The following is a 57,671-nucleotide window of genomic DNA, read 5'->3' as shown; positions in this document are numbered from 1 at the left end:
CGGCCGTGGAGGCGCTGCACGCGGGTGGCGGCATCGAGGCGGCGGTGCGGCTGCTGCACGGGGCGGTGTGGCGCCGTAGGCCGGACCAACTCCCGTCCCTGCTCGGCGCGTTACGGAAGTCGGGGCTGATGCCGACGGCGGAGCGCGTCCTCGCGCACTACGGCCGCCACTGCCCGGCCGACGCGCTCGGCCCCGCGCTCACCGCGCTGAGCGAGCCGGGCGGACGTCTCGCCGACCGGCAGCGGTTGCTGGCCGGGGCCGCACACCGGCCCGCGGGGGAAGTACTGGAGTGCGTGGCGGTGTTGCGCGCGGCCGGGTACGACGCGTTCACCGGACCGCTCCTGGCGCGCGCTGCGACGGCCGACGCGGCGACGGCCGCCCGGCTGCTCCATGTCCTCGGCAGCGAACCCGGCACGGAGGCCGACCGGGACGCCGTGCTGAACAGCGCGGCCGCCGGTCTGTCGGTGGCCCGCCTGGTCGACACGGTAGGGCTGCTGCATGAGGTGGAGCCGGCGGCGGGGATGCACAACCACGCCCTTCTTCTGCTGAGCCGCGTGCTGGCGCGCCGGGGTTTCGCCGAGCTGATCTGCCTGGTCAGGCGACTCGCCGCTCGGTGGCTCGACAGTGATGTCCAGGGTGTGCTCGGTGGGTGGCTGACCTGTCGGTCCATGGCCGAACTACCCGAGCTGATCGAGGTGTTGACCGTCGGCGGCCACGGAGGGGAGGCCGAGTGCGTCCTGTTCGAAGCTGCCCGGTTCCGGTCGGCTGAGACCGTGGTCGACGTGTTCCGCGTGCTGCGTGCCGCAGGGGCGGAGACACCGGCGGCGAGGCTGGTCGCGCTGCTCCTGGACCCGCGGCCACGGGACGATCTGCCCGCCGTACTCGACAAGCTGTACGGCGCCGAAGGCGGCGTCGAGATCCGTGCGGCGCTGGCGAGCGCGGCGCTGGCCCTGCCCGTGGCCGAACTGCCCGATCTGCTGGCGGCCCCCTCGGGGGAGGACGCTTCGTGGCGCCTCCACCTGCGCGAGGTCGTGGCCGGGCGGCGTCCCCTCGGGGAGTTGCTCGAACTGTTCGAGGTCCCGCTCGCCGAGGGGCTGCGGGCGAAACTGGCCGAGACCGCGGGCTCGCAACGCCCCGTCGAGGAGCTGCCGGACCTGGTCCGTGCGCTCCGGGAGCGCGGGATCGGCGACACGAGACGGGCGCTCTGGAAGGGCGTGGGCCATCGTCCTTACGCCCAACTGGCCGTCATCATCCCAAAGCTGGAACCTGACGCGGATGAGCTGCTCATCTCCGTGAGCGGATGGTCTTCACTCATGGACGTGGCCTTCCTCGTCGAGGAGCTGGTCAAGACCGGCGCAGGGGAACAGGCTCTGCGGCTCGCCGAACTCGCCGTCACGGGACGCGGGGTGGACGACGTCCCCGTCCTGACGGCATGGTGGCGGAGCCGTGGGCTCGGCGCCGTCACCGATCACACCCTGGTCCGGGCCGGCCATCGCTGGCTGGTTCCGCAGATCGTCGAGGCGGTGCGCGTGCTGGGGGCGGCCGCGAGCGGCGAGGACGTGTCCCTGGACGCAGAGCGGCTTCTGCTCGGTGCGGTCACGACCAAGGGCGCGCGCGGCGTCCGCCAGTTGGTGCGTGCCCTCGGCGCGCGGGAGACGGCCGCCGAGGCCCGGGCCGCTCTGCGTATCGCCGGTGAGTCGTGCGGCGTGGAGGCGCTGGCGAGGCTCGTCGGCAAGCTGACCTCCGGTGGAATGGACGAGGAGGTCTCGCAGGTGTTGGAGGCCGCTGCCGGGAGCCGGCCGGCATCCGAGGCGGTGGAGTTCCTACGGGTCCTGCTGTCCTTCGGGGAGACGATCCGGGCAGAGGAGTTCCTCGCGTCCGTCGTAGAGCGCCGCAGCGGCGAGGAACTCGGCGCCCTGCTGCACCTGCTGTCCTCCGGCTCGTTCGAGGACCACGACCTCACCTGGGCCTTCCAGAGCCTGGGTGCTCGCATGCCGGACTCAGCCCTGGTCGAGACGGTCCGGTCCCTGAACGCGGCCGGTCAGGAGGCGAAGATCCCGCTCGTGCTGCGGGCCGCCTTCGCACGGCGGAGCCCCGCCGACCTGCCCGGACTGATCAAGGCCCTCGGCATGACGGAGCAGCCCCCGGGCCCCATCGGGGGGCCCACGCCCGCTTGGCAGGCCTGCCAAGCGGCCCTCTCTGAGCAGCCCCTGGCCGTGCTGCTCGACCATGAGGCCGCCCTGAAGCGGGCAGGGCTGGTCGCGGGGGCGGCGGCGGTGCTGGCCGGTGCGGTCCGGCGACCGGCCGGGGAACTGGCCCGGTTCGTCCAGGAGGAGCTGCGCCATCAGCGCGGTGCGAGCCATGAGCAGCTCCTGGTGGCGGTGGCCCGGGCGCCGGGGTTCGCCGATGTCCTGGGCGAGTTGCGGGTCATGGAGTCCAAGGAAGGGTTCGACCGCGCCCTTGACCGTCTCGCCCGGCGGCTTCCGGCATCGGCCATGGCGGTCAACGCCGTGCGCCCGAGCGACATCCAGCGATGGGCCATGGAGGCGTGTCCTGAGCCGGAACTCATCGAGATCCTGGTGAGGACTGCCGTTCAGTTGCCGTTCGGCCTCGACCGTGGCCTGGTGGTGCTGTTCGTGCTGTGTCGTCCGGCCGAGGACGTGATTCATCTGACGGAAGTGCTGCGCCAGAGGGGGATGACGTACGAAGGCGGCAAAGTCCTTGCCACGGCCGGGAGCTGCTGCGAAGACGACGAGGTCGTCCAGCTGATCGAGGCCGCCGTGTCGATGCGGCCTCCCGCCGACACCGGCCCGCTCATCAGAGGTGCGGTCGAGCACAGGCGCATCCTCCCGGCCCGGCTGCTGACGGAACTGAACCTCCGCGGACTGTCCGCGCACGTCGACACGGCACTGGCGCACTACCTCAGCGAGCCGGGGCGACGGGAGTGTATGCCGTTCACCGCCGTCGGACTGGCCGACGCGGGTCTGTCGGCAGAGGCCGAGCGGGTCATCCGTACCTACATCTCGCTGTGTTCCGCCGAGTACCTGATCGATGACCTGGCGCTGGCGGCGCCGGACGCGAAGAAGCTGATCATCGACGCCGCCGCCCGGCATCTGCCGATCACGGCCCTCCAGGACATTCTGATGAGACTCCGGCCGGGCGGCGGCGCCGCGGACCCCGAGACGTTCGTGAGCCTTGCCCTTGTGGCGCTGCAAAACCGTCCCTCCGCGGCCGAGCAGGCCGCCGTGAGAGAGATCGTGGATCCTTACCTGCCGCGCAAGCAGCCCCGCCGAACCGTCCGCCGACGCCGGCTCCAAGGACCCCCAGTTCAGCCCGAGGCTTGAGCCTCGGGCTTCGAGCCCCGACCGAGCGCTACCGGAAGGGCCGGGCTCGTGCCGACGGCGTGCTCGTCCAGGTGGGCGGCCTCAAGGGCCATGGGGAGTGGCCGGAAGCCGGGGGCGCGCTGATGGCCGTCGAGATCACCTCGTACGCCTCCGACACGAATCAGCGTGATCGCGTGGACAAGCCCGACGGCTACGCCGCCGCCGGTATCCCCGTCTACCTCCTCATCGACCGTGACGACTGCTCCGTCGTGGTCTTCAACCAGCCGGAGGACGGCCGCTATCGCCACGAGGAGAAGCTGCCCTTCGGCGCCTCCGTGAAGCTCCCGGACCCGGTGAACATCGCCCTGGACACCGAGCCGTTGAAGGAGTTCGTCGACTGAGGCCATGGTGTAACTGGCTACACCTCCGTTTCGGGAGTGCGCTCCCTCGGTCCGTTTCCGGTGTGCCGGGATCGTTGATCTCGTCAGTCAGACCGTGAGAACGAAATGAGGAAGCCGTCATGAAGTCCCTGCTCGCCTCCAAGCCCGTGCTGTGGTTCCTTTTCCTGTTCAATGCCGTCGTCGCCGTTGCCGCGCCTTTCGTGGTGGACGGGGCGCAGGGCGTGGCGACCGCCGTCGGGATGGGCGTCGTTTCGCTCGGGGCGGGGGTCGGCCTTGTGCGTGGGCGCGGGCGGGGGCAAAGGGCCGTCGCTTGAGAATTGGGGGAGTGCTGGACGTTCCTTGTACGTCCGCTGCACGGGCCCTGACCGGTGCGAAGCGAGTCTGGAGTCATCCCAACAGGCACCGTCCGCACCGGAGTAGCGATGACCCGTAGGACCCGTGTACGTGCCGCCGTCGTCACCGCCGCGCCCTGGTCACCGCCGCCAGCGTGACCGCCGGAGTCAGTGCGGCCGGGCCGAAGGCGGAGCCCGAGCCCCGCAAGGCGCAGATCGCCTCCCTCTTCGACCGGTGGAACGCCGCGCTGCAGGCCGCGTCGCAAGGATTCGGCCACGGGTTCGTCGTCTTCCACCAGAAGTACGGGCGCGCCCCGCACCCTGATGCTTGAAACTTAACTCACCGTGGTCACTGTGAGGCGGGGCACTTTCCGCGTGGCGTGCCGCGCGCTGGGCAGGTTCCGAGGCGAGCGCCGACGTCTCACCATGCGGGAGCAGGAGGGTGGATTTCGGACGCTCGTTAGACTGAGCCGACACAAACGAACCGAGCGAGGAGCGCACGTGGGCCTTGTCGTGCAGAAGTACGGAGGTTCCTCCGTAGCCGATGCCGAAGGCATCAAGCGCGTCGCCAAGCGGATCGTGGAAGCGAAGAAGAACGGCAACCAGGTGGTTGTCGTCGTTTCCGCGATGGGCGACACGACGGACGAGCTGATCGATCTCGCCGAGCAGGTTTCTCCGATGCCTGCCGGGCGTGAGTTCGACATGCTGCTGACCGCCGGAGAGCGTATCTCCATGGCCCTGCTGGCCATGGCGATCAAAAACCTGGGCCACGAGGCCCAGTCGTTCACCGGCAGCCAGGCAGGCGTCATCACCGACTCGGTCCACAACAAAGCCCGGATCATCGACGTCACGCCGGGCCGGATCCGGGAGTCCCTGGACAAGGGCAACATCGCGATCGTCGCCGGGTTCCAGGGCGTCAGCCAGGACAAGAAGGACATCACCACGCTGGGGCGCGGTGGGTCCGACACCACGGCCGTGGCGCTGGCCGCCGCGCTCGACGCCGAGGTCTGCGAGATCTACACCGACGTCGACGGCGTGTTCACCGCCGACCCGCGCGTGGTGAAGAAGGCGAAGAAGATCGACTGGATCTCCTTCGAGGACATGCTGGAGCTCGCCGCATCCGGCTCCAAGGTGCTGCTCCACCGCTGTGTGGAGTACGCCCGCCGCTACAACATCCCGATCCACGTCCGGTCCAGCTTCAGCGGGCTGCAGGGCACCTGGGTCAGCAATGAACCGATTGGGGACAAGAAGGTGGAGCAGGCCATCATCTCCGGTGTCGCGCACGACACCTCCGAGGCCAAGATCACGGTCGTCGGCGTGCCGGACAAGCCGGGTGAGGCCGCCGCGATCTTCCGGACCATCGCCGATGCCGAGATCAACATCGACATGGTCGTGCAGAACGTGTCCGCCGCCGCCACGGGCCTGACGGACATCTCCTTCACGCTGCCGAAGACCGAGGGCCGCAAGGCCATCGACGCGCTGGAGAAGAACCGTTCGGGTATTGGTTTCGACTCGCTCCGGTACGACGACCAGATCGGCAAGATCTCGCTGGTCGGCGCGGGTATGAAGACCAACCCGGGCGTCACCGCCTCCTTCTTCGAGGCGCTGAGCGACGCGGGCGTGAACATCGAGCTGATCTCCACCTCCGAGATCCGCATCTCGGTCGTCACCCGCGCCGACGACGTGCCGGAGGCCGTGCGCGCCGTGCACACCGCCTTCGGGCTCGACTCCGACACCGACGAGGCCGTCGTCTACGGAGGCACGGGCCGCTGATGGCGCCGACCGGGAAGCCGACGCTCGCGGTCGTGGGAGCGACCGGAGCCGTCGGCGCGGTCATGCTCCAGATCCTGTCCCAGCGTGCGGACATCTGGGGCGAGATCCGTCTGATCGCCTCCCCGCGCTCGGCCGGCCGCAAGCTGGCCGTGCGCGGCGAGGAGGTCGAGGTCGTGGCCCTGACCGAGGACGCCTTCGACGGGGTCGACATCGCGATGTTCGACGTGCCCGACGAGGTCTCCGCCGAGTGGGCGCCGATCGCCGCCGCGCGCGGTGCGGTCGTCGTCGACAACTCCGGCGCCTTCCGGATGGACCCGGACGTGCCGCTCGTCGTACCCGAGGTCAATCCGCACGCGGTGCGCACCCGGCCGCGCGGGATCGTCGCCAACCCCAACTGCACCACCCTGTCGATGATCGTCGCCCTCGGCGCACTGCACGCCGAGTTCGGGCTGCGCGACCTGGTGGTGTCCTCGTACCAGGCGGTGAGCGGCGCGGGCCGGGCGGGCGTCGATACGCTGCGGGCCCAGTTGTCCCTGGTCGCCGGGACCGAGCTGGGCACCAAACCCGGCGACGTACGGCGGGCCGTCGGGGACGACACCGGGCCCTTCCCGGAGCCGGTCGCGCTGAACGTCGTCCCGTGGGCCGGATCGCTCCGGGAGGACGGCTGGTCGTCGGAGGAGATGAAGGTGCGGGACGAGTCCCGCAAGATCCTCGGACTGCCGGCCCTGCCGGTCGCCGTGACCTGCGTACGGGTGCCGGTGATCACCACGCACTCGCTCACCGTCCACGCCCGCTTCCAGGGCGAGGTGACCGTCGACGGCGCCCGCGAGATCCTCGCCACCGCGCCCGGGGTGGTGCTCTGCGACGACCCCGCCGCCGGTGAATTCCCCACGCCCGCCGACGTGGTGGGCACCGACCCGACCTGGGTCGGCCGGGTGCGGCGGGCCCTGGACGACCCGACCGCGCTCGAACTCTTCGTCTGCGGCGACAACCTGCGCAAGGGCGCCGCACTCAACACCGCGCAGATCGCCGAGCTGGTGGCCGCGGAGCTCATGGGCGGGACGTCCGCCCGCGCGTAAGACGTTTGTAGGATCCATGTAAGAAATGTGGCCGGGAGCATGGTCCAATCCACTTGAACCGTGCTCCTCGGCGACAGAGGATTTTTCTCCCCGCTCCCCGCAACCATGCGGAGGGCGGGGAGCGTCTTTGCCGTCACCCTTGCGGGGCGTGAGACGTGAGGATCCTGGCGTGGGGACGCCGTGATCGGGGCGTGGGGACGCCCGTTCAAATGGGATATAAGGGAAGAGCGGGGCGCATGACGGCACTTGCTTCACCGTCGGTTGTCGCACATGTGACGCCCGGCACGTACAACCCTGGCGGGGGGAGACGTGTCCAACTGGCGTGGCAGAGGTACTCGAACTCAGCGCGGCCCGCGGCACCGCGGCGCTCCGGCCGTCCCGCGCGGCGCTCCGGCCGCGCATTCCCGGCGGCATGCCGGTGATCGCGCCCATGCCCGCAGCGCGGCCCGCCCGCATACCCAGCCAGCGCGACGGCTCCGACGCGGCCACCGCGGACAACACGGACGCCGCGGTCGCCGGCACCACCGTCGACCACCTCACCGAGACCTACCGGGCGCACTACCGCTCGCTGCTCGGCCTCGCCGCGCTCCTCCTCGACGACACCGCCTCCTGCGAGGACGTCGTCCAGGAAGCCTTCATCCGCGTCCACTCGGCCCGCAAGCGCGTCCGCGACCCCGAGAAGACCCTCGCCTACCTGCGGCAGACGGTCGTCAACCTCTCCCGCTCCGCCCTGCGCCGGCGCATCCTCGGCCTGAAGCTGCTCTCCAAGCCGATGCCCGACATGGCGAGCGCGGAAGAGGGCGCCTACGACCAGCTGGAGCGGCGCGACCTCATCAAGGCGATGAAGGGGCTTCAGCGCCGCCAGCGCGAGGTCCTCGTACTGCGCTACTTCGCCGACATGACCGAGGCCCAGGTCGCCGAGACACTCGGCATCTCGCTGGGCTCGGTGAAGGCGTACGGCTCGCGGGGCATCGCCGCGCTGCGGGTGGCCATGGAGGCATCGGCATGAGCGAGCAAGCCGAGGAGGGTGAGGGCCATGAACGCCACTCGCACGAGCGCCATGAGCCCTACGCCTGGCACGAACCGACGAAGCCGCACGAGCAAGAGCACACGCAATCGCACGCTGGGAACGGAACTGTGAACCACGGCCCCGACGAAAAGGGCCCCGAGAGGCTCGGCCCGAACGGGCTCGACGGGCTCGCCTCGGAGCTCGGGCTCGGCTCGGGCCATGACGGGCTCGACTCGGACGAGCTGTCCCTGCGCCGGATGCTGCACTCCGCGGTCGACGACATCGAACCGCGCACCGGCACCCTGGACCATCTGCGCCGCGCCGTGCCCGCACGGCGGGCCCGCAAGCGCCAGGCCGTCGTCGGCATGGCGGCCGCGGCCCTGTTCCTCGGCACCGCGATCCCCGCCCTGATCCACGTCTCCGACTCCGGCGGCTCCGACACCAACACCGGCCTGGCCGGGCAGTCGTCCCAGGCGCAGGGCGGGACCAGCCAGGGCAAGAACCCCGACGGCGGCTCCAGCAGCGCCGGCGGCTCCCACGGCAGGACCCCGGGGCACGGCAGAAGCAGCAGCAAGGGCGGCACGCCGGACAAGCCGGGCGGCACCGGCGGCAGCTCGTCCGGCGGCGCCAACCCGTCCGCCACCCTGGCCGCGGGCACCCCGGTGTGTACGGCGGTCCAGCTGGGCTCCGCCACCCAGAGCGTCGACGCCCCCGACTCCGCGGGGGTCGTCTACGGCACCTTCCGCGTCACCAACATCTCCTCCGCCGGCTGTACCGTCGGCGGCCCGGGCACGGTCGCCGTCTCGGCCCAGGGCGCCGCGGATCCCGCCAAGGTCCTGCGTGCCCGGCATGTGTCCGGGGACGCGGCGGCCGGCCTGCCCGACCCCTCCCTGGAGGTCTCGGCGCTGGTCCTGCAGCCGGGTGCGGCCTACGAGGAGAAGTTCGCCTTCGTCCCCTCCGAGACCTGCCCCACCACCACCGGCGGCGGTACCACCACCACCGGCGGCTCGGACAGCGGCGGCCCCTCGCCGGACCCGACGCCCAGCCCGGACGCCGGCACCACCGGGAGCACGGAGACCGGCGGCACTTCGGCCGGCACCACGACCCAGCTCGTCACCGAGGACGGCACGACGGCCGACGGCAGCGTCCTGGTCACCCACACCGCCCAGACGGGCGCGCCGACGGTGTCGGCGACGGTGTCGAACGCCTGCGCGGGGACGGTGTACTACACCGGGGTGCTGGCCGGGGCGTGACCCCCGGACGGCGTCAGACGGTGGCCGCAGGGGAGGAGACGTCCTCCTGCTTCGGCACCAGACCGAGTGCCGCGTCCCGCTGGAACTCCACCTCGCGGCGCAGCAGCCGGAACCACATGAAGACCACGAAGCCCGCGAAGACGAACCACTCCCCGGTGTAGCCGAGGTTCTGGAAGGCCTTCAGGTCGAGACCGGTGCCGTTCGGCGCGGTCGCGGGCACGGCCTTCATCCCCGCATCGGCCCGGTCGAGGGTGACCCAGGCGTCGTACAGCCTGTCCGGCACCAGGTTCACCAGTGAGGCCGAGCTGATCGCCGCCGTCTGCCCGGCGGGCAGCCCGCCCTGGGCGCTGACCCCGTTGTCCCCCGGGGTCTCGGAGGCCTGCAGCGCACCGGTGACGGTGACCTCACCGACGGGCGGGGCAGCGGCCTTGGCGGGGTCCGCCTTGCCGGGCAGCCAGCCCCGCACCACGGGCAGGGCCCTGCCGGAGTCGGTGCGCAGCAGCGTCAGCACGTAGAAGCCGCGCTTGCCGTCCAGCTCCCGGCCGGGCACGAGGAGCTGCTTGCCGTACCGGCCGCTCGCGGTGACCCGCCGTCCCGAGGTGCTCTTGTCGACGGGCAGCATCGCGGCCAGCGGCCGGGCCGCCCCGTGCCTGTCGGAGGCGGCCTGCTCGGTCGCGGCACGGTGGTCCTGCACCCGCCCCTCGAACCGGCTCAGCTGCCACGACCCCATGAAGACGCAGAACGGGATGGCGAGCAGCACGAAGACGTTGATGCCCCACCAGCGGGGTGTCAGCAGAAACCGGTACACGCCCTCAACGGTACGGCGGGACCGGAACCGGACCTTTTGCGGGGTCCGGTTCCCGGGCCGTCAGGCGGGCCGCGTGGCCTTCAGCGAATAGATGAGCGGGATGCGCGGATGGCCCGCCGGGAAGCGGTGCAAGCCGTCCCGTACCTCGAAGTTCTCGAAGCGCTGGAAGAGCGAGACGTCGTGCTCGTGCAGGAACTCCAGGCGCAGGCCGGTCGCGGCGAGGGCGGAGACCACGTCGCCGAGAGTGTGCTGCCACTCGACGCTGCGGTTGTGGACGGTGGCGGCGCCCTGGTCGGCGTAGGTGCCGGGTTCGTCCCACACCTGGGCGTCGCGCGCGAAGTAGTCGCGTACGAGCGTCGAGCCGGTCTCGTCGTCCAGCGCGTCGGTGATCGGGTGGAACTCGGCGAGGTAGAGGAAGCCGCCGGGCGCGACGAGGGAGGACGCCGTCTCGGCCCAGCGCCGGATGTCCGGCAGCCAGCACAGTGCGCCGAGGCCCGTGTAGACGATGTCGTACGACGGCTCGGGTACGGCGTCGGCCGCGTCGTACACGTCACTCGTCACGAAGGCCGCCCGGTCCGGCCCGTACCCGAGGTCGGCCGCCAGGCCGCGGGCCGCCTCGACGGCCGGTGCCGAGAAGTCGAGTCCGACCACGCGGGCCGCGCCGCGGTGGGCCCAGGAGAGGGTGTCGAGCCCGATGTGGCACTGCAGGTGCAGCAGCGACCTGCCGGTGACGTCGCCGACCTCCGCGGTCTCGAAGTCCCGCAGGACGTCCCCGCGGGCGCGGAAGCCGTCGAGGTCGTAGTACGCGCTTGCGACGTGGACGGGAACCCGCTCGTCCCACATGGCCCGGTTGTCCTCGCGCCAGCCCTCGGGGGTGGACCGGAGTGCGGGCGGGGTGCTCGGGGCGGACGTGTGTGCGGACTTGGTGGTCATGATCCGGAAGTTATCCACAGGCTGAGTGGACTCGCCAGCGAATTGTCCGTGCGGCCAGGCAGTATGGGCGCATGACTGGGGCCAAGAGTGAGAGCAGGACACCGGATATGCCGGAGATGCCGGACTGGGAGAAGCGCTTTCGGGCGCCGCGGGTCTCGCTGCCCGACTGGGCCGAGGACGCACCGGACCGCTCCCTGTTCGTGTCGAACGCGACGGGGACGTACGAGCTGTACGCCTGGGACCGGGCGACGGGCGGGCAGCGGCAGGCGACGGACCGGCCGAACGGCACGACGGACGGCATCCTCTCCCCGGACGGCGCGTGGATCTGGTGGTTCGACGACAAGGACGGCGACGAGTTCGGCGTCTGGCGCCGCCAGCCCTTCGCGGGCGGCCCGGACGAGACGGCCGTCCCGGGCCTGGAGCCCTCCTACCCGGCCGGTCTGGGCCTGGCCCGCGACGGCCGCACGGCGGTGGTCGGCCGCTCGACGGACGAGGAGGGCAGCACGATCCATCTCGCGCGCGCGGGCGAGGACCCGGTCGAGATCTACCGGCATCGTGAGTCGGCGGGCGTCGGCGATCTCTCGCACGACGGCTCGCTGATCGCGATCGAGCACACCGAGCACGGCGACGCCATGCACGCGGCCCTGCGCGTGCTGCGCCCGGACGGCACGCCGGTCGCCGACCTGGACGACACCAAGGGCGGCACCGAGGAACTCGGCCTGGAGGTCCTCGGCTTCGCACCGGTCGACGGCGACACCCGTCTCCTCATCGGCCACCAGCGCCGCGGCCGCTGGGAGCCCCTGGTGTGGGACGTGGCGACGGGCGAGGAGACGGACCTGGGCCTCGAGCTGCCCGGCGACGTCAGCGCCGAGTGGTATCCGGACGGCAGCGGCCTGCTCATCGTGCACGGCTTCGAGGCCCGCAGCGAGCTGTTCCGCTACGACCTGGCCGCCCGCGCACTGACCCGCATCCCCACCCCGCCCGGCACGGTCTCCGGGGCGACGGCCCGCCCCGACGGCAGCGTGGAGTACCTGTGGTCGTCGGCGGCCGAGCCGTCGGCGGTCCGCTCGACGTCCGGCGGGGTGGTCCTGGACCCGCCCGGCATGAAGTGCCCGCCGTCGGTGCCGGTCGAGGACGCGTGGGTGGACGGCCCCGGCGGCCGCATCCACGCCCTGATCCAGAAGCCCGCGGGCACCACCGGCCCGCTCCCCACGGTCTTCGACCTGCACGGCGGCCCGACCTGGCACGACAGCGACTCCTTCGCCGCGGGCCCGGCCGCCTGGGTGGACCACGGCTACGCGGTCATCCGCATCAACTACCGCGGCTCCACGGGGTACGGCCGCGCCTGGACGGACGCCCTGAAGCACCGGGTCGGCCTGATCGAGCTGGAGGACGTGGCCGCGGTCCGCGACTGGGCGGTCGCCTCGGGCCTCGCCGACCCCGCCCGCCTGGTCCTCACCGGCGGCTCCTGGGGCGGCTATCTGACCCTCCTCGGCGTCGGCGCCCAGCCCGAGGCGTGGACGGTGGGCGTCGCGGTCGTGCCGGTCGCGGACTACGTCACCGCGTACCACGACGAGATGGAGTCCCTGAAGGCCATGGACCGCACGCTGCTGGGCGGTACGCCGGAGGAGGTCCCCGAGCGCTTCGAGGCCTCGTCCCCGCTGACCTATGTCGACCAGGTCAAGGCCCCCGTCTACATCTCGGCGGGCGTCAACGACCCGCGCTGCCCGATCCGCCAGATCGACAACTACGTCAAGCGGCTGGAGGCCCGGGGGGCCGTGCACGAGGTGTACCGGTACGACGCGGGCCACGGGTCACTGGTGGTGGACGAGCGGATCAAGCAGCTCAGACTGGAGATGGAGTTCGCGGGGAGGCACCTGGAGCTGTAGGCCGTCTTTGCGGCCCACCGAGTCGGGTGGGCGGGTGGGCGAGACGGGGGGCCAGGGGGCGGAGCCCCCTGGGCGGTTCAGCCCAGCTCGGCCAGGCCTCGGCGAGTTGCGGCAACGACAACCCGATCCCCCTTGGCCAGCACATAATCGCCGAGCACATCAGCGCGCCCTTCCAACGCCAGCACCCGCCAGGCCCCGGCCCGGAACGCCTCCGACACCGTCCGCCCCTCCAACTCCGGGTGCCCGTCCACCTCGACCGCGGCGAACAGCAGCACCCGCCGCTCCACCGGTATCGCCCCCAGCACCTGCCGCCCCAGCATCGCCCCCGCGAAAGCAGGGGCGGCCAGGTGCGACACACTCCGGCTCCGCGTCGAGGCATGGGGATGGGCGGCCCGCATGGTCCGGTACACCGCGGTGGCGAAGTCGTCGTCGTACAGCCGGAGTACCACCCGGAGATCCGGCCGTACGGACCGCGCGTACAGCACGGCCTCCAGATTCGTCGTGTCCGCGCTGGTCACCGCGAGCAGCGCATGCGCCCGATGGATCTTCGCGGCCTCCAGCACCCCCTCCTGCGTGACATCCCCGAGCACCACCGGCACCCGCAGCCGCCGCGCGGTCGCAAGGCCTCGTGCCTCCGGGTCGGACTCCACGCACACCACGGGAATGTGCAGCTCCCGCAGCCGGGTCAGCACCCGGGTGCCGATCTTCCCGAGTCCGAGCAGCACCACATGCCCGCCGAGCCCGCGGGGCGGCTTCCGCAGCGCGGAGGCGGTCCGGAAGGTGCCGAGGGCTTCGAGTACGGCCGCCAGCAGCACCGGCAGCAACAGCAACCCGACCAGTCCGGAAAGGAGTTGGAGGATCTGCCGGCCGAGGGACGCCCCGATGGCCGGGTTGTCGATCGCGAACAGGTCCAGCAGCGTCAGATAGAAGGCCCCGAGCGGATGGATACCGGTGACCACCCACAGCGCGACGGCGAGCGCGACCACACACGCCACGATCCCGGCCAGCGACCACCGCAGCCGCCGCGAGAACAGCGAGGCGAGCGGCGGTACGACCCCCACCCCGCGCCCGGGCGCGGCCGACTCCGGCCCGCCGAAGGACGACACCTGCTCCAGCACCACGGCGGCCCGCCCGGTGGCCTGCCGTACCTCCTCGTCGCCCGGCAGCAGCCGGGGCCCCTGTTCCCCGCTGCCGTCGGAGCCGTCCGCCCCGGCGGGATCCGTGCCGGTCGCCGAGAGCAGGGCCAGGGTGCACAGCCCGGGATCGGCGATCTGCCCGTCCCGGGACGGCAGTCGCTCCACGGCCCGCAGCAGCAGACTGTCGGTCTGCACGACCTTGGTGGTGCCGGCGACGGCGGCGGCGGCCAGCGCGGGCGCGGCGGTGTCGGCGTCGGACAGCACGGTCGTGGACGGCTCCGGGCCTGAGGCGGTCCCCTCGCCGGAGGCCAACGCGGCTGTCTGGTCGAGGAGTTCCTCGATGTGCTGGCCCAGCCGCCGGTTGTACAGCCGCAGGACGAGCCTCAGGCGCGGGTTGAGCCGGCGGGCGGTCAGCGCGGCCCGGATGTTGGTCTCGTCGTCGTCGTGCACGAGCGCCAGCGCGGTGGCACGCTCCACTCCGGCCTCGGCGAGCACGGCCTCGGTGAGGTCGGCCGCCTCCAACACCCGTTCGCCGTCGGTCCGTTGGCCGTTGGTGCCGTTGCCGCTGCTGCCTGCCGTGGTGCCGGACCCGTTGCCGCCGCCCCGGCCGACGGCGGCGCTGACCACCCGGTCGAGCAGCGCGGCGGAGGCGGCCCGGGCCCGCCCGACCACCGGGGGCCGGGCGGTGCGCTCGTCCGGCGGGACCACGAGGGTGACCTGCTCGCCGTGGACCCCGCGCAACTCGGCGGCCAGCCGGTACGCGAGACCGTCGTCGCCGCACACCACCATGTGCGTCGACGGGGCACCGGGCCCACCCTGATACGGAACACTCGCCACGAGGGAAAAGACTGCCCCAAGGAGACGGGTGGTTCCAGCAACGAGGTGAACACCTGTGCCAGGAACCGCGTACTGATGGGGAGGGAGACACAGCCGGAGGTACGCACCCGTGGCCATCACCGAAGACGCCCCGCCCGGCGCCACCGAGCGGGCTCCGGCGCGCCACCCGTCCGATCAAGGGGACCGGCGCCTGAGCTCCCCCCTCGTCCTGACGCTGGTCCTGCTGCTGGCGGTGCTCGCCCAGTCCCCGATCCGCGGGGCCCTCGGCACCCCGCTGATGCAGAGCTGGATGACGGTGTTCGTGGCCGTGACGGTCCAGGCGCTGCCCTTCCTCGTCCTCGGGGTCCTGCTCTCGGCAGCGATCGCGGTCTTCGTACCCCCCGCCTTCTTCGCGCGCGCCCTCCCGCAACGCCCCGCCCTGGCCGTGCCGGTGGCCGGGATAGCGGGCGCGGTGCTTCCGGGCTGCGAGTGCGCATCGGTCCCGGTGGCGGGCGCGCTGGTCCGCAGGGGGGTGACCCCCGCGGCCGCCCTGGCCTTCCTCCTGTCCGCTCCCGCGATCAACCCGATCGTCCTGACCGCCACCGCGGTCGCCTTCCCCGGCAGACCGGAGATGGTCCTGGCCCGGTTCCTGGCCAGCCTTCTGGTGGCTTGCGCGATGGGCTGGCTGTGGCAGCGCCTGGGCCGTACGGACTGGCTGCGCCCGCCGGCCCACGGCGCGCACGAGGGCGCGACCAAGGGGGAGGCGTTCTGGAACTCGGTCCGGCACGACACCATGCACGCGGGCGGCTTCCTCGTGCTGGGCGCGATGGCCGCGGCCACGCTGAAGGCGGCGACCCCGGCGGCGTGGCTGCGCACGGCGGCCGACAACCCCCTGGTCTCCGTCCTCGCCCTCGCCGTGCTCGCCGTACTGCTGTCCATCTGCTCGGAGGCGGACGCGTTCGTCGCGGCCTCCCTCACCCAGTTCTCCCTGACGGCCAAGCTGGTGTTCCTGGTGGTGGGCCCGATGATCGACCTCAAGCTCTTCGCGATGCAGGCGGGGACGTTCGGCCGCGGCTTCGCGCTCCGCTTCGCCCCCGCCACGTTCGTCCTGGCCGTCGTGGGCGCCGTACTGACCGGGACGGTGCTCCTGTGAACCGGCAGGCCCAGGCGGCGGTGATGTTCCTGCTGGGTGCCGCCCTGCTGCACGCAGGCGCCACCGATCTGTACCTGCGCTACGTCAAGGCGGGTCTGCAACCGCTGCTGCTGGCCTCGGGCGCGGTCCTGATCGCGGCGGCCCTGGCGACGGCGTGGTACGAGCGCAAGCGCACCAGGGCGGCCAAGGCCGCCTCCGCCTCCGCCTCCGCCTCCGGCACCGGCGCCGGTCACACGCACCCCGAGCCCCGTATCTCCTGGCTGCTCCTCCTCCCCCTCCTCTCCCTCATCCTCATCGCGCCGCCGGCCCTGGGCTCGTACAGCGCACTGCGCGCCGGTACGGCCCTGCAGAAGCCGTACGCTCTGGGCACGTTGCCGGCCGGTGACCCGGTCCCGCTCAGCGTGGTCGACTACGCCTCCCGCGCCGCCTACGGCCAGGGCCGCTCCCTGCACGGCCGCTCCGTCCGCGTCACCGGTTTCCTCGCCCTGGACCGCACCGGCACGCCCTACCTGGTCCGCATGGCCCTCAACTGCTGTGCGGCGGACGCCCAGCCGGTGAAGATCGCCCTGGCCGGCAAGCTGCCCCCGGTCCTGCAGCCGGACGCCTGGCTGGAGGTCACGGGCACCTACAGTCCGAAGGCGACCCACGACCCGGTCAACGGCGGCCCGATCCCCTACCTGTCGGTAACGTCGGCAAAGCCGGTACCGACCCCGCACGATCCGTACGACGAGACCTGGAACAACTGAGAGGTCTTGATCCGCCTCTGCCGCGCTGTTGATCACTACGTGCCAACCGCCCATGCACCCGGATGGGTTATCGTGCCTCGTCAACCTCGACGGTTCGCGAATGGGAAGCAAAGTAGGAGACGATCGCACGGTGTCCGATCTTGGACGGCTGGTAGCCGGCCGGTACCTCCTGGTGGACCGGGTCGGCAGCGGCGGCATGGGCACCGTCTGGCGCGCCGAGGACAAGCTGCTCGGCCGCCACGTCGCCGTGAAGAAGCTGCACATCCCGCCGCACCTGCACGACGACGAGGTCCACAGGCTCTACGAACGCACCCGCCGCGAGGCCCGCAGCGCCGCCCGGATCACCCATCCCAACGTGATCGTGGTGTACGACGTGGTCGATGACGAGGGCCTGCCGTGCATCGTCATGGAGTACATCCCCTCGGCCACGCTGAGTGACGTACTGAAGGAGCGGGGTGCGCTGCCACCCGAGGAGGCCGCCCGGGTCGGCCGCGCCATGGCCGCCGCCCTGCGCGCCGCCCATGACGCCGGGGTCCTGCACCGGGACGTCAAACCCGCCAACGTCCTGCTGGGCGACGGCGGGCGGATCGTCCTCACCGACTTCGGGATCGCCATGGAGTCGGGAACGTCCTCCCTGACCAAGTCCGGCGAGCTGATCGGCTCCATTCGCTACCTCGCGCCCGAACGCCTCACGAACGCGGAGCCCGGTCCCGCCAGCGACCTGTGGGCCCTAGGGGCAACCCTGTACCAGGCGGTGGAGGGGCGGCACCCGTTCCCCCGCGACACCCCGATCGAGACCGCGTACGCCATCGCCACCGAACCGTACGAGCCCCTGCGCAGCGCCGGGGACCTGGCTCCGGTGATCGAGGGCCTGCTCGTCAAGGAACCGGAACGGCGCCTGGACGCGCAGGAGGTCGAACGCCTCCTGGACGATGTGACCGGCACCCGTACCGCTCCCGTCGATCCACCCACCCGCCCGGAGCGTGCCGGCGACCTGGCGCCTCCCGGGCGAAAGGGCAGCGGCAACCGCCGCCGTACGGTGCTGCGGTCGGTCCTGGCGGTGGCCCTCGCCGCCTGTGTGGCGGGCGGCGGCGCACTGTGGTGGCTCAAGGGAAGTGCCGCTGCGCCGAGCACTCACGCGGCCCGTACCGACGCCTCCACCCCCTCTCCGAGTACCGGCTTCACCCCGCCGCCGGTGCCCGCCGGATACCACCTCGCAAAGGCGGACAGCGGCTTCTCCATGCCCGTTCCGGACGGCTGGACCAGCAAGATGCTGTCCGGTGGTGAAGCCGCCCACATAGATCCGACGGGCTTGGTACGCCTGAGCGCCACTGTCGTCGAGTTCGGGGGCGCCGATCCGTTGCGGCACTGGCGTGAGACGGAAGAGGACCAGACCCGTCGCGACAATCCCGGCTATGAACGGGTGAGGATGGCCGCGACAACCTTCCGAGGACGGCCTGCCGGGTACTGGGAGTTCACCTTCGACGGCAGGGCACGCAAGTACCGGGCGGCCGAGCTCGCTTTCGCCGGCGCCGACGGCACCCAGTATGTGATCTACATATCCGGGCCGGATGCGCAATGGCACACGTACCGGGCGGTCTTCGACACCGCCGCCAACGGAGTCCGCTTGAGCAACCAGGCCTGACAGGTCTGGGTCTCAGAAGAGTCCCGATGCCCGCAGGACCGCCCGGGCCGTCTCGTCGTCGATGTGGTGGCCCAGCCGGGCCAGGACGTCCGCGCCCTGGCGCAGGGTGCCGCGCTCCAGGGAGCGCCGGACGCCCGTGTCGAGTTCGTGCCAGAGCAGCGGGTTGGCGGCGAGGATCCGGGGATCGAGTTCGAGGCGGTGGCCGTGGACGTCCCGCAGGACGAGGTGGGAGGAGACGCCGTCGTACTGCCGCACGGCCGCCAGTGCATCCGTGTGGACCACGAGCCGGTGCCAGGGGGTGCGGACGGCCAGCCAGCCGGGGCCCGCACTCACCCGCTGCGGCAGCAGCACGGTGCCCACCACGGCCGACAGGGTGACCCAGAGCACCGCGCGCAGCGGTGTCAGGCTTCCCGCGTCCCAGTCGACGAGGAGGCTCACGGCGCAGAACGCCAGGGCGCAGCCCACCGCGAGCCGGGCGCTGCCACGCCAGTGGCGGTCACCGGCCGGGCCCGCCGGTCTGCTCCGTCGCATGGCAGCGACGCTAGGCGTCGTACGACGCCCGGCGACCGTTCCTGACGGGGTTCTGGCATGTTGGCGGCGGATCCTGACGGGATCCTTACGCCCTATCCCTGCTGGGGCGCTCGGTCAGCCGAGGCACACCACGACCAGGCAGAGCTGGGACGGTGAGGTGGCGGTGGGGGAGGAGGGGCTCGTCTGGGACGAGCCGGAGGTTCCAGAGGTTCCCGAGTCCGTTCCGCCGCCGGTCGAGGGGGTGGTGGGTGCGGGGGTGGGCGTGGACGGCTGCTGTGCCGTGGTGCCGGTGCCGGTGCCGGTGCCGGTGCCGGTGCCGGTGCCGGTCCCGGTGGCTGTGCCGCCGGAGGCGGGCGTGGTGGTGTGCTGCCGGGTGACCTGCATCTGAGCGGGGACGGGGGCAGCCGCTGCGTCGGGGTGGGTGTCCGGGGTGGCGGTCCGGGGTGCGGCGGCGAGGCTCTGCCCGTGTCGCGCACCGGCCGCGGGGGCCTGGGCGTGGGCCGGGGCCGTGGTGTCCGGGGACCGGTGGGTGCCGGGCGGTGCCGACTCCGGACGCGCCTCGGGGGAGGCTTGTCCGTCCGTGGCGCCCATGGGCCGGTTGTCCGGTGCCGAGGCCGCCTGGGCACGGGCGGGGGACTGCCGGTCCAGTGCCGCCAGGGTGAGTCCGCCGCCGACGAGCGCGACGGCGGTCGCGACCGCCGCCTTGCGCTTGTTCTTCTTCCAGCGGGCCAACTGACGGCGCCGGGCCGCGCGTCCCTGCGGCGCGGGCGGAGCGTCGTCCACGTCGCAGGGACCGTACGGACCTTCGTCCAGGGCGGCCGGTGCCGGCTCGGCGGGGAGATCGCTGCCGTACCAGACATCGGCGGACACGGCCTCCCGCGCCGGCGTCCCCGTCACCGCCACGGAGGCGGGGGGAGCGATGTCCGGGGCGTAGGCGCCGCACCCGGGACACACCAGGGCGCCGTTCAGATGCCGACGGCACGAGGAGCAGTAGTCCATTAGCGGTCTTCCTGAGTCGACGGCTCCTGCGGCCTGAGCCGGGGCCTGGTCACGTTCGCACGAAGGATCGAGCGGCAACGCTAACGAGGCTTTCGGAAGACTGTGTGTGGCCCATGTGGCACTCCTGCACACATTCTCTGCGGATCCCTGGGGTGACCCGTGTCCTTCAGGCGGTACGGCCGACCAGCAGGTCCGCCAGCTTGTTGAGGCGCCTGACCGTACGGTCCTCCGTGGCCGCCGGAGCCGGGTCGACGCGCTCGTCGCGCTCGTAGTAGGCGCCGTTGACGATCTCGACCGCCGGGTCGCACAGCCGGACCACGTGCGCGGCGCCCTGGGTGGGGGAGGTGCCCTCGTGGGCGTACAGGGGCAGTAGGGCCGTGTCACAGGCGCCCGGGTGGACGGAGACCGCGGTGACGCGCGGGTCGGCCGCGAACACGGTCAGCGCCAGCTGGGACTGGGCGTAGGCCGCGAGGCGGGAGTAGCGGCGGGCGCGGTTGGGGTCGGACCACTGGATGGACGCGGTGCGGTGCAGGGAGGAGGAGACGTTGACGACGCGGCCGCCCGGATCGCTCGTCAGGGCCGGTTCCAGCAGGCAGGTGAGCAGGTAGTGGGCGAGGAAGTTGACCTGGAAGGCGATCTCGTTGCCGTCGGCGGTGACGGTGTGCCGCTCGGGGGCGGCCATGCCCGCGTTGTTGACCAGGACGTCCAGGTGCGGATGCCCGGTGACGACCTTGTGGGCGAGGGTTTCCACCTCGTCCAGGCGGGAGAAGTCGGCGGCGTACGTGCACAGCCGGTCTGCGGCGATGCCGGCGCCGGCGACCAGGGCGTCGGCCGCGGCGCGGGCCTCCTCCGCGCTGCGGCCGTGCAGCAGCACGGTGGCACCGCGCCCGGCGAGCTGCCGGGCGGTCTCGTGGCCGATGCCGGAGGTGGCGCCGGTGACCAGGACGGTGCGGCCGGAAAGCGAGGAAAGCGTGGAGTCGGACATGTCCCATCCGGGGTTGAGGGCACGCCGTCACCACCCGGCGAAGGGCGGTGGGCGAGCGGTGGGGAAGGTGGAGCGAGGGGCGCAGGAGCCGATCACGGCGCCCCTCGGGTCACGGAAAGCGGCGTCGGCAGGCCGCTGCGTCGGCGGGACGCGGGCGCTTCCGGTTCACCGGCTCCATGGAAGCCGTCCCGCATCCGCCGGGCAAGCCGCGTCCCCGTTCTCTGACGGGGCTCTGACGTGCGCATACGCGTCGTTGACGGGGAGCTCGGCGGGGCTCAGCCAAGGCCGGGCACCCCCGAGACGAGCAGGTCGATCAGCTTGATGCCCACGAAGGGCAGGACCAGGCCGCCGAGTCCGTAGACGAGCAGGTTGCGGCGCAGCAGGTCGTGGGCCGAGGAGGGGGTGTAGCGCACGCCGCGCAGGGCGAGCGGGATCAGCGCGACGATGATCAGCGCGTTGAAGATGATCGCGGAGGTGATGGCGGACGTCGGGCTGTGCAGGCCCATGATGTTCAGCGACTCCAGGCCCGGGTACGAGCCCGCGAACATGGCCGGGATGATCGCGAAGTACTTCGCGACGTCGTTGGTGATGGAGAAGGTGGTCAACGCGCCCCGGGTGATGAGGAGTTGCTTGCCTATCTCCACGATCTCGATGAGCTTGGTCGGGTTGGAGTCGAGGTCGACCATGTTGCCGGCCTCCTTGGCGGCCGACGTACCGGTGTTCATCGCCACGCCGACGTCGGCCTGGGCGAGCGCGGGTGCGTCGTTCGTGCCGTCGCCGGTCATCGCGACCAGCTTGCCGCCCGCCTGCTCCCGTCTGATCAGCGCGAGCTTGTCCTCGGGCTGCGCCTCGGCCAAGTAGTCGTCCACGCCCGCCTCTTCGGCGATGGCGCGGGCCGTGAGCGGGTTGTCGCCCGTCACCATGACGGTGCGGATGCCCATGCGGCGCAGTTCGGCGAAGCGTTCGCGGATGCCGTCCTTGACGACGTCCTTGAGGTGGATCAGGCCGAGGACGCGTGGTCCGTCCCAGTCGTGCACCGCGACCAGCAGCGGTGTCCCGCCCGACGCGGCCACGGCATCGGCGTACGCCCGTGCTTCGGGCGGCACCTGGCCGCCGTACATCTGCACCCACTCGATCACCTGCTGTGCGGCTCCCTTGCGGATGGCGCAGACGGCTCCGTTGTCCCAGCGCAGGTCGACGCCGCTCATCCGGGTCTGCGCGCTGAAGGCCACCCAGCGGGCGTTCGCCAGTTCGCCCTCGGCGGGTGCCCGCAGGCCGTACCGGTTCTTGGCGAGGACGACGACGGAGCGGCCCTCGGGGGTCTCGTCGGCCAGCGAGGAGAGCTGGGCGGCGTCGGCGAGCTGCCGTTCGTCGATCGCGGGCAGCGGGACGAAGGCGGCGGCCTCGCGGTTGCCGAGCGTGATGGTGCCGGTCTTGTCGAGCAGCAGGGTGTTCACGTCGCCCGCCGCCTCGACCGCGCGGCCGGACATGGCGAGGACGTTGCGCTGGACCAGCCGGTCCATGCCGGCGATGCCGATCGCCGAGAGCAGGGCGCCGATCGTGGTCGGGATGAGTGTGACGAGCAGGGCGACCAGCACGGTCGTGGACTGGGCGGCGCCGGCGTACTCGCCCATCGGCTGCAGGGCGACCACGACCAGGACGAAGATGATCGTGAGGGAGGCCAGCAGGATGTTCAGCGCGATCTCGTTCGGGGTCTTCTGCCGGGAGGCTCCCTCGACCAGGGCGATCATCCGGTCCAGGAAGCTGTGGCCCGGGCGCGCGCTGACCCGGACCACGATCCGGTCGGACAGGACCGTCGTACCGCCCGTGACACCGCTGCGGTCCCCGCCCGACTCCCGGATCACCGGCGCCGATTCACCGGTGACGGCGGACTCGTCCACGGCGGCGACCCCGTCGATCACGTCACCGTCCGCCGGGATCATCTCGCCCGCCTCGACCACCACCACGTCCAGCGGCTTCAGGGCGGTCGCGGCGACCGCCTCGGTACGGGCGGTGCGCGGATCGGTGCCGTAGCGCCAGTCGAGCACGCGCAGCGCCACGGTGTCCGTACGGGCCCTGCGCAGCGCCTGCGCCTGCGCCTTGCCGCGGCCCTCGGCGACCGCCTCGGCGAGGTTGGCGAAGATCACCGTCAGCCACAGCCACAGGCTGATGACCCAGGTGAAGACGGCGGGATGGAGCAGCGCCGACAGGGTGGTCAGGACCGCCCCGACGGACACCACGAACAGGACCGGGTTGCGGACCAGGACGCGCGGGTGCAGTTTGCGCAGTGCCTCGGGGAACGAGCGGACGAGCTGGACGGGTTCGAACAGCCCGCCCGGTGCGCGGCGTCTCCCCCTTCCCGCCGGTCCGGGCCGGGCCGCGCGCTCGGGACGTGACGGTGGAGCCTGCTCGGGGGCAGCGGGAAGCATGGACACCTTCGTGTCTTGTCAGGGAGTCGGGCAGGACAGGGGAGTCGGAGGGGTCGCGGTCCGTGCGGTGCCGGGGCCCCGGCACCGCACGGCGGCGCACGGACGCCGGCGATGGGACGACGACAGACGTCGTGCGCGGGTGCCTGTCCCTCGGACACGCACCGGACCGCCGTCGCGTCACTGCGGAGTGGGGACTCCGCCCGTTGTGCGGGGCCGTGGACGTTCGTGGCCCCGCGGCGGCCGACAGCGAATCTAGCCCCGCTCACCGCTCAGAACACCCCGTAGAGGCAGGAATTGGCGCCACCCATACGGCGGGCCGACGGCAGCCGTCAAAGTGCCGTCAAACAGGGCTGATGTGCCATCAGGGAGGCGTCAAGACGTGCCAGAGGTGGCCGGATCCGGTCGCAGACTGATCGGCAACGGGGGACGGGCGACCGTCCGTGGTGTGTGACGTTGGAGGGACCGTGACGGTCACGGCCGGAACAGCGCAGGGTCCCAGGCCCGAGGGGGAGACACCGCCACGGCGGGCGAGGGTCGCACCGGCCGGCGGCAGGCCCGTACCGCAGGGACGTGGGGGCTCGGTCACGGGCGGTCCCGGTCCGGGGCTGCGCCTGCGCCGGCAGGCCGGGGCCGCGCGGGCCGCTCTGCGTCGCCGCTTCTGGGCCACCGTGCCCGCGCGGCTGCGCCTTCTGCGCGCGGCCACCGTCCTGCTCGCCACCGCAGTGGCGATGCTGCTGACCGTCGCCGGACTGGCCGCGAACGGCACCTGGGACAGCGTGGCCGACCGCGACGCGCCCCGCACCACCAGCGCCGCCGACCTCGGCCTCGCCCTGAACGACATGGACGCCCAGGCCGCCAACATCCTGCTGTCCAGCGGAGATGCGGGCAAGGGCCGCCTTCGGACGCCGTACACGAAGGCCGTCGGCTTCTACGGCGACGCCCGGCGCGAGATCAGCCATGACCTGCGCACCCTCGCCGTCGCGGCCCAGGGCGACCGCTCCGACGAGAAGACCGTGGAGCACCTGACTGACGACTTCGCCGAGTACCAGGAGCTGATCGGCCGCGCCCTGGAGAACGACGGGCACAGCGGCGGCAAGCCGGCCGCCCTCGCCGACTACCGCCGGGCGACGGACCTGTTGCGCTCCCGGCTCCTGCCCGCCGCAAGCACCTTGGTGTCCTCGAACGACGCGGCCTTCGACGCCGAGTACTCCTCCGCCCACTCCGCCCTGGACGCCCAGCAATACGCCCTCCTCTCCCTCGGCGTGCTGCTGCTGGCCGCGCTCGGTGTCCTCCAGTGGTACCTGGCCCGCAGCTTCCGGCGCATCCTCAACCCGGGGGTGCTGGCCGCCACCGTCTGCACCCTGCTAGCGGTGATCCTCGGAGCACAGGCGCTGTCCACCTCCGCCGATCACCTGCGCGTGGCCCGCCACGACGCCTTCGACTCCGTCGTCGCACTCTCCCGCGCCCGGGCCCTCGCCTACGACGCCAACGCCGACGAGAGCCGCTATCTGCTCGATGCGCAGCGCCGCGAGCAGTACGCGGAATCGTTCCTGGCCAAGTCGCAGAAGCTGTACGGCATCCGGGGGGCGACCCTCGATACGTACGACGCTGGGCTTGCCACCACCTGGCAGGCGTACGAGACCGACCACCACGACCTCCGCTTCACCGGCGAGTTCCGCCGCGAGCTGGACAACATCACCTTCCCCGGCGAGCGGGCGGCGGCGGAGAAGACGGTGCGGACGTACGCCGTCTACCAGCGCGACGACCGCAAGATCCGGGCGCTGGTGGCTGCCGGCAAGGAGCGGGAGGCGACCGAGTTCTGCATGGACTGGCAGCCGGGCACCTCCAACGCCCGCTTCGGGACGTGGATGGCGGCGCTGGACCAGGTGGCGGGCATCAACCGGGCCCACTTCGACGCGTCGGTGCGGGCGGGCCGGTCGGTGGTGAACGGGTTGCTGCCGTGGGCGGGCGTGCTGCTGCTGGCGGCGGTGATCCTGACCGGGCTCGGGTTGCGGCCACGGCTGGCGGAGTTCGGTTAGGGCGCGTATCGAGTCGTGATCATTGGGTGGTTTGGGCGAGGTCCTTGATCCAGATCATCGCGGCTCGCAAGTGGAGGCCGGCGAGGTAGCTGTCCGGGGTCCTGATCAGGGCTTCCGCGACCGGACCACCCGGAATGCTGTCCAGGCTGAGGGGTGGTCCGGTCTTTCTGCAGTCTGCCTTCGCTGCGCGTTGCGTCACCAAAGCCCGCTGACGCTCCGAGTTCAGCTCAGGGCCTTTCATATCTCCGCTACTCCGCGGTGACCCCTCGGTGCTCGGTCCACGCCCGGCACGCCTCGACCATGGCCTTCAGCCAGTCCTCATCCGGCTTTCGGTCGGCAGCGGCCCGGTACATGCGCAGCGTGGCGCCGGCGAAGGCATTGATCGCCCCCGAAGCGGCCCTGCGCCACGCGGGCAACCGAGTCGCCCACTTCTCCGCACTCGCCGGGGCATGTCCGGCCGCAAGGAGTTGGACGACCAGAAGCGCAGGATCAATGAACCCTGCACCGACAGTCGGCCACGCCCAATCCACAGCCCAGGCACGCCGCCCCTCTACAAGCATGTTGTCGGGGTTGATGTCCGTGTGGAGAAGCGAGTCACCCCGGAACAACTCGGCCTCCGAGCTGTCCGAGGCGAACCGGTCCCACCTGGTCTCGGTCCAGTCTCGGGCGAACCCCGGAAGAGGCACGCGACCAATCTGCGCGATCGTGTCGACCACGAGGGGCAGATCCAGTGAGTTGGGCGCGAAGTCGGCCGACCGGCCGTCGATCGCTTCGTAGCCCAGGACCAACCAGTCTTCGGCTTCCACATCCCACAACAGGGGCGGCGAGATGTGGACCAGGGCGGCATCGATCTGCCGTTCCCTGATGAGGGAGTCCCGTCGGCCGCCGGGCCGGTTGCGGACGGCCTTGACGAAGAAGGGGCCGTTCTCGCACTCGACAATGGCCGTCAGATCCGAGCTGCGCCCGAGGGCGGTCCGGCGCATCTCGGCCACCGGGCCCGTGTGATCCCGGATGAGAGACCGGATTGCAGATTCCGGGTCAGTGTCCATATGCCTTTCAGTTCCTCGGAGAGCACGAACTGCCAGGGAAACCCGGAGAGCACTCGCTCTCGTCGCCGCCACCACCGCCGCTTTCGTTGTCGGGGCCGCAGGGACTGTCGGGGCCACAACTGCGGGAGGCGCTGAGATCTCGTCCCTGTCGGATGATCGCGTTGGCCTGTGCCATGTCGGGGCCGCCGAGGATAGCGCCGAGCGGCGCATCCTGGACGTTTCCCACGCCCATCCAGGTGGAGAACACGCACGGCGAGACCGAGCCGTCCGGGCCGATGGACGCCCGCCCGTCACCGCACCGCCCGCACAGGCTGTCCGTGCACGGTTCCTGGCCGTTCGCCGCGCGCCCGAAGGGCCGGACGTGGTCCACGCGAATGTCACGGACGCCCAGGGCCTGAAGCTCCCCCTTCGTCTCGTCGCCGGTCTCAGACGAGTCGAAGACGATCACTGACGCTCGGATCGGGATGCGGGCCTTCACGGCCTTCGCGATGTTCGAGCGGGTTCGGCCGTGGCTCGGGCGCGCTGTTACCTCGTTGTGCTTCCCGGCGTCCTCGGCGTAGTACGAGGTAGCCAGCGAGACACCGTCACGCCTCAGCAGCGCCCACCACTCGTCCGTGACGTGAACCAGGTTGCTGTAGACCTCGACCTTCAGGCCCTGCTTCAGCGCGTACTCGACCAACTCGGGCGCGTCGGCGTACAGCGTCACCTCACCACCGGTGAACTGCACGCTCGGGATGCCGAGGGCGGCGGCCTGGTCGAGCACGCTCTTCCACCCGGCGGCGGTCATCGTGCCGTGAGCACCGTCCGGTCCCGAGCCGTTGTGGCAGTGGCCGCACTTCAGTTGACACTGACGCGTGAGGTCGAGCCACAGGAACCCGGGAGTGCCGGCCGCCCCGACGGCTGGGGCTTCTGCGATGACAGTCATTCGCTTACCTCTCGTTCGTCGTTCCGATTCGAGGTGATGCGTCTTGCAACCTGCTCCCCACTGCCTCTCGGGTTGGCATAGGGGACCAGAGGTTCGGTGGAGTGGGGAGCGGGAGTTCAGGGAGTGCCAGCCGGGAGACCTGAAGAAGTGTGAGAGGTCCCATTCCCGAACTCATCTGCGCCGCCCCGCGCGAACCTCGTCGTTCAGCTCGACCGTGGCAGTGCACCGGTACGTCATCGGAGGGGCCAAACCTTCCCGCCCGCGCACTCGGGGCATCGGACCTTTTCCCGGTACTGGCATGCCCCGCAACCGCCGAAGCCCGCGCACGACGGGCACCACACTTGTCGGTGGCCGAAGCAGACGCCGCATATGGTGGCGATGCTGTGCAGCCACTCGATCAGCGACGGCTTCCCTGGGTCGAATCCGCGGCGGCCTCCTCGCTGCCCCTTGGGTCGTACCAGGACATAGGCCACGCTCACTTAGTGCCGGTTCTGGTCTTGTCCCGGTAGACCCTCAACAGGTCGTGGGTAAGCGTGGCCGTCTCCTGCATGTACGAGAAGGCCGTGAAGGTGATCGTGTGCGGGGTGGGTCTGCTGGACAGCTCCAAGTGCCTGTACGACTGACGGAACAGCCGCATGGCTTCGCTGTCGCCTTCCCACACGGGTTCGGTCAGCAGCTCGCGGATGTGGCTGACGAGTTCGTTGGTCCTGGCGTCGATCTCGTCTCGCGTCGACGTGCTCAGCTGCATCAGCTGCGTCACGGTGACCGTGTCCTCGAACAGCTCTACGTCGATGGGCAACTCATCGACGCTGATCGTGTCAGGTTGCCGGGTCACGCTCGCCACCGTGCTTCTCCTCTCACTGACGTTGTCGCTCTACGCAACCAAGCAATCGCACACGGCGGTACCGTTGGGAGTGCGGCAGGACTTGAACGACTTGAATTTCGGGTTCGCGGGGAGTGGTCGACGTGCCGAAAGGTCAGCCGAACGAGGGTCTTGCCCGGTTGCTCGATGAAGCCGACTGGACGTATCGGCAGCTGTCAGCGGCCGTTAACCGCATCGGAGCCGAACGTGGGCTTCTACTCACCTACGACGAGTCGTCAGTGAAGCACTGGCTCAACGGAGCCATGCCACGGAGGAACGTCCGGCCGGTGATCGTTGAGGCTCTGGCACGGCGCATCGGACGCCCAATCACCTTGGAGGAAGCCGGGCTTGGCGCTTCACCGGCCATGACCGGATTGGAGGTAGCGGCACCCGAGCATGACCTGAACACCATTGAGGGTCTGTTGGATACCGGAAGGGCGGACATGGACCCATCGCGCCGAGCAGTCCTTACGACCGCGCTCTACTCCGCCACGCTCGCCGTGCCGGGCTTCGGCGAAGCCGACGAGACGCTGGACCGTCTGGAGCACCAGGCAGCCGGCCGTACCGTCCGGATCGGCCCCGGCGATGTGGCTGTTGTCCGCAGTATGACGGACAAGATCGCTGACATTCTGGACGAACTGGGGGGCGCGCACGCCCGCCCCATGGCCGCCGCATTCATCGTCAACTCTGTCGCGTCCTACCTGCGGGCAGACGGCCCGGAGGCCGTCAAGAACGACATGCGGGCCGCCGCCTCGGATCTGGTCTACCTCACCGGGTGGATGGCTATGTACGAGCGGGCGCACGGGCTAGGACAGCGGTACTACCGCCAGGCCCTCGGCCTGGCCAAAGCGGCGAACGACCAGGTGACGTACTGCCGGACGCTGCGCGGCATGGCTCTTCAGGCCGCCAACCTCCGACACGCCAACAAGGCACTTGAGTTGGCCGACTCCGCCGCAGAAGCCGCACCCTCGGCCGGCCCGCGTCTGCTCGCCTTCCTTCGAGGGCAGCAAGCCCACGGAGCCGCACTGGTCGGTGACCAACAGCTTGCCTTCTCGCGGCTCACGGAGACGGAAGCCGCCCTGTCGAGGGCAGACAACCGCCGAGACGCTATCGGCGGGTACGACCAGGCCGCCTACTTCTTCCATCAGTCTGCCGTTCTGTACGCCCTCGGCGACGTACCCGGATCGATCACAGCCATGAAGGCATCGAACCGGGTTCGCCCGCCCATGGAGAAGCAGGGCAACGCTCACGCGAACGGCCTCTTGGCACAACGACAGTTCGAGGTCGGGCACATCGAAGCGGCGTGCGCCACCTGGAACGTGTTCCTCGACGACTACGCGGCGCTCAGCTCGTCGCGGGCAGACGAACACTTCGAGATCATGAGGCGACGCATCCGGCCGTATCTGAAGAACGCGAGGGTGCGGGAGCTCAACGAGCGGGCCCGGGAGATGGCGCGGCAGAAAGCCGCCGCCTGATCGCTACAGCCCGACGATGGCGCGGAGGGCGGCCAGATGCGCCTGGTAGGCCTGTCGTCCTTCGCGGGTCAGGCGCAGCCACACGCGCTGGCGGGTGTCGCGCAGGGCCTTGCGCTGCTCGACATATCCCGCCTCCGTCAGCACTGTGACGTGCTTGCTCAGCACCGATGCGGACACGTCGAGCTGCTTTTGCACCACTGCGAACTCGGCCTCGTCGGCGGTGTCGAGCAGGGCACAGATGCGCAGCCGGTTCGGGGCGTGGATGGTGGCATCGAACCCGTCCGTCGGGTCGCTTGCGCTGCTACGTGTGCCGGGGTTCATGAGGTCTGACGGTGCAGGCGGACGAAGACGAGGTGGACGGCGACGGACACCGCAGCGCCGATGCCGGAGGCGGCGAACAGCCAGACGGGCTGTCCGGTGCCGCGGAAGGCCACCGCCGGCCCGACCAGTAGCGCCGGAAGCCCGATCGCCAGTGGCAGGGTGGCCCTCTTGGGCAACACGTCCAGGCGCAGCGCCACACCGGTCTTCTCGCGCCAGCGGGCGGCGGCGACGGCGAACAGCGCCGAGTAGCCCGTGGTCGCCATCACCATGATGGCGGTCCATGCGAGCCTCGGCAGCAGCCACTGAGGACTTGCCGTCATGCCCCCGAGAACCGGTGGGATCGCAGCGATGTACAGCGTGAGGACGACGGCGAACCAGCGAGGCCACGGGGTGGCGGACAGGGCGGCGGTGGAGGCCTGGACGTGCTCGAGCTCGGCCAAGGCGGCGCGGGCCTGTTGCGGGGTTGGACGGATGACATCGCCGTTACTTTCCATACCGGAAACACTAGCCGCGTGTTTCCAGTGCGGCAAGTCTCGACTTTCTGCTGCGGAAAGTCTTGACGTCGGCTGCACTGCGGTCGCATGAGCCGGGTGTCACCACCCCCGCACCGGCCCCGCCGTATCCAGCGCCGCCCCCGTCTGGTCGGCCAGCGTCACCGCGACCAGCCGGGCCTGGAGCGCGGGTACGACGCCCGGGCCGGGAGTGAGCATGAAGCGGCCCAGGTAGTGGCCGTTGCCGTACGCGCGCAGCTCGATCTCGCCCTCGGGCCAGCCGTCGGTGTCGGGGTTCCAGCTGTGCCGGCCCACCGTCACGGTCCCGTCCTTTTCCAGGCGCGGCGGCCGTCCCAGGAGCGTGCCGTACTCGAAGCGGCAGGCGCGCAGGCCGAGCAGCCCGGTCAGCTCGTGGCGGACGTGGTCGACGACGGTGTCCGCGGAGTTGGCGGACTGGGCGAGGGCGGCCGTGCGGTGGATGCGGGCCAGGTGCGCCGCGTCGGTCACCGCGATGACCTCCAGGCGGCGGGCCCGGGCGGCGAGTTGGCCGACGATCAGGCCCACGACGAGCAGCAGGACCGCCGTTGCGATGTCGGCGCCGTCGGCGATCTCGAAGGTCTGGTACGGCCGGGTGAGCAAGAACTCGAACCACACTGCTGCCGACAGGGCCGCCACGGCACCCGCCGCACGGTTGCCCAGCGCGGCCACCGCGACGACGGCCACCACGAGGATCAGCGCCGCGTTCGTGTACGACAGCTCCGTGCGGAACGGCACGAGGGCGAGTGCCACGGCGGGCGGGGCGATCAGGCCCGCGGCCAGGGCGAGCCGGTCGCGCGGCGGCCAGGGACGTGCCGTGCTGCGCGCCCGGTGCGGGCGGTGCAGCTTCCAGGTGCCGGTCATGATGCTCATCACGCACCTCCTGGGCTCTGCTTGGTCGGTTCGGCACCCACGGCCTGCCCGGCGAAGGGCAGCGACACGACCATCGTCAGGCCGCCGCCCGGTGTGTCCTCGGGGGTGAGGGTGCCGCTCATCGCCTCGGTCAGGCCCCGGGCGAGGGCCAGGCCGAGGCCGAGGCCGGTGGTGTTGTCGGTGTCACCGAGCCGCTGGAAGGGCTCGAAGAGGCGCTCCCTGCCGTCGGCGGGCAGCCCGGGCCCCCGGTCCACGACCCGCAGCTCCACCCGGCCCGCCAGCGCACTGGCTCCGACCAGCACCTTCCGCCCCGGCGGGGTGTGCCGGGCGGCGTTACCGACAAGGTTGGCTATCACGCGTTCCAACAGGGGCGGGTCGGCCAGCACCGGCGGGATCTCCTCCATGTCCGTCACCTCGACCCCGGGGACGTCCGCGAGCGCCATGGGCAGGACCTCCTCCAGGGAGGTCGGGCGCAGGTTCAGGGTGAGGACGCCCGCCTCCAGGCGGCTCAGGTCGAGAAGGTTCTCCACCAGCCGGTTGAGCTTGGTCATGGACTCGTCGGCGGTGGCCAGAAGCTCGTCACGGTCCTCCGGGGAGAACTCGACGTCACGGCTGCGCAGCGAGGTGACCGCGGCCCAGCCCGCCGCCAGCGGGGTGCGCAGATCGTGGCCGACGGCGCGCAGCAGTGCCGTACGCATCCGGTCGGCGGCCTTCACAGGTTCCACCTCGGCCGCCGCCTCGGCCAGCCGGGCCCGCTCGACCGCGGAGCCGACGTGCGCGGCGAACGCGGCCAGCACCCGCCGCTCCGAGGAGGACAGGGTGCGTCCGCGCAGCACGAGATATGCGCCCAGGCCGGCCGGCACGAAGGCGGTTCCGTCGGTGTCCGGCGGCTCGTCCGCCAGCTCCGCCGACTCCATGCCGAAGGTCTCCCGCGTCCGCTCCAGCAGCGCGGGGATCGTCGCCTCGCCGCGCACGATCGTGCCGGCCAGCGACGACATGGTCTCGGCCTCGGCGGTGGCGCGGGCCGAGCGCCGGGACAGCCGTAGGGAGCGGTCCACGACCCCGGCCACGGTGGCCGCGACGACCGCGAAGACGGCGAGCGCGAGCAGCGCGTTGGGATCGTTCAGGGTGAAGGCGCCGATGGGCGGTATGAACCAGTAGTTCAGCAGCAGCGAGGCCGTCACCGACGCGATCACCGCCGAGGCGACCCCGCCGATGCAGGCCACCCCCACCACGGCCAGCAGGAACAGCAGGGCCTCGCTGGTCAGGTCCAGGGTGCCGCGCACCTGCGCGAGGACGACCGTCAGCAGAACGGGCAGCACAAGACCGGCCACCGGGCCGGCGATCAGCCGGGCCGTGGACAGGGTGCGGCGCCGCGACGGCAGGAGCGTGCCGCGTCCGGCCCGTTCATGGGTGACCCGGTGCACGTCGATGTCGCCGGACAGCTCGGTGACCGTCTCCCCCGTGCCGGGGCCGGTCAGGAACCGTGCCAGCCGCCCTCGGCGGCTCGTACCGAGTACGAGCTGGGTGGCGTTCTCCGCGCGGGCGAACTCCACCAGGGTCGTGGCCACGTCGTCGCCGACCACCGAGTGGTAGCTGCCGCCGAGGTCCTCCACGAGCCTGCGCTGCCGGGCGAGGGAGGCGGCCGAGACGCCGCCCGCCAGACCGTCGCTGCGGGCCACGTGCACGGCCAGCAGGTCGCCGCCCGCGGACCGGTCGGCGATCCGCGCGGCCCGCCGGACCAGTGTGTCGCCCTCCGGGCCGCCGGTGAGGGCGACGACGACCCGCTCCCGGGTCTCCCACACCCCGCCGATGCTGTGCTGCGAGCGGTACTCCTGGAGCGCCTCGTCCACCCGGTCGGCCACCCACAGCAGCGCCAGCTGGCGCAGCGCGGTCAGGTTGCCGGGGCGGAAGTAGTTGGCGAGGGCCGCGTCGATCTTCTCGGGGGCGTAGACGTTGCCGTGCGCCATGCGCCGCCGCAGCCCCTCGGGCGGCATGTCCACCAGCTCGATCTGCCAGGCCCGCCGGACCTGCTCGTCGGGCACCTTCTCGTGCTGCGGAACGCGCGTGATCTTCTCGACCACGTCGTTGAGGGACTCCAGGTGCTGGATGTTCAGCGCCGTGATGACGTCGATGCCGGCGGCGAGCAGCTCCTCGATGTCCTGCCAGCGCTTGGCGTTGCGGCCGTCGCCGGGGACGTTGCTGTGGGCGAACTCGTCCACGATCGCGACCTGCGGTCGGCGGTCCAGCACCGCACCCAGGTCCATCTCCTCGAAGTCGCCGCCGCGATAGGCGCAGCGGGCGCGGGGGACGACCTCCAGGCCGTCGGTCATCGCCTCCGTGTGCGGGCGCCCGTGGCACTCCACGAAGCCCACCACCACGTCCGCCCCGCGCGCGGCACGACGCCGCCCCTCGTCCAGCATCCGGTAGGTCTTGCCGACCCCCGGGGCCGCTCCGAGGTACACCTTCAGCCGTCCGGGCCGTACGTCACTCATCGCCGCCGACGCGCTCCGCTCACCGAGTCAACTCCCCTGTCAGGAAAGGGGACTGCTCTTAAGGAAGCGCTTCAACGGGCCGGCCGGTGCGCTCGTTAGCGGTTCCTTGGCGCAGGCCGGGAGGAACTTGACACTGTCTTGACGTGACCTGGGCCGATAGGGTGAAGGCGGTGTGCCGGGAAGTCTGGTCGGCGGGGAGCCATGGTGGCTTCTTCTCAGGTCCAGGGAGACGGCATGCGCAGCGTCGGCACAGTACTCGCGTTGGTCGTTCTGGCCACCGTGGTGGCGACCTTCGCGCGCCGCTGGCGCATCCCCGCTCCCTCGCTGCTGGTCGTCGCCGGTCTGGCGGTGGCGCTGCTGCCGGGCACCCCCCAGATCGAGATCAGCCCGGAGATCATCGGGCTCGTGGTGCTGCCCCCGCTGCTGTACGCCAGCGCCGAGGACATGCCCTGGCGGGAGCTGCGCGCGGTGTGGAAACCGGTCGGGATCCTCGCCATAGGGCTGGTCCTGGCCTCCGCGGCGGCCGTCGCCGCGGTGGCGGCCCTGCTGACCCCGCTGTCCTGGCAGATGGCGTTCGTGCTGGGCGCGGTCCTGGCCAGCACCGACCCGGTCGCCGTGACCGCGCTCGGCCGCAGGCTCGCCCTGCCGCCCAAGGTGCAGGTGCTCGTCCAGGCGGAGAGCCTGTTCAACGACGCGACCTCGCTGGTGCTGGTCCGGGTGGCGGCGGGCATCGCCATCGCGTCGGCGGCGGCGAACTGGGGCGCAGCGGGCGGCCAGTTCCTGCTGCTCGCCGGGGGCGGCACGGTGATCGGGGCCGCGGTGGCCGGGGTGGTGGCGCTGATCCGGCGGCGCACCGAGGAACCGGTCCTGGAGACGGTGATAGCCCTGGTCACCCCCTACGCCGCCTACCTGCTCGCGGAAGCCGCCCACACCTCCGGGGTCACCTCGTGCGTGGTGGCCGGGGTGGTCCTCGGCGGGCAGGGCGACCGGCTCACCAACGCCCGCATCCGCCTCCAGCTGCACGCCGTGTACGGCACGGTGGTGTTTCTGCTGGAGAGCGTGGTCTTCTCGCTCATAGGGCTGGCGCTGCCCGCGCAGGTGCGGGCACTGGCCGACGGCGACCGGGCCTGGCCGCTGTACGCCCTCGCCGTCGCCGCCACGCTCATCGCCGTACGACTGCTGTGGCTCGCGCCCCTGTCGGTGGTCGTGCAGCGCAAGGGCGGGATCAGCCGGCTGAACTGGCGGGTGCCGGTGGTGCTGACCTGGGCGGGCACCCGGGGAGTGATGCCGCTGGCCGCCGCCCTCACCATCCCCGAGGTCGCCAAGAACGGCACCACGCTGGCGGACCGCCCCCTGGTCCTCGTCCTGACCACGTCCGTGGTGGTCGTGACCCTCGTCGTCCAGGGCTTCACCCTCGCCCCGGTCGTCCGCGCCTCCGGCATCGCCCTGGAGCCCGCCCACACCGAACGCGAGGAGATCGAGGCCCGCTCCCGCCTCGCCCACGCAGGCCTCGCCCGGCTGGAGGAACTCGCGGAGCTGGAGGCCGTACCGGACGTCGTCGTCGACCGCCTCCGCCGCGGCCTGACCGCCCGCCTGGACGACGCCCGCGACCGCCTCGCCGAGAGCAACGGCACGGCCGCGGCCACCGAATCCGCCGACCTGGTCTACCGCCAGCTGCGCCGCGACCTGATCACCGTGGAGACGACGGAACTGCAACGCCTGTACGACGACCACCGCATCAGCGACACGACGCGGCGGCGGCTGCAGCGGTCACTGGACCTGGAGGAAGCCAGGCTCACCGACGCATGAAGGGGCGGGTGGGCTACTCCAGCCCGGACGCCTTGAACACGGCCAGCGCGGTCTCGCGGTCCACGCCGGCCGAGAGGCGGTCGAGTGCGGTCTGCCCGCACAGCAGCAGACCGTCGGCCGCCGCCTTCCGGGTGCCCTGCTCCAGGCGGTGCCACAGCTGGGGATTGTGCAGCAGGGCCTCGGGGTCGATCTCGACCCGCGCGCCGAACGCGTCCCGCAGCAGCAGCCGTTGGGAGACACCGCCCAGGCACCGCACGGAGACCAGCAGGTCGGTGCGGACCCGGCGCTCGCGCAGCAGCCGCCGTGAGGCCAGCCAGTCCTCGCCCGCCGAGACCCGGGCGGGAAACAGCACGAGGAACAGCAGCAGGGCGAGAGCGAGCCACAACAGGCCGCGCCAGAGCGTGAACCGGCCCGATCCCCAGTCGACGAGCAGAAGCAGCAGGAGCAGGACACCGGCGCACCGGACGGCCTCCCGGACGTCCCCCGCCCAGCGGCGGTCGTGCACCGCATCCTCGGAAGTCTCTGCGCGAGCGCCGGCCGGTGACCTGCGCGCGTTGTCGGGGCGTCCCATTCCGGTGACGGTAGAGGCGCGCAGGGCCGGAACGGTGCATTTTGATGAGCCTCTGATGGCTCTCCACCATCAAGGTCCCGTCAAGGTCCGCCCGGTGAGCGCGAAAATATCGCAAGGAACGGTCGGATGCGGCCGGAAACGGTCAGAACCTGGGTGCACCGCGCACAGCTCGGCCTTTGTGCGCGGCTGTTGATGAAGGAGCACGCACCCATGACCGTCCTGACCACCGAACCGGACGCCGTTCCCGCCGGAGAGGAGCCGCCTGATACGGGCGAACGCCACCGGCTGACCGCCGTCACGGGACTCGCGGCGCTGTCGCTGGACGCGATGGCGTCGGTGGCGTACGGCCCCGAGGCGATCGTCCTGGTCCTCGCCGCCGCCGGCGCTCACGGACTGGGCTTCACGCTGCCGGTCACGCTGGCGATCGCTGCCCTGCTGGCGGTGCTGGTGGCGTCGTACCGGCAGGTGATCGCGGCCTTCCCGGACGGCGGTGGCTCCTACGCCGTCGCGAAGACGCATCTGGGCGCGCGCACCAGCCTGGTGGCGGCCGCCTCGCTGGTGCTGGACTACGTGCTCAACGTGGCCGTCGCCGTCACGGCCGGCGTGGCGGCGCTGACCTCCGCCTTCCCGGGCCTCTACGGCGACCGGCTGTGGCTGTGCCTGGCGGTGCTCGTGCTGATCACGGGCGTCAACCTGCGGGGGATCGTGGAGTCGGCGAAGGCGTTCATCGTGCCGACGGTCGTGTTCGTCGGGGCCATCTTCGTGCTGATCGCGGTCGGTCTGTTCCGCTCCCACCCCGTGAGCACGGTGACCGCCGCCGGGCATGCGTCGGTGGTCGCGGGCAACGCCTCGTCGGTGGGCGTGCTGCTGTTGCTGAAAGCATTCGCCTCCGGGTGCAGCGCCCTGACCGGCGTCGAGGCCATCGCGAATGCCGTTCCCTCCTTCCGCGTCCCGCGGGTGCGGCGCGCCCAGCGCGCGGAGGTTGCCCTCGGCGCCGTACTCGGCCTGATGCTCGTCGGCCTGTCGGTGCTGATCTCGCGCTTCCATCTCCAGCCGGTCGCGGGCGTCACCGTCCTCGCCCAGCTCGCGGACGCCTCGCTCGGCCACAACTGGGCCTTCTACATCATCCAGTTCGCGACGATGATCCTGCTCGCGCTGTCCGCCAACACCTCCTTCGGCGGGCTGCCGGTGCTGCTCAAGCTCCTCGCCCGTGACAACTACCTGCCGCACGTCTTCGCCCTGAAGGCCGACCGCCAGGTCCACCGGCACGGCGTCCTGGCGCTGGCCGTCGTCGCGGCGGCGCTGCTGGTCTTCTCCGGCGGTGACACCAACACCCTGGTGCCGATGTTCGCCATCGGTGTGTTCGTCGGGTTCACCATCGCCCAGGTGGGCATGGTGAAGCACTGGCGCCTGGAGCGGAGCAGCGGCTGGCGCGGCAAGGCGCTGCTGAACGGCTTCGGCGCGCTGCTCACCGGTGTCTCCACGGCCGTCGTCACCGCAAGCAAGTTCGCGGAGGGCGCCTGGCTGATCGTGGTGGCGCTGCCCCTGTTCGTCGCGGCCTTCGTCGCCGTGCACCGCGCCTACGGCCGGATCGGCGAGCGACTCGGGCTCGGCCGCATCCCCGAGGCCCCGCACCGCGACCGCTCGCTGGTGATCGTCCCCGTCTCGTCGTTGTCCCGGCTCACCTCCGAGGCGCTGACCGCGGCCGCCTCCCTCGGCGACGAGGTCCGTGCCGTGACCGTCTGCTACCCGGACTCCGAGGACCGCGCCCAGCTGCACGCCCTGGAGCGCGCCTGGGCCGAGTGGGACCCGGGCGTGCCCCTGGTCCGGCTGGCCTGCGAGCGGCGCACGCTCGGCCGTCCCATCGCCGCGTACGTCCGTGACACGGCCGCCGCCGAGCCGGGCACGCGGGTCACCGTGCTGATCCCGGAGGCGGAGCCCGAGCGGCTGTGGCAGCGGCTGCTGCAGAACCAGCGGGGCGCCGTCGTCGCGCACGCCGTACGGCGGGAGACGGACGCGGTGATCTGCCGGCTCCGCTTCCGGCTGTGAACATTCCGGCTGTGACCGCGGTCACCGACCGTCACGGCCACTTACCCGTCGGTAGAGGTCAGGAGCCGTAAGAGTCCCGTCAAAGCCGTACGGGCTGCCGTAAGAGAGCCGTCAACGGGCGACCGGATCCGGCCAGCCAGGCGCTTTCCTCTAATCGTCCGTTTCACCGAACCTCACTCCAGGAGTTCGCGATGGCCGATCTGGCCTTCGTCGTCACCGTGCTCGCGGGTTTCGCGCTGGTGGCCCTCGTCGCCAAGGGGGTGACGAAGCTGTGACCGTCGAAAACGTCGTCGGCCTGGTCGTGGCCGTCGCCCTGCTGGGCTATCTCGTCCTCGCCCTGATCTTCCCGGAGAGGTTCTGAGAACAGATATGGGTCCCGAACTCGCCGGCGTGCTCCAACTGCTCGCCCTGATAGGCGCGCTGGCGCTCGCCTACGTCCCCCTCGGCAACTACATGGCCGGGGTCTACTCCTCGAAGAAGCACCTGCGCGTCGAGAAGTGGATCTACAAGGCCATCGGTGCCAACCCCGACGCCGAGATGACCTGGCCCGCGTACCTGCGCGGGATCCTTGCCTTCTCGGCCGTCAGCGTCCTCTTCCTGTACCTGCTCCAGCGGCTCCAGGGCATCCTGCCCGGCTCGCTCGGCTTCTCCTCGGTGAACCCGGCGCAGTCGTTCAACACCGCCGTGTCCTTCGTGACCAACACCAACTGGCAGTCGTACTACGGCGAGCAGACCATGGGCCACGTCGTGCAGACCGCCGGTCTGGCCGTGCAGAACTTCGTCTCCGCCGCCGTCGGCATGGCCGTCGCCGTGGTGCTGGTGCGCGGCTTCGCGCGCTCGCGCACCGGTGAACTCGGCAACTTCTGGGCGGACTTGGTGCGCGGCACGCTGCGGATCCTGGTGCCGGTCGCAGCCGTCGCCGCGGTGATCCTCGTCGCCTGCGGAGCCATCCAGAACTTCTCCGGCATCCACGAGGTCGGCCAGTTCATGGGCGGCTCCCAGCAGTGGAACGGCGGTGCGGTCGCCTCCACGGAGGCCATCAAGGAGCTGGGCACCAACGGTGGCGGCATCTTCAACGCCAACTCCGCCCACCCCTTCGAGAACCCGACCCCGTTCACCAACCTCTTCGAGATCTTCCTGATCCTGGTGATCCCGTTCTCGCTGACCCGCACCTTCGGCGTGCTGGTCGGCTCGGTGAAGCAGGGCTACGCCATCCTCGCCACGATGTTCACCATCTGGCTGGGCTTCACCGTGCTGATGATGTGGACCGAGTTCGCCCACCACGGCCCGGCGCTCCAGGCGGCCGGCGGGGCGATGGAGGGCAAGGAGGTCCGCTTCGGCATCGGCGGCTCCTCGATCTTCGCGGTGTCCACCACGCTCACCTCGACCGGTGCGGTGGACTCCTTCCACTCCTCCTTCACCGGACTCGGCGGCGGCATCACCATGCTCGGCATGATGCTGGGCGAGATCGCGCCCGGCGGTACCGGCTCCGGCCTCTACGGCATGCTGATCATGGCCGTCATCGCGGTGTTCATCGCCGGTCTGATGGTCGGCCGTACGCCCGAGTACCTGGGCAAGAAGATCGGCGCGCGGGAGATGAAGCTCGCCGCCTGCTACATCCTGGTCACCCCGGCGCTGGTGCTCGTCTTCACGGCCGCTTCGATGGCGCTGCCGACCCCGCCGCACTCGATGCTCAACTCGGGCGCGCACGGGTTCTCCGAGGTGCTGTACGCCTTCACATCGGCGTCGAACAACAACGGCTCGGCCTTCGCCGGCCTGAACGCGAACACCGACTGGTTCAACACCATGACCGGGCTCGCGATGCTGCTGGGCCGCTTCCTGCCGATGGTGTTCGTGCTGGCGCTGGCCGGCTCGCTCGCCGGGCAGCAGCCGATCCCGGTCACGGCCGGCACCCTGCGCACCGAGAAGCCGCTGTTCACCGGCCTGCTGGTGGGCGCGATCCTGATCATCACCGGTCTCACGTACTTCCCGGCCCTGGCGCTGGGTCCGCTCGCCGAAGGGCTGGCGTGATGACCACCGACACGAAGAACCACGAGGACTCCATGTCCACTCCCACCCTTGCGCCCCATCAGGACGCGCCAACCGGGCACAAGCCCGCCGAGGGCCGTGTCGGAACGGGCCTCTTCGACCCCAAGGCGCTGATCAAGTCGCTGCCGGACGCGTTCCGCAAGCTCGATCCGCGGGTGATGGTCAAGTCGCCCGTGATGTTCGTGGTGTGGATCGGCTCCGTGCTCACCACGGTGTTCTCCTTCAAGGACCCGGGCGACTGGTTCGGCTGGGCGATCAGTGCCTGGCTGTGGCTGACCGTGATCTTCGCCAACCTGGCGGAGGCGGTCGCCGAGGGCCGCGGCAAGGCCCAGGCGGACACCCTGCGCAAGGCCAAGACCGACACGGTGGCGCGCCGGCTGCTGGGGGACGGCTCCGAGGAGCAGGTGCCGGGCACCGCGCTGACCATCGGTGACCTGGTCGTCTGCGAGGCCGGTGACATCATCCCGGGTGACGGCGACGTCATCGAGGGCGTCGCGTCCGTGGACGAGTCGGCGATCACCGGTGAGTCGGCGCCGGTCATCCGCGAGTCCGGTGGCGACCGTTCGGCCGTGACCGGCGGCACGAAGGTGCTGTCCGACCGGATCGTCATCAAGATCACGACGAAGCCCGGTGAGACCTTCATCGACCGGATGATCAACCTGGTCGAGGGCGCTGCAAGGCAGAAGACGCCGAACGAGATCGCCCTGAACATCCTGCTGGCGTCGCTGACGATCGTCTTCCTGCTGGCCTGTGCCACGCTGCCGCCGTTCGCTACCTACGCGGGCACCCACCTGACGATGGTCGTGCTGATCGCCCTGCTGGTCTGCCTGATCCCGACCACCATCGGCGCGCTGCTCTCCGCGATCGGCATCGCGGGCATGGACCGTCTGGTCCAGCGCAATGTGCTGGCCATGTCGGGGCGTGCCGTCGAGGCCGCCGGTGACGTCTCCACGCTGCTGCTGGACAAGACCGGCACCATCACCCTCGGCAACCGCCAGGCCGCCGAGTTCGTGCCGGTGCGCGGCACCACCGAGGCCGAGGTCGCGGATGCGGCCCAGCTGTCCTCGCTGGCCGACGAGACGCCTGAAGGCCGCTCCATCGTCGTCCTGGCGAAGGAGAAGTACGGGCTGCGCGAACGCCACCAGGGCGAGCTGGCGCACGCCGAGTGGATCGCCTTCACCGCCCAGACCCGTATGTCGGGTGTGGACGTCGACGGCCGCAAGGTCCGCAAGGGGGCCACGGCCTCGGTCATCGCCTGGGTGAAGGAGCAGGGCGGCGAAGTAGCCGAGGACGCCCAGGAGTTGACGGACCGGATCTCCGAGGCGGGCGGCACCCCGCTGTTGGTCGCGGTGGAGGACTCCGACGGGGCCCGGATCCTGGGTGTCATCCACCTCAAGGACGTCGTCAAGGAGGGCATGCGGGAGCGGTTCGAGGAGCTGCGCCGTATGGGCATCAAGACGGTCATGATCACGGGTGACAACCCGCTGACCGCCAAGGCGATCGCCGAGGAGGCGGGCGTCGACGACTTTCTCGCCGAGGCCACTCCCGAGGACAAGATGGCCCTCATCAAGCGGGAGCAGGCGGGCGGCAAGCTGGTCGCGATGACCGGCGACGGCACCAACGACGCGCCCGCGCTGGCCCAGGCGGACGTCGGCGTGGCGATGAACACCGGTACGTCGGCCGCCAAGGAGGCCGGCAACATGGTCGACCTCGACTCCAACCCGACCAAGCTCATCGAGATCGTGGAGATCGGCAAGCAGCTGCTGATCACGCGTGGTGCGCTGACGACGTTCTCCATCGCCAACGACGTCGCGAAGTACTTCGCGATCATCCCGGCGCTGTTCGCGGCGGTCTACCCGGGCCTGGACAAGCTGAACATCATGCACCTGTCCTCGCCCGACTCCGCGATCCTGTCGGCCGTCATCTTCAACGCGCTGATCATCATCGCGCTGGTGCCGCTGTCCCTGAAGGGCGTGCGGTACCGGCCGATGAGCGCGGACAGGATGCTGCGCCGCAACCTCGGGGTCTACGGCATCGGCGGCCTGGTCGCGCCCTTCATCGGCATCAAGATCATCGACGTGATCATCTCCTTCATCCCCGGGATCGGCTGATCGCCATGAACAACTCCTTTATGAACACCGCCCGGTTGCTCGGGGCGGGCCTGCGGGCGCTGCTCGTGTTGACCGTGCTCACAGGCGTCATCTATCCGCTGGCCGTCACAGGTGTGGCCCAGGCGCTGTTCCACGACAAGGCGAACGGCTCCGAGATCAAGGCGGGCGGCAAGGTCGTCGGATCGTCCCTGATCGGGCAGTCGTACAACCTGCCGCTGAAGAAGGGACAGGAGACCCCGGACCCGGACCTGAAGTGGTTCCAGGGCCGCCCGGCGAACGGGCTCGGCGCGAACAGTGTCAACACGCAGTACAAGCTGATCCTGTCGGGTGCGACCAACCTGTCCGCGGACAGCAAGGTCCTCATCAAGCAGGTCGAGGACGCCAAGGCCGCCGTCGTCAAGGACAACTCGGTCCCCGGCTACACCGTCAAGCCCACGGGCGTCCCCGCCGACGCCGTCACCTCCTCCGGCTCCGGACTGGACCCGGCCATCTCCCCGGAGTACGCCGAACTCCAGGTCCACCGCGTTGCCGTGAAGAACAACCTGCCGCTCGCGCAGGTGGAGAAGCTGGTCAAGGACCACACCGAGGGCCGCACCCTGGGCTTCATCGGCGACCCGCGCGTGAACGTCCTGGAACTCAACATCGCGCTCAGGGACCTCGCGGCCCAGCAGTGACGGCCTTGCGTGCACCGCACGGGAGCCGGCGGCCCGGGAGACATCCCGGGCCGCCGGCTCCCGCAGCCATGACAGGAGAGGCATACACCCATGACCCGGGTGCTCGTGGTGGAGGACGACCCGCAGCTCGTACGGGCCCTCGTGATCAACCTGCAGGCCCGCCGGTACGGGGTCGACGCGGCACCCGACGGCGCCACGGCGCTGCGGCTCGCGGCGGCCCGCCAGCCCGACGTGGTCCTGCTCGATCTCGGCCTGCCCGACATGGACGGCGTCGACATCATCAAGGGACTGCGGGGCTGGAGCCGGGTGCCGATCCTGGTGCTGTCCGCCCGGCAGTCGTCCGACGAGAAAGTCGGCGCGCTCGACGCCGGCGCCGACGACTACATCACCAAGCCGTTCAGCATGGACGAGTTGCTGGCCAGGCTGCGCGCGGCCGTCCGCCGCACCGAGGACCTGCCGCTCGTCCCGGAGACCACGCTGGTGAGCACGGACGGGTTCACCATCGACCTCCTGGCGAAGAAGGTCGTACGAGGCGGCCGCGACGTCCGCCTTACCCCGACCGAGTGGCATCTGCTGGAGATCCTCGTCACCCACCCCGGCCGCCTGATCACCCAGAGGCAGTTGCTCCAGGAGGTCTGGGGCGTCTCCCAGAGCAACAAGACCAACTATCTGCGGGTCTACATGGCCCAGCTGCGACGCAAGCTGGAAGCCGACCCGTCGAGCCCCCGCTATCTGATCACCGAGCCCGGCATGGGCTACCGCTTCGAGGGATGACATGGCACGCGGCAAGCTCCGGATCTACCTCGGCGCGGCACCCGGCGTCGGCAAGACCTACGCGATGCTGTCGGAGGCGCACCGCCGTATCGAGCGGGGCACCGACTGCGTCGTCGCCTTCGTGGAACACCACCACCGGCCGCGCACCGAGGTGATGCTGCACGGCCTGGAGCAGGTGCCGCGCAAGGTGATCACGTACCGGGAGGGCACCTTCACCGAGATGGACGTCGACGCGGTCCTCGCCCGCCGTCCGCAGGTGGCCCTCGTGGACGAACTCGCCCACACCAACATCCCCGGCTCCCGCAACGCCAAGCGCTGGCAGGACGTCGAGGAACTGCTGGCCGCCGGGATCGACGTGGTCTCCACCGTCAACATCCAGCACCTGGAGTCGCTCGGCGACGTCGTGGAGTCGATCACCGGGGTGCGGCAGCGGGAGACCGTGCCGGACGAGGTGGTCCGGCGGGCCGCCCAGATCGAGCTGGTCGACATGTCGCCCCAGGCGCTGCGCCGCCGGATGGCGCACGGCAACATCTACCAGCCCGACAAGGTCGACGCGGCGCTGTCCAACTACTTCCGGCCCGGCAATCTCACCGCCCTGCGCGAGCTGGCGCTGCTGTGGGTGGCCGACCGGGTCGACGCCTATCTGCAGGAGTACCGCACCGAGCACCGGGTCTCCACGATCTGGGGCTCGCGCGAGCGGATCGTCGTCGGCCTGACCGGCGGCCCCGAGGGGCGCACCCTGATACGACGTGCCGCGCGGCTGGCCGAGAAGGGCGCGGGCGGCGAGGTCATGGCCGTCTACATCTCCCGCAGCGACGGCCTGACCTCGGCCTCCCCGAAGGAACTGGCCGTCCAGCGCACCCTCGTGGAGGACCTCGGCGGCACCTTCCATCATGTCGTGGGCGACGACATACCGGTTGCGCTGCTCGACTTCGCGCGCGGTGTCAACGCCACCCAGATCGTCCTCGGCGTCTCCCGCCGCAAGGGCTGGCAGTACGTCTTCGGACCCGGTGTCGGCGCCACGGTGGCCGTGGAGTCCGGCCCTGATCTCGACGTCCACCTCATCACCCACGACGAGGCGGGCAAGGGCCGCGGGCTGCCCGTAGCCCGGGGCGCGCGCCTCGGCCGCTCCCGGATCATCTGGGGCTGGCTGGCGGGCATCGCCGGCCCCGTGCTGCTGACCTGGCTGCTGGGCAGCGTGCTGCCGGAGGTCGGGCTGGCCAACGACATGCTGCTGTTCCTGACGATGACGGTGGCGGCGGCGCTGCTGGGCGGTCTCTTCCCGGCCCTGGCCTCGGCCGTGGTCGGATCCCTGCTGCTCAACTGGTACTTCACCCCGCCGGTGCACACCCTGACCATCGCCGATCCGGCGAACATCGTCGCCATCGCGATCTTCGTCGGGGTCGCCGTGTCGGTCGCGTCGGTGGTGGATCTGGCCGCCCGCCGCACCCACCAGGCGGCACGGCTGCGCGCGGAGTCGGAGATCCTCTCCTTCCTCGCGGGCAGTGTGCTGCGCGGCGATACCAGCCTGGAGGCACTGCTGGACCGGGTCCGTGAGACCTTCGGCATGGAGTCGGCGGCCCTGCTGGAGCGCGCGGGCGACGTGGCGCCCTGGACGTGCGCGGGCAGCGTGGGCCCGCGCCCCTGTGCCACGCCCGAGGACGCGGACGTGGACGTACCGGTCGGCGACCACCTGTCCCTCGCTCTCTCCGGCCGGGTGCTGCCGGCCGAGGACCGCCGGGTCCTGGCGGCCTTCGCGGCCCAGGCGGCGGTGGTGCTGGACCGTCAGCGCCTGCGGCAGGAGGCGGACCGGGCCAAGGAACTGGCCGAGGGCAACCGCATCCGCACCGCCCTGCTCGCCGCCGTCAGCCACGACCTGCGCACCCCGCTGGCCGGCATCAAGGCGGCGGTCACCTCCCTGCGCTCGGACGACGTCGAGTGGACCGAGGCCGACCAGGCGGAACTCCTGGCCGCCATCGAGGAGGGTGCCGACCGCCTCGACCACCTCGTCGGCAACCTGCTCGACATGTCCCGCCTCCAGACCGGCACGGTCACGCCGCTCATCCGCGAGACCGACCTGGACGAGGTGATCCCGATGGCGCTGGGAGGCGTCCCCGAGGACAGCGTCGACCTGGACATCCCGGAGACCCTGCCCATGGTCGACGTCGACCGGGGGTTGCTGGAGCGGTCGGTCGCCAACGTCGTGGAGAACGCCGTCAAGTACAGCCCACCCGGGGCGCGCGTCCTGGTGTCCGCCAGTGCCCTCGCCGACCGGGTGGAGGTGCGGGTGGTGGACCGCGGCCCCGGCGTGCCGGACGAGGCCAAGTCCCGCATCTTCGAACCCTTCCAGCGCTACGGCGACTCACCCCGCGGCGCCGGGGTCGGCCTCGGCCTCGCGGTGGCCCGCGGCTTCGCGGAGGCCATCGGCGGCACGCTGGACGCCGAGGACACACCGGGCGGCGGCCTCACCATGGTGCTCAGCCTGCCGAGGTCGGGCGGCGGCGTCCGGGCAGGGGCCGAGCCGGGGACGTCCGCCACGGCGATCACGCACACGTGGCCCGCGGTGGACATCGGCAGCATGGGACCCCCGGACACTGCCGGGACCTGCACATGAACCGGATGCAGGCATGACGCAGGCTCGGTACGTGACCAAGGCTGGACGGGGGAGAGCCGGGGCGGCACGCCGCACCGTGCTCGGTGTGTGCGTGTGCGTGCTGCTGCTCGCGTGTGCGGGGGCGGCCGCGTGGTTCGTGCCGGACATCGCGTCGGACGAGCGGGCGTGGCGGGCGGCCACCCCGTGCGCCGCCGTGACACCGGACAGCGGACGGGAGGACTGCCTGACCACCGTTCCGGCCGTGATCGCACGCACGGACCCGAACCCGCCCAAGCAGGACAGCTGGCTCTACTTCACCGGCAGCCGGCCACTGGCCCGGCTCGCGGTGTCGTCCGAGGCCGCCGTGGACTTCGAGGCCGGCGACCACGTCCGACTGACCGTCTGGCGCGGCCAGGTGATGAAGGTGACCGGCGAGGGCCATGTCTGGCACGAGCACGTCACCACCCCCGGCTCCCTGGCCGTCCTGGCCGCCGTACTCGCCCTGGCCGGGGCGTACCCGGGAGCGCAGGTGGCGCTGCGCCTGCGGTACGGGCGGCGGCTGCACGGCGACGAAGTCCCCCCGTCGGCCCTCCCGTTCGCGGGCGTGCTCGTGGGTACGGCCCTGTGGCTGCTGCCGCTGTGCTACCTCCACCCCACGACCCTGCTGTCCTCGCCGGTGCCGCTCACGTGGGCGGCGGCGGGCTCGCTGCTGACACTGGCCCTGTTCAGGCAGGCCTGGCGCGCGACGAGCATCCGTACGCCGGGGGAGCCCGGAGCGCCCGAACAGCCGGACGAGGGCGAGGTGTTCCTGCCCGCCCGCTTCCTTGAGCCCACCGACTACAACCCGCACGGCTTCGGCACCCACATCCTCGTCGGAGACGGCACCCTCGCGGTGGCCCCCGGCCCGGGGCACTTCGCGGCGAAGCGGATCCCGGTCGAGCGCCTCACCGTCAGGAACGTACGACGTGCCCGGGGCAGCGACGGCGACACCGTGCCCCGAAGCTGGCACATCGCCGAACTCGACGACGCGGGCACTCCGATCCGCCTGTCGGCCGCACCGGCCGACCTGACCCGGATCCTCCGCGAGCTGCAATCAGGGGGAATCGCGTGAAAGACGACGGTACGACGGCCGAGCGCGGCCCCGCCGGGGCCTTCGCGGCAGGGACGGGGGCCGCTGCGGCCCTGATCGCCGGGCTGCCCTGGGCGGCGAGTGGACACCTGCCGGCCCGTCTGGCCACCCACTGGAACGGCGGTCACCTCTCCGCCGACGGCTCCATGCCGTTATGGGCGGCTTCCCTCTTCCCCGCACTGATCTGGCTGGCGGCGGCGGGGACGGTGGCCGTGGTGCTGCACTGCAACGGGGCCACGCGCCGTTGGAGGACCATCACCCTCCTGCCCACCGCCGTACTCCTGTGCGGCGCCCAGGCCTCGATCATCCGCGCCAACTTCGACCACACCGACTGGCACGCGGCCCAGCTGCCCACCGGGTGGCTGATCGCGACACTGGCGACGGCGGTGCTCACCGCAGCCGGGGCATGGCTGGCGAGCACCCGCCGGAGCCACACCCCGTAGCCGGAGGGTGTCAGCCGGCGCCGTAGGGGTCGAACGGGATCCCGGACGGCTTGGCCTTGTTGAGGGTGTCGTTGAACAGCGGCGGCATCGCGGCCGGCTGCCGCCGCACCCTTCGCCGCGCAGGCGGAAGCGGTGATTTGCGCTTACGGTGGTCCCAGAAGCGGTGGCAGGTGGGACCGGCGTTGCTGAGGAGGCGGCGATGGAGGAGCACTACGTGTGGGTCACTACGCGCCGCCTTCAGCCGGGCACCACCCTGGAGGAGTTCGAGCGGGCATGGCGCCCCGCCCCCTACCCGCAGGGCCTGCGGCGCGCCTTCGCGTACTGGTCCGAGGACGGGCAGGAGATCACCGGGGTGTCGTTCTGGGACTCCGGGACGGCATGCGACTCCTATCGGGCCTCCGAGCCGGAGGCCCAGCGCAGGGCGCACATGGCCCCGTACGTCGCCGAGGAACGCGAAGCCTTCTACCGCGGCCGGGAGCTCAGCGTCCCCCAGGCGTAGCCATGGCCGAGATCGTCGTCGTGTACGAGGTCGAGAAGGCGGTGGCCGCCCGCGCACCCGGTGGTGAGGAACCGTCCGTCCGCCGGGTGCACGCGGTGCCCGCCGCCCCGGGGACGCGGGCCGCGCCAGGGCCACGAACGCTCTGCGGCAAGGACACCTTCGCCATGGAGCCGTCCCGCTGGAAGCCCGCCGAGCACCCTGAGGCGCCCTGGTACCCCGAGGCGTACGCCTCCGCGGTCTGCCCCGACTGCGATGCCGTGATGGAGGTCTGAGCCCCGCGCGGCAGTCCGTACCATGGGCGGGCGCATGCGCGCCGGCTGTGGACAGGGCGGGACAGGAGAGGGCTGTGACGGAGATCGACGGTGGCTTCGAGGACCCGTCGGCCGAGGTGCTGGCGGCGGCTGCCGCCGCGTTCGGGCTGCTCGCCTCCGCTTCCCGGCTCCATCTGATGTGGGCTCTGTCGCAGGGCGAGAGCGATGTCACGCATCTCGCCGACCGGGTGGGCGGCGCGCTGCCCGCGGTCAGCCAGCACCTGGCCAAGCTGAAGCTCGCCGGGCTCGTACGCTCCCGGCGGGAGGGCCGACGGCAGGTCTATTACATCGAGGATCCCGATGTGGTGACGCTGGTGCGGGTGATGGTGGTCCAGCTGACCGCGCGTTCGCAGCAGACCCCCACCGCGGTACCCCGGCTGCGCGGGATCGTTGGCTGAGACCACCGCGGCCTCGGGACAGGACGCGCAGACGCCGGCTTCCGGCGCCGCCGCGGCGTTCGGGGCACCCCGTCCGGGACCGGCCGCGCCGACCCTGCTCGAAGTCCTGCGCGAGCTGGACACCGGTCCGCGCGGGCTGACCGAGGCGCAGGCCGAGGAACGGCTGGCCCGGTTCGGCGAGAACAGCCTTCCGGACCGGCGCGAGGCCTCCTGGCCGAAGCTCTTCCTGCGCAGCCTGCGCGACCCGTTCACCGCGGTCCTGCTCTGCCTCGGACTGGTCTCGGCAGCCGTCTTCGCCTGGGGGACCGCCGCGGTGATCCTCCTCCTGGTCGGGGTGAGCTGTGTGCTGAGGACGACCGGGGAGCACCGGGCCGACCGGTCCACGGCCGCGCTGCGGGAGCTGGTCGCCACCACCGCCACGGTGCTGCGCCGCGCCGACGAGGACGCCGCGCCGGTCCCCCGGGAACTCCCGGTGGGCGAGCTGGTCCCGGGGGACGTGGTCCGGCTCGGGCCCGGCGACCTGGTGCCCGCCGACGTACGACTGCTGCGGGCGAGCGGCCTGACCGTGCACCAGTCCGCGCTGACGGGGGAGTCGGCTCCCGCCGCGAAGACCGCCGACGCCGTACCCCCCGCCACCGGCACCGCCGCTCTCGTGCATCCGCAGTGCTGCTTCCAGGGCAGCAGCGTCGCCTCCGGCAGCGCCACCGCGGTCGTCACCGCGACCGGCGCGCGGACCCGGTTCGCCGCCGCACACGGCCGTGGTGCCGACCGGCAGGATCCGAGCGCCTTCGACCGCTCCGTCCACGGCGTCTCCTGGATCCTGATCCGGTTCATGCTGCTGACCCCGCCGCTGGTCCTCATGGCGGGCGCGGCGCTGCGCGGACGCGGCCTGGAGACGCTTCCGTTCGCCGTCGCGGTGGCCGTCGGCCTGACGCCCGAGATGCTGCCGGTCCTCGTCACCACCTGCCTGGCCCGCGGGGCCGCGCTGCTGGCCCGTACCCACGGGGTGATCGTCAAGCGGCTGCCCGCGCTGCACGACATCGGCGCCGTCGAGGTGCTGTGCCTGGACAAGACCGGCACCCTCACCCAGGACCGGCCGACGGTGGACCGCGCTCTCGGCCCCGACGGCGAGGACGACCCCGAGATCCTGCACTGGGCCGCCGTCAATGCGTGGTGGACCCTGCAACTCGCCCACCTGCCGGTACCCGACGCCCTCGACGAGGCGATCCTGGACGCCGCCGCCGAGAACGAGCTGACGGCCTACGACGGCGCGGCGGCCGTCCCCTTCGACCCGCTGCGCCGCCTCGCCACCGCCGTCGTCCGCACCCCCGGGCGCCTGGGCGTGCACACCCTGGTCGTCAAGGGAGACGTCCGGGCCGTACTGGAACGCTGCGCGCTCCCGGACGACGAGCGCGCACGCCTCGGCGCACTCGCCACCCGCCTGGCCGACGACGGCCTGCGCGTCCTGGCGATCGCCACCGCCGAACGCCCGGCGCGGCCGTGCGACTACACCCCGGCCGACGAACGCGGCCTCGACTTCCGCGGCCTGATCACCCTGCGCGACACGCTCGCCTCGACCGCCGCCGACGCGCTGCACGTCCTCACCGGCCAGGGCGTCGCCGTCAAGGTCCTCACCGGTGACCACCCGGGCACCGCCGCCCGCGCCTGCCGCGACCTCGGCATCCCCGTGGCGCAGGACGGCGTGGTCGACGCAGGCGTCCTCGACACCCTCACCGACGCCGAACTGCCCGAGCTGGCCGGCCGTACGACCGTCTTCGCCCGCTGCACCCCGGACCACAAGGCCCGGATCCTCCAGGCCCTGCGCGGCGCCGGGCTGACGGTGGGCTTCCTCGGCGACGGCGTCAACGACCTGCCCGCCCTGCGCGCCGCCGACGTCGGCATCGCCCCCCGCGAGGCCGCCGACGTGGCCCGGGAGGGCGCGGACGTGGTGCTCGCGGAGAAGGACCTCACCGCCATCGCGCACGCCATCGCCGCCGGCCGGCACGCGGGCGGCAACATCGCCACCTACCTGCGCATCACGCTCTCCTCCAACCTCGGCAACGTCATCGCGATGCTCTCCGCGGGCCTGCTGCTGCCCTTCCTGCCGATGCTCCCGGCGCAGGTCCTCACCCAGAACCTGTGCTTCGACGCGGCCCAGCTCGCCTTCGCCCACGACCGCCCCCACCCCTCGGTGCTGCGCCGGCCGGCCGTGCTGAACCCACGGGAGCTGCTGCGCTTCATCACCGGCTTCGGGGCGCTCAACGCCGTCGCCGACCTGGCCACCTTCGCCGTCCTCGCGCTCGCCCTGCACGGGCCCGGGACGGGGGACGACGAGGCGGTGTTCCACTCCGGCTGGTTCACCGAGAACCTGCTCACCCAGGCCCTGGTGATGGTCCTGCTGCGCGTCGGCCGCCGCAGCCCGGCAGGGCGCAGGCCCGGCCCGGTCGCCCGGGCGGCGATCGGCCTGGCCGTGATCGGCCTGGCGCTTCCGCCGTCGCCGCTCGGCCCCGTCCTCGGCCTGACCGCCCTCCCCGTCGTGTACTACGTCCTGCTCACCGCGGTCCTGGTCCTGTATGCCGCAGGTCTCCTGGCGGCCCGCAAGGGCTACGAACGACGCCGGGAGGCACGGGGCACGGGGCGCGCGGGGGAGGAGAGCGCGCCGGACACGCGCGGCGCCGCCTCGCACAGCTCTTAGTCGTCCTGCTGTACAAGGGGGCTGGCCGAGGCGGGGGTGGAGAGAGGGCGAGACATGTCCGATTCCGGGGCACGCAGGCGCTGGCGCTGGCTTTCCGTGCTGGTCTTCGCCGTGGCGCTGTACGTCATCGTACGTGCGGCCGACACCCCGCAGGGCGACGAGCCGCCGCCGGCCAAGACATCCGCCTCCCCGCGGACCCCGTCGCCCGGCTCCTCGGCCCCTTCCCCCACGCCGCCGGCCGACTCGTCGTACGACCCCGCCGACTACTCGTCCCAGGTCCTCACCCGGGCCCGGCAGACCGGCGTCAGCGCCCAGTTGCTGATGGCGGTCCTCTACAACGAGGCGTACAAACCGCACACCCCGTCCTTCGAGCGGGCCTGGCAGAAGTACAAGCCGGATGCGGCCTTCGGCATCGCCGACATGCACCGCGCCGCCTTCGACGAGGTCAAGCAGGGCCGGGACTTCGCCGACCGCCGCTGGGAGGAACTGCCCGACGACCGGGACCTCGCCGTCGAGGCCGAAGCCTGGTACCTGCACGACCTGGCGGCCCGGCTGCCGGCCCACTGGACCACCGCGTACCCGGAGAGCGACCTGCTGGCCCTCGGGTACAACACCGGCGCGGACAACATGCTGGCCTTCGCCCGCGGCGCGACCCCGGGCAGCCAGGCCCGGTCGTACCTGGAGCGGCTGCACGCCAACTGGGCCAAGGCGGGCAGGGCCGTCGGCGCGGACTGAAGCAGCCGGGGAGCCGGCCCGATCGACTGCGAAGGCCTGGGCCGCATTCCCTTCGAGTCGGACACCAGTGGGGGGGGCGGCCCTTCGGCTGTTCGCCGTCGGGGCGCCTCACCATTGCCAGGTGCGGGTGCGTCGTGGCTTGTCGCGCAGTTCCCCGCGCCCCTTATTCGCGCGCGCCGGGGACGGAGACGGGCCCTGGCCGAACGCGGCGCCGCGTGGATCACGGCGCGATACGGACGCAAGCTGCCCTGAGCTCGCTCTCAGCCCGCTGTTCAATACCTGGCCCATCGGTTCCATGAGATGCCTCACCTATGAATCGTGTGTGGATCCGTACTGCTCGGGCCAGGGGTTTGTTAGATTGCGCAATCACGCAACCCGGGCGGAGCCCTGCTCCGCCACCTGCCCGCACACCGCCGTGCACGCCCGGCCGAACCCGTCGGCCCGGCCTGCTGAGCCCGACTGTTCATGCATGGGAGTGGGAGATGAGCGACCCGTGGGACGGCCCGGCCGGCCAGGCCACGCGCAGCCGCACCCCCCGGGTGCCCGGACAGCGTTCGGCCGGAGCCGACGGAGCGCGCCCGCCGGGCGGCCGGGCCGCGGCCCGGGCCGCCTCCCGCGCGCACGGCGGCTCACGGTCGAGGCGGCGCACCCGGCAGGCGGGGCGCGGCAGGCGTTTCCTGAAGATCGCCGCGATCACGCTGTCCGTCCTGGTCGTCATCACTGCGGGTGCGGGCTGGTGGTTCTACCAGCACCTGAACGGCAACATCCAGAGTTTCTCGCTGGACGGCAAGGGCGGCACGGAGAAGGCCGACGCGTTCGGCCGTACGCCGATCAACATCCTGGTGATGGGCTCGGACGGCCGTACCAGCAAGGCGGACTGCAAACTCGGCGGCGGCTGCTCGAAGACCGGCGTGCAGACCGGCAGCAACGCGGACGTGCAGATGGTGGTGCACATATCCGCCGACCGTTCCAACGCCACGGTGATGAGCATCCCCCGGGACACCATGACCAAGGTCCCGGCGTGCAAGGACAGTGAGTCGGAGCAGTCCACACCCGGCTACTACGGGCAGATCAACAGCGCGCTCCAGTACGGCCCGGCCTGCCAGGTGGCCACCGTCCACCAGCTCACCGGCATCCCCATCGACCACTTCGTCAAGCTCGACTTCTCCGGCGTGGTCAAGATGTCCGACGCCGTCGGCGGTGTCTCCGTGTGCGTCAGCGACGACGTCTACGACACCTACTCGCACCTGAAGCTGTCCAAGGGCGCCCACACCCTCAAGGGCGTCGCGGCCCTGGAGTTCGTCCGCTCCCGGCACGGCTTCGGCGACGGCAGCGACCTCGGCCGAACCGTCTCCCAGCACATCTTCCTGAGCGCGATGATCCGCAAGTTCAAGAGCGCGGGCACGCTCACCGATCCCGGCGCGGTCTACGACCTCGCGGACGCGGCCACCAAGGCGCTGACCGTGGACGACGGCCTGGGCACGGTGAAGAAGCTGATCTCGCTCGCGAACGACGTGAACAAGGTCCCCACCAAGCGGATGACCTTCACGACGATGCAGACGGCCGCCGATCCGAACAACAGCGACCGCGTGGTGGTGGGCCCGGGCGCCAAGACGCTCTTCTCCACCATCGCCGACGACCAGTCCCTGACCACCGGCTCGGGCAAGAAGTCCGCGGCGGCCTCGGCGGCCGCGAAGGCGACGGCCACCGCGCCGGCGGTCCCGGCGTCCGAGATCGCGGTGACGGTGGAGAACGGAACGGCCGTCACCGGCCGCGCCTCCGCCGTCGCCACGGCACTCACCGACAAGGGCTTCAGCTCGGACACGACCACGGCCAACGCCCCGAGCTCCGCGACGACCACCACCCTCACCTACGGCACCGGCCGGCAGGCGGAGGCGAAGACGGCCGCGAAGGCGCTCGGCCTGTCCGCCTCGCACCTGAAGCAGGGCACCGGCACGGGCCTGACCCTGGTGATCGGCAGCGACTGGCCCAGCGGTGCCAGCTACCCGGGCGGCACGTCCAAGCCCGCGCCCGCCGACACCAAGGCCGCGGTCTCCAATGCCCACGCCCAGACCGCCGACCAGGCCAAGACCTGCGCCAAGGTCAGCCCCTACAAGACGGTCAGCCTCAACGGTGTCTCCATGACCCCGGCCCAGGCGTACGCGGCGGCGCGCAAGGAGCCCGACTCGGACGAGTGAGCCGGCCACCGGCCTGCCCGAAGGGGTGGGCGGGGACGCGGACGGCCCCGGGAGGAGCGCTCACCGAGCCGGCGCCCGGGGCGGGCCGGTCAGGGGCTGGCGACGTCGAATCCGTACCTCAGCGGCTCACCGGTCACGGTGTAGTCGCGGCGGTAGAGGTACACCGCTTCGGCGTGCACGCCGGGCGGCGCGTCGTCCACCTGGCAGGGGTGCGTCACCTGGATCACGCGCGGCCGGCCGGAGACTTTCATCCGCACTCCGTCCGCGGGCCCTCCGTCGAGCACCGCGGCCTCCCAGCCCGTCACCTCGGTCGTCTCCACGGCGACAGTTTAAGGGTTGCGCAAGTCTCCGGTGTGTGAGCCGGGCCACGAGGACGGCCGCTGCCACACGGGCCCTGCCCTCCGGGGGAGGTGCCGTCGGTGCCGCGGGTTACGCGGGTTCTCCTCCGTCTCCGTCCCCTGCGTACGCCCCCGCGCGTGCCGCGGCCAGGGCGGCCTCGGCGGCCCGGTCGGCGGCGGCTTCGTCGAGCCGGCCGCCGCTGATCAGCAGCTGGTAGTAGAGAGGGGCGGAGACGGCGCGGACCACCTCATGGGCGTCGGTGCCCTCGGGCACCTCGCCCCGGCCGACGGCCTGCTGGACGCAGGGAGCCCATTCCCTGACGCGGATGTCGTAGAAGCGGTGCAGGGCGGTGGCCGTCTTCGCGTCGCAGGTGGCGGCGGCGATCAGCGCCTTGAACAGCGCCCCCTGCCGAGGGTCCGTCAAGGTTCGCTGCACCAGACGGGCGTTGGCCTTCAGGTCGCCGAGCAGCGAGCCGGTCTCGGTGCGCGGCGCGGACTGCTCGGCCATGTCCAGCAGGAGGTCGGCCACCAGCCCCGTCACCGTTCCCCAGCGGCGGTAGACGGTCGTCTTGCCCACACCGGCGCGGCGTGCGATGTCGGCCAGGTCCAGTCGGGTGAAGCCCTGTTCGGTCAGGGCGTCTTCGGCCGCCCGCAACACCGCCTCCCGTACCCGCGCTGTGCGCCCTCCGGGCCGCACGGTTCCCGGCTCAGCGTCGTCAGGCATAACGGCACTCCAGTTCCATTAATCGCAGGCCTCTGCTACCTTTGGCGGCAGCTAACGAAACTATAGACCCGTTAGCTTGGTTTTCTCCGGAAGGGGTCTGACATGGAATACAGGCGACTGGGTGCGTCCGGACTCATGGTTCCCGCGCTGAGCTTCGGGGCCGGCACCTTCGGCGGGCGCGGCCCACTCTTCAGCGAGTGGGGCACGACCGACGCCCAGGAGGCGCGCCGCCTGGTGGACATCTGCCTGGACGCCGGAATCACGATGTTCGACACCGCCGACGTCTACTCCGCCGGCGCTTCCGAGGAGGTGCTGGGGGAGGCGATCAAGGGCCGCCGGGACCAGGTGATCGTCTCCACCAAAACCAGCCTGCCGATGGGGGACCGACCGGGCGACGCGGGCTCCTCCCGCTCCCGTCTGATCACCGCCTGCGAAGACGCCCTGCGCAGGCTGGGCACCGACTACATCGACCTCTTCCAACTCCACGCCTTCGACGCCGGGACACCGGTCGACGAGGTGCTGGCCACACTCGACACCCTCGTACAGGCAGGAAAGGTGCGCTACGTCGGCGTCTCCAACTTCTCCGGCTGGCAGGTGATGAAGTCCCTCGCGACCGCGGAGAAGTACGGTCACCCGCGCTATGTGGCCCACCAGGTGTACTACTCCCTCATCGGCCGCGACTACGAGTGGGAGCTCATGCCGCTCGCCCTCGACCAGGGCCTCGGCGCGATCGTCTGGAGCCCGCTCGGCTGGGGCCGCCTCACCGGCAGGATCCGCCGCGGCGCACCGCTGCCGCCCGACAGCCGACTGCACCGCACCGCCGACTACGGCCCGCCCGTCACCGAGGAACACCTCTACGGCGTGGTCGACGCCCTGGACGAGATCGCAGAGGAGACGGGCAGGGCCGTACCGCAGATCGCCATCAACTGGCTGCTCCAGCGCCCGACCGTGTCCTCGGTCATCATCGGCGCCCGCAATGAACAGCAACTGCGCCAGAACCTGGGCGCCATCGGCTGGACCCTGACCCCCGAGCAGATCGCGAAACTCGATGCGGCGAGCCATCGGACGGCGCCGTACCCCTACTTCCCCTACGAGCGCCAGGAAGGCTTCGCCCGCCTGAACCCACCGGTGTTCGCCGCGCCGTGCTGAGGAATGCCGGAGGGGCTCCGGCCGGCGCAGAGGTGCTGGAGGTGGTCAGACGCCCTGGCGGTTGTCGGTGACCCAGTCCGGGCAGCTGAAGGTGTTGGCCCCGACGACGCCGTCGACGCCACCGGCGCAGTGGAAGTCGCCCTGGAACCGGTTGACCCGGTTCAGGGTCTGCCGGCCGAAGGGCCGTCCGTCGCGAGGCCGGCCCCGTAGGCCTGGACGGTGACGTAAGGCGGCCTGGTGGGCGAGGTGTTCGACACCTACACCGCCGCCGACTTCACCGCCGACTTCGCTGGCGACCTCGATGCGGAAGCCGTCGAAGAACGCGAATCCATGACGTGAATCCATGATCGGCGGCGCGCTCGAACACGCCGCCTGCCCTGCGGACCACCTGGACGCCCCCGACGCCGAGCGAGCCGTGGCCGCTGCTGGCCTGGTTGTCGCACAGGCCAGGTCACCGGCTGCGTCGCGGTAGCCGGGGCGGCAGGCCGACGGCCTTCGACCGTGAGGCCTGCAAACAGCGCAACACCATCGAGAGGTGCATCAACCGCCTCAAGCAGTGGCGAGGCATCGCGGGCATCCTCCTCTGGTCCGCACGCTGATCCAAACGACGCCCTAA

General features: G+C 71.4%; 48 protein-coding genes and 1 pseudogene (1 of these 49 running past the window's edge). 32 read left to right on the top strand and 17 right to left on the bottom strand.

What is annotated here, in order from left to right:
- The 8 genes from AQI88_RS28415 to AQI88_RS28385 all read left to right on the top strand — a co-directional run.
- Positions 1–3,344, top strand: the 3' portion of a protein-coding gene (locus tag AQI88_RS28415) for a caspase family protein (RefSeq protein ID WP_067004561.1). The gene continues 1,225 nt to the left of window position 1, outside the view; only the last 3,344 of its 4,569 coding nucleotides appear in the window; its start codon lies beyond the left edge, outside the window; the stop codon is at positions 3,342–3,344.
- The gene (locus AQI88_RS28410; RefSeq protein WP_317933609.1) at positions 3,341–3,724 is read left to right on the top strand and encodes a Uma2 family endonuclease; all 384 of its coding nucleotides are present in this window, start codon (positions 3,341–3,343) and stop codon (positions 3,722–3,724) included. The genes AQI88_RS28415 and AQI88_RS28410 overlap by 4 nt, the downstream gene beginning before the upstream one ends.
- 119 nt (positions 3,725–3,843) lie before the next feature.
- Entirely contained in the window at positions 3,844–4,038 is a 195-nt protein-coding gene (locus tag AQI88_RS28405) for a hypothetical protein (RefSeq protein WP_067004559.1), read from the top strand.
- A 173-nt stretch (positions 4,039–4,211) separates the two neighbouring features.
- The gene (locus tag AQI88_RS46755; RefSeq protein WP_167357481.1) at positions 4,212–4,388 is read left to right on the top strand and encodes a hypothetical protein; all 177 of its coding nucleotides are present in this window, start codon (positions 4,212–4,214) and stop codon (positions 4,386–4,388) included.
- Between the two features lie 169 nt (positions 4,389–4,557).
- On the top strand, positions 4,558–5,829 hold the full coding sequence (locus tag AQI88_RS28400) for an aspartate kinase (protein WP_067004557.1): 1,272 nt from the start codon (positions 4,558–4,560) through the stop codon (positions 5,827–5,829).
- On the top strand, positions 5,829–6,908 hold the full coding sequence (locus tag AQI88_RS28395) for an aspartate-semialdehyde dehydrogenase (RefSeq protein ID WP_067004555.1): 1,080 nt from the start codon (positions 5,829–5,831) through the stop codon (positions 6,906–6,908). The genes AQI88_RS28400 and AQI88_RS28395 overlap by 1 nt, the downstream gene beginning before the upstream one ends.
- A gap of 322 nt (positions 6,909–7,230) precedes the next feature.
- Positions 7,231–7,917, top strand: a complete 687-nt coding sequence (locus tag AQI88_RS28390; protein ID WP_079057849.1) for a SigE family RNA polymerase sigma factor — start codon at positions 7,231–7,233, stop codon at positions 7,915–7,917.
- A complete protein-coding gene (locus AQI88_RS28385; protein WP_244184365.1) occupies positions 7,914–9,170 on the top strand; it encodes a hypothetical protein in 1,257 nt (418 codons plus the stop codon). Before AQI88_RS28390 ends, AQI88_RS28385 begins: the two co-directional genes overlap by 4 nt.
- A gap of 13 nt (positions 9,171–9,183) precedes the next feature.
- Here AQI88_RS28385 and AQI88_RS28380 read toward each other — a convergent pair whose 3' ends face one another.
- Together AQI88_RS28380 and AQI88_RS28375 are read right to left on the bottom strand one after the other, a co-directional pair.
- Positions 9,184–9,978, bottom strand: a complete 795-nt coding sequence (locus AQI88_RS28380; RefSeq protein ID WP_067004552.1) for an SURF1 family protein — start codon at positions 9,976–9,978, stop codon at positions 9,184–9,186.
- A gap of 60 nt (positions 9,979–10,038) precedes the next feature.
- A complete protein-coding gene (locus tag AQI88_RS28375) occupies positions 10,039–10,821 on the bottom strand; it encodes a class I SAM-dependent methyltransferase (RefSeq protein ID WP_067004764.1) in 783 nt (260 codons plus the stop codon).
- 161 nt (positions 10,822–10,982) lie between these two features.
- Here AQI88_RS28375 and AQI88_RS28370 point away from each other — a divergent pair, with 161 nt between their 5' ends.
- Positions 10,983–12,800 (top strand): S9 family peptidase, encoded by a 1,818-nt coding sequence (locus tag AQI88_RS28370; RefSeq protein ID WP_067004550.1) that lies wholly within the window; start codon positions 10,983–10,985, stop codon positions 12,798–12,800.
- A gap of 77 nt (positions 12,801–12,877) precedes the next feature.
- On the opposite strand, the gene AQI88_RS28365 is transcribed toward AQI88_RS28370, so the two are convergent.
- Positions 12,878–14,725 carry an NAD-binding protein gene (locus AQI88_RS28365; RefSeq protein ID WP_067004548.1) on the bottom strand — a complete coding sequence of 616 codons (1,848 nt, stop codon included), beginning with the start codon at positions 14,723–14,725 and terminating at the stop codon, positions 12,878–12,880.
- Positions 14,726–14,882: 157 nt separating this feature from the next.
- Between AQI88_RS28365 and AQI88_RS28360 the strand changes: the two genes are divergently transcribed.
- The 3 genes from AQI88_RS28360 (at position 14,883) to AQI88_RS28350 (ending at position 18,296) form a co-directional block, all read left to right on the top strand.
- Positions 14,883–15,905 carry a permease gene (locus AQI88_RS28360; protein ID WP_067004546.1) on the top strand — a complete coding sequence of 341 codons (1,023 nt, stop codon included), beginning with the start codon at positions 14,883–14,885 and terminating at the stop codon, positions 15,903–15,905.
- Positions 15,902–16,651 carry a TIGR03943 family putative permease subunit gene (locus AQI88_RS28355; protein ID WP_067004544.1) on the top strand — a complete coding sequence of 250 codons (750 nt, stop codon included), beginning with the start codon at positions 15,902–15,904 and terminating at the stop codon, positions 16,649–16,651. Before AQI88_RS28360 ends, AQI88_RS28355 begins: the two co-directional genes overlap by 4 nt.
- Before the next feature lie 130 nt (positions 16,652–16,781).
- Positions 16,782–18,296, top strand: a complete 1,515-nt coding sequence (locus AQI88_RS28350) for a serine/threonine-protein kinase (protein WP_067004542.1) — start codon at positions 16,782–16,784, stop codon at positions 18,294–18,296.
- A gap of 12 nt (positions 18,297–18,308) precedes the next feature.
- Here the strand turns inward: AQI88_RS28350 and AQI88_RS28345 are convergent, their stop codons facing one another.
- The 4 genes from AQI88_RS28345 to kdpB (AQI88_RS28330) all read right to left on the bottom strand — a co-directional run bounded on the left by AQI88_RS28345 (position 18,309) and on the right by kdpB (AQI88_RS28330) (position 23,240).
- Entirely contained in the window at positions 18,309–18,827 is a 519-nt protein-coding gene (locus AQI88_RS28345; RefSeq protein WP_067004540.1) for a hypothetical protein, read from the bottom strand.
- Positions 18,828–18,941: 114 nt separating this feature from the next.
- Positions 18,942–19,826, bottom strand: a complete 885-nt coding sequence (locus AQI88_RS28340; protein ID WP_067004538.1) for an SCO2400 family protein — start codon at positions 19,824–19,826, stop codon at positions 18,942–18,944.
- A 166-nt stretch (positions 19,827–19,992) separates the two neighbouring features.
- Positions 19,993–20,811 carry an SDR family NAD(P)-dependent oxidoreductase gene (locus AQI88_RS28335; RefSeq protein WP_067004536.1) on the bottom strand — a complete coding sequence of 273 codons (819 nt, stop codon included), beginning with the start codon at positions 20,809–20,811 and terminating at the stop codon, positions 19,993–19,995.
- Between the two features lie 275 nt (positions 20,812–21,086).
- Complete coding sequence (gene kdpB / locus AQI88_RS28330; RefSeq protein ID WP_067004534.1) at positions 21,087–23,240, bottom strand: potassium-transporting ATPase subunit KdpB; 2,154 nt, start codon at positions 23,238–23,240, stop codon at positions 21,087–21,089.
- A 464-nt stretch (positions 23,241–23,704) separates the two neighbouring features.
- On the opposite strand from kdpB (AQI88_RS28330), the gene AQI88_RS28325 reads away from it, so the two are divergent.
- Positions 23,705–25,279 (top strand): hypothetical protein, encoded by a 1,575-nt coding sequence (locus AQI88_RS28325; protein WP_159050409.1) that lies wholly within the window; start codon positions 23,705–23,707, stop codon positions 25,277–25,279.
- Between the two features lie 248 nt (positions 25,280–25,527).
- On the opposite strand, the gene AQI88_RS28315 is transcribed toward AQI88_RS28325, so the two are convergent.
- From AQI88_RS28315 to AQI88_RS28305, 3 genes are all read right to left on the bottom strand, one after another.
- Positions 25,528–26,262: a protein kinase gene (locus AQI88_RS28315; protein WP_244184376.1), complete on the bottom strand. Its 735-nt coding sequence runs from the start codon at positions 26,260–26,262 to the stop codon at positions 25,528–25,530.
- A 73-nt stretch (positions 26,263–26,335) separates the two neighbouring features.
- Positions 26,336–27,253 carry a radical SAM/SPASM domain-containing protein gene (locus AQI88_RS28310; protein WP_067004526.1) on the bottom strand — a complete coding sequence of 306 codons (918 nt, stop codon included), beginning with the start codon at positions 27,251–27,253 and terminating at the stop codon, positions 26,336–26,338.
- 475 nt (positions 27,254–27,728) lie between these two features.
- Positions 27,729–28,097: a hypothetical protein gene (locus tag AQI88_RS28305; RefSeq protein WP_067004524.1), complete on the bottom strand. Its 369-nt coding sequence runs from the start codon at positions 28,095–28,097 to the stop codon at positions 27,729–27,731.
- A 122-nt stretch (positions 28,098–28,219) separates the two neighbouring features.
- Here AQI88_RS28305 and AQI88_RS28300 point away from each other — a divergent pair, with 122 nt between their 5' ends.
- Positions 28,220–29,590 carry an NsdA family TPR-like regulatory protein gene (locus AQI88_RS28300; RefSeq protein ID WP_067004762.1) on the top strand — a complete coding sequence of 457 codons (1,371 nt, stop codon included), beginning with the start codon at positions 28,220–28,222 and terminating at the stop codon, positions 29,588–29,590.
- Between the two features lie 3 nt (positions 29,591–29,593).
- On the opposite strand, the gene AQI88_RS28295 is transcribed toward AQI88_RS28300, so the two are convergent.
- The 4 genes from AQI88_RS28295 to AQI88_RS28280 form a co-directional block, all read right to left on the bottom strand.
- Complete coding sequence (locus AQI88_RS28295; RefSeq protein ID WP_067004522.1) at positions 29,594–29,911, bottom strand: transcriptional regulator; 318 nt, start codon at positions 29,909–29,911, stop codon at positions 29,594–29,596.
- Positions 29,908–30,405, bottom strand: coding sequence for a hypothetical protein (locus AQI88_RS28290; protein WP_067004520.1), 498 nt, complete (start codon positions 30,403–30,405; stop codon positions 29,908–29,910). Before AQI88_RS28290 ends, AQI88_RS28295 begins: the two co-directional genes overlap by 4 nt.
- 99 nt (positions 30,406–30,504) lie before the next feature.
- A complete protein-coding gene (locus tag AQI88_RS28285) occupies positions 30,505–31,311 on the bottom strand; it encodes a DUF4118 domain-containing protein (protein ID WP_317933608.1) in 807 nt (268 codons plus the stop codon).
- Entirely contained in the window at positions 31,311–33,806 is a 2,496-nt protein-coding gene (locus tag AQI88_RS28280) for a sensor histidine kinase (protein ID WP_067004518.1), read from the bottom strand. Before AQI88_RS28280 ends, AQI88_RS28285 begins: the two co-directional genes overlap by 1 nt.
- 234 nt (positions 33,807–34,040) lie before the next feature.
- On the opposite strand from AQI88_RS28280, the gene AQI88_RS28275 reads away from it, so the two are divergent.
- Positions 34,041–35,615, top strand: coding sequence for a Na+/H+ antiporter (locus AQI88_RS28275; protein ID WP_067004516.1), 1,575 nt, complete (start codon positions 34,041–34,043; stop codon positions 35,613–35,615).
- Between the two features lie 13 nt (positions 35,616–35,628).
- Here AQI88_RS28275 and AQI88_RS28270 read toward each other — a convergent pair whose 3' ends face one another.
- Complete coding sequence (locus tag AQI88_RS28270) at positions 35,629–36,186, bottom strand: hypothetical protein (protein WP_067004514.1); 558 nt, start codon at positions 36,184–36,186, stop codon at positions 35,629–35,631.
- A 210-nt stretch (positions 36,187–36,396) separates the two neighbouring features.
- Here AQI88_RS28270 and AQI88_RS28265 point away from each other — a divergent pair, with 210 nt between their 5' ends.
- From AQI88_RS28265 to AQI88_RS28195, 15 genes are all read left to right on the top strand, one after another.
- The gene (locus AQI88_RS28265) at positions 36,397–38,235 is read left to right on the top strand and encodes an APC family permease (RefSeq protein ID WP_067004512.1); all 1,839 of its coding nucleotides are present in this window, start codon (positions 36,397–36,399) and stop codon (positions 38,233–38,235) included.
- A 271-nt stretch (positions 38,236–38,506) separates the two neighbouring features.
- Positions 38,507–38,596 carry a K(+)-transporting ATPase subunit F gene (kdpF, locus tag AQI88_RS28260; protein ID WP_037770757.1) on the top strand — a complete coding sequence of 30 codons (90 nt, stop codon included), beginning with the start codon at positions 38,507–38,509 and terminating at the stop codon, positions 38,594–38,596.
- An 8-nt stretch (positions 38,597–38,604) separates the two neighbouring features.
- Positions 38,605–40,266: a potassium-transporting ATPase subunit KdpA gene (kdpA, locus tag AQI88_RS28255; protein WP_067004510.1), complete on the top strand. Its 1,662-nt coding sequence runs from the start codon at positions 38,605–38,607 to the stop codon at positions 40,264–40,266.
- On the top strand, positions 40,266–42,395 hold the full coding sequence (kdpB, locus tag AQI88_RS28250; protein WP_067004508.1) for a potassium-transporting ATPase subunit KdpB: 2,130 nt from the start codon (positions 40,266–40,268) through the stop codon (positions 42,393–42,395). Before kdpA ends, kdpB (AQI88_RS28250) begins: the two co-directional genes overlap by 1 nt.
- Positions 42,396–42,400: 5 nt before the next feature.
- On the top strand, positions 42,401–43,069 hold the full coding sequence (locus AQI88_RS28245) for a potassium-transporting ATPase subunit C (protein WP_067004506.1): 669 nt from the start codon (positions 42,401–42,403) through the stop codon (positions 43,067–43,069).
- Positions 43,070–43,159: 90 nt separating this feature from the next.
- Positions 43,160–43,843, top strand: coding sequence for a response regulator (locus tag AQI88_RS28240; RefSeq protein WP_067004504.1), 684 nt, complete (start codon positions 43,160–43,162; stop codon positions 43,841–43,843).
- A 1-nt stretch (position 43,844) separates the two neighbouring features.
- A complete protein-coding gene (locus tag AQI88_RS28235) occupies positions 43,845–46,457 on the top strand; it encodes a sensor histidine kinase (protein WP_079057848.1) in 2,613 nt (870 codons plus the stop codon).
- Positions 46,458–46,488: 31 nt separating this feature from the next.
- Entirely contained in the window at positions 46,489–47,547 is a 1,059-nt protein-coding gene (locus AQI88_RS28230) for a PH domain-containing protein (protein WP_208615924.1), read from the top strand.
- The gene (locus tag AQI88_RS28225) at positions 47,544–48,008 is read left to right on the top strand and encodes a hypothetical protein (RefSeq protein WP_067004500.1); all 465 of its coding nucleotides are present in this window, start codon (positions 47,544–47,546) and stop codon (positions 48,006–48,008) included. The genes AQI88_RS28230 and AQI88_RS28225 overlap by 4 nt, the downstream gene beginning before the upstream one ends.
- 199 nt (positions 48,009–48,207) lie before the next feature.
- Positions 48,208–48,507: a hypothetical protein gene (locus AQI88_RS28220; RefSeq protein WP_067004498.1), complete on the top strand. Its 300-nt coding sequence runs from the start codon at positions 48,208–48,210 to the stop codon at positions 48,505–48,507.
- A 2-nt stretch (positions 48,508–48,509) separates the two neighbouring features.
- Positions 48,510–48,779, top strand: coding sequence for a hypothetical protein (locus AQI88_RS28215; RefSeq protein WP_067004496.1), 270 nt, complete (start codon positions 48,510–48,512; stop codon positions 48,777–48,779).
- A 74-nt stretch (positions 48,780–48,853) separates the two neighbouring features.
- Positions 48,854–49,216 (top strand): ArsR/SmtB family transcription factor, encoded by a 363-nt coding sequence (locus AQI88_RS28210; RefSeq protein WP_067004495.1) that lies wholly within the window; start codon positions 48,854–48,856, stop codon positions 49,214–49,216.
- Positions 49,209–51,911: a magnesium-translocating P-type ATPase gene (gene mgtA, locus AQI88_RS28205; protein WP_079057847.1), complete on the top strand. Its 2,703-nt coding sequence runs from the start codon at positions 49,209–49,211 to the stop codon at positions 51,909–51,911. Before AQI88_RS28210 ends, mgtA begins: the two co-directional genes overlap by 8 nt.
- Before the next feature lie 54 nt (positions 51,912–51,965).
- Positions 51,966–52,646, top strand: a complete 681-nt coding sequence (locus AQI88_RS28200) for a hypothetical protein (RefSeq protein WP_067004493.1) — start codon at positions 51,966–51,968, stop codon at positions 52,644–52,646.
- Positions 52,647–53,128: 482 nt separating this feature from the next.
- Complete coding sequence (locus AQI88_RS28195) at positions 53,129–54,844, top strand: LCP family protein (protein WP_208615923.1); 1,716 nt, start codon at positions 53,129–53,131, stop codon at positions 54,842–54,844.
- 89 nt (positions 54,845–54,933) lie between these two features.
- On the opposite strand, the gene AQI88_RS28190 is transcribed toward AQI88_RS28195, so the two are convergent.
- Both AQI88_RS28190 and AQI88_RS28185 read right to left on the bottom strand, forming a co-directional pair.
- The gene (locus AQI88_RS28190) at positions 54,934–55,164 is read right to left on the bottom strand and encodes a hypothetical protein (RefSeq protein WP_244184363.1); all 231 of its coding nucleotides are present in this window, start codon (positions 55,162–55,164) and stop codon (positions 54,934–54,936) included.
- Positions 55,165–55,273: 109 nt separating this feature from the next.
- Positions 55,274–55,906: a TetR/AcrR family transcriptional regulator gene (locus tag AQI88_RS28185; protein ID WP_067004491.1), complete on the bottom strand. Its 633-nt coding sequence runs from the start codon at positions 55,904–55,906 to the stop codon at positions 55,274–55,276.
- 102 nt (positions 55,907–56,008) lie between these two features.
- Here AQI88_RS28185 and AQI88_RS28180 point away from each other — a divergent pair, with 102 nt between their 5' ends.
- Positions 56,009–57,055: an aldo/keto reductase gene (locus AQI88_RS28180; protein ID WP_067004489.1), complete on the top strand. Its 1,047-nt coding sequence runs from the start codon at positions 56,009–56,011 to the stop codon at positions 57,053–57,055.
- A gap of 455 nt (positions 57,056–57,510) precedes the next feature.
- Positions 57,511–57,627: pseudogene (locus AQI88_RS47115) on the top strand (IS5/IS1182 family transposase); the annotation flags it as partial.
- Between the last annotated feature and the right edge of the window lie 44 nt (positions 57,628–57,671).

Origin of the sequence: Streptomyces cellostaticus (assembly GCF_001513965.1) — a bacterium.
GTDB classification, from domain to species: Bacteria; Actinomycetota; Actinomycetes; order Streptomycetales; family Streptomycetaceae; genus Streptomyces; species Streptomyces cellostaticus.
The sequence above is the reverse complement of the archived record's forward strand: the minus strand, read 5'-3'. Positions and strand labels throughout refer to the sequence as shown.

Bases quoted from the DNA above. Each gene is read 5' to 3' on its own strand.
- AQI88_RS28405 (WP_067004559.1), top strand. From the start codon at position 3,844: ATGAAGTCCCTGCTCGCCTCCAAGCCCGTGCTGTGGTTCCTTTTCCTG.
- AQI88_RS28395 (WP_067004555.1), top strand. From the start codon at position 5,829: ATGGCGCCGACCGGGAAGCCGACGCTCGCGGTCGTGGGAGCGACCGGA.
- AQI88_RS28385 (WP_244184365.1), top strand. From the start codon at position 7,914: ATGAGCGAGCAAGCCGAGGAGGGTGAGGGCCATGAACGCCACTCGCAC.
- AQI88_RS28375 (WP_067004764.1), bottom strand. From the start codon at position 10,821: ATGTGGGACGAGCGGGTTCCCGTCCACGTCGCAAGCGCGTACTACGAC.
- AQI88_RS28370 (WP_067004550.1), top strand. From the start codon at position 10,983: ATGACTGGGGCCAAGAGTGAGAGCAGGACACCGGATATGCCGGAGATG.
- AQI88_RS28365 (WP_067004548.1), bottom strand. From the start codon at position 14,725: ATGGTGGTGTGCGGCGACGACGGTCTCGCGTACCGGCTGGCCGCCGAG.
- AQI88_RS28345 (WP_067004540.1), bottom strand. From the start codon at position 18,827: ATGCGACGGAGCAGACCGGCGGGCCCGGCCGGTGACCGCCACTGGCGT.
- AQI88_RS28340 (WP_067004538.1), bottom strand. From the start codon at position 19,826: ATGGACTACTGCTCCTCGTGCCGTCGGCATCTGAACGGCGCCCTGGTG.
- AQI88_RS28335 (WP_067004536.1), bottom strand. From the start codon at position 20,811: ATGTCCGACTCCACGCTTTCCTCGCTTTCCGGCCGCACCGTCCTGGTC.
- kdpB (WP_067004534.1), bottom strand. From the start codon at position 23,240: ATGCTTCCCGCTGCCCCCGAGCAGGCTCCACCGTCACGTCCCGAGCGC.
- AQI88_RS28315 (WP_244184376.1), bottom strand. From the start codon at position 26,262: ATGCGCCGGACCGCCCTCGGGCGCAGCTCGGATCTGACGGCCATTGTC.
- AQI88_RS28310 (WP_067004526.1), bottom strand. From the start codon at position 27,253: ATGACTGTCATCGCAGAAGCCCCAGCCGTCGGGGCGGCCGGCACTCCC.
- AQI88_RS28295 (WP_067004522.1), bottom strand. From the start codon at position 29,911: ATGAACCCCGGCACACGTAGCAGCGCAAGCGACCCGACGGACGGGTTC.
- AQI88_RS28290 (WP_067004520.1), bottom strand. From the start codon at position 30,405: ATGGAAAGTAACGGCGATGTCATCCGTCCAACCCCGCAACAGGCCCGC.
- AQI88_RS28285 (WP_317933608.1), bottom strand. From the start codon at position 31,311: ATGAGCATCATGACCGGCACCTGGAAGCTGCACCGCCCGCACCGGGCG.
- AQI88_RS28280 (WP_067004518.1), bottom strand. From the start codon at position 33,806: ATGAGTGACGTACGGCCCGGACGGCTGAAGGTGTACCTCGGAGCGGCC.
- AQI88_RS28275 (WP_067004516.1), top strand. From the start codon at position 34,041: ATGCGCAGCGTCGGCACAGTACTCGCGTTGGTCGTTCTGGCCACCGTG.
- AQI88_RS28270 (WP_067004514.1), bottom strand. From the start codon at position 36,186: ATGGGACGCCCCGACAACGCGCGCAGGTCACCGGCCGGCGCTCGCGCA.
- AQI88_RS28265 (WP_067004512.1), top strand. From the start codon at position 36,397: ATGACCGTCCTGACCACCGAACCGGACGCCGTTCCCGCCGGAGAGGAG.
- kdpA (WP_067004510.1), top strand. From the start codon at position 38,605: ATGGGTCCCGAACTCGCCGGCGTGCTCCAACTGCTCGCCCTGATAGGC.
- kdpB (WP_067004508.1), top strand. From the start codon at position 40,266: ATGACCACCGACACGAAGAACCACGAGGACTCCATGTCCACTCCCACC.
- AQI88_RS28245 (WP_067004506.1), top strand. From the start codon at position 42,401: ATGAACAACTCCTTTATGAACACCGCCCGGTTGCTCGGGGCGGGCCTG.
- AQI88_RS28240 (WP_067004504.1), top strand. From the start codon at position 43,160: ATGACCCGGGTGCTCGTGGTGGAGGACGACCCGCAGCTCGTACGGGCC.
- AQI88_RS28235 (WP_079057848.1), top strand. From the start codon at position 43,845: ATGGCACGCGGCAAGCTCCGGATCTACCTCGGCGCGGCACCCGGCGTC.
- AQI88_RS28220 (WP_067004498.1), top strand. From the start codon at position 48,208: ATGGAGGAGCACTACGTGTGGGTCACTACGCGCCGCCTTCAGCCGGGC.
- AQI88_RS28215 (WP_067004496.1), top strand. From the start codon at position 48,510: ATGGCCGAGATCGTCGTCGTGTACGAGGTCGAGAAGGCGGTGGCCGCC.
- AQI88_RS28200 (WP_067004493.1), top strand. From the start codon at position 51,966: ATGTCCGATTCCGGGGCACGCAGGCGCTGGCGCTGGCTTTCCGTGCTG.
- AQI88_RS28195 (WP_208615923.1), top strand. From the start codon at position 53,129: ATGAGCGACCCGTGGGACGGCCCGGCCGGCCAGGCCACGCGCAGCCGC.
- AQI88_RS28185 (WP_067004491.1), bottom strand. From the start codon at position 55,906: ATGCCTGACGACGCTGAGCCGGGAACCGTGCGGCCCGGAGGGCGCACA.
- AQI88_RS28180 (WP_067004489.1), top strand. From the start codon at position 56,009: ATGGAATACAGGCGACTGGGTGCGTCCGGACTCATGGTTCCCGCGCTG.